Source organism: Pseudomonas sp. ERMR1:02 (assembly GCF_002277815.1).
Classification (GTDB): domain Bacteria; phylum Pseudomonadota; class Gammaproteobacteria; order Pseudomonadales; family Pseudomonadaceae; genus Aquipseudomonas.
The window spans coordinates 345,155-391,048 of sequence record NZ_NKJI01000006.1; the positions used below are offsets into that span (position 1 = coordinate 345,155).

Annotated in this window: 35 protein-coding genes and 12 pseudogenes; 23 read left to right on the top strand and 24 right to left on the bottom strand. The window is 59.6% G+C overall.

The annotated features are described in order from the left end of the window. The first annotated feature begins 9 nt into the window (after positions 1–9). On the top strand, positions 10–1,113 hold the full coding sequence (locus tag CES87_RS14395; RefSeq protein WP_128606627.1) for an NADH:flavin oxidoreductase: 1,104 nt from the start codon (positions 10–12) through the stop codon (positions 1,111–1,113). A 76-nt stretch (positions 1,114–1,189) separates the two neighbouring features. Here the strand turns inward: CES87_RS14395 and CES87_RS14400 are convergent, their stop codons facing one another. Together CES87_RS14400 and cysZ are read right to left on the bottom strand one after the other, a co-directional pair. Further along, positions 1,190–2,389, bottom strand: coding sequence for a glycosyltransferase family 1 protein (locus tag CES87_RS14400; protein WP_128606628.1), 1,200 nt, complete (start codon positions 2,387–2,389; stop codon positions 1,190–1,192). 54 nt (positions 2,390–2,443) lie between these two features. Next, positions 2,444–3,196 carry a sulfate transporter CysZ gene (gene cysZ / locus CES87_RS14405; protein WP_128606629.1) on the bottom strand — a complete coding sequence of 251 codons (753 nt, stop codon included), beginning with the start codon at positions 3,194–3,196 and terminating at the stop codon, positions 2,444–2,446. A gap of 314 nt (positions 3,197–3,510) precedes the next feature. On the opposite strand from cysZ, the gene trxB reads away from it, so the two are divergent. After that, on the top strand, positions 3,511–4,467 hold the full coding sequence (gene trxB, locus CES87_RS14415; protein ID WP_095193879.1) for a thioredoxin-disulfide reductase: 957 nt from the start codon (positions 3,511–3,513) through the stop codon (positions 4,465–4,467). A 179-nt stretch (positions 4,468–4,646) separates the two neighbouring features. Here trxB and CES87_RS14425 read toward each other — a convergent pair whose 3' ends face one another. From CES87_RS14425 to CES87_RS14460, 7 genes are all read right to left on the bottom strand, one after another. Next, a complete protein-coding gene (locus CES87_RS14425; protein ID WP_128606630.1) occupies positions 4,647–5,897 on the bottom strand; it encodes an aspartate aminotransferase family protein in 1,251 nt (416 codons plus the stop codon). 227 nt (positions 5,898–6,124) lie between these two features. Next, positions 6,125–6,463: a HopJ type III effector protein gene (locus CES87_RS14430; protein ID WP_128606631.1), complete on the bottom strand. Its 339-nt coding sequence runs from the start codon at positions 6,461–6,463 to the stop codon at positions 6,125–6,127. Next, positions 6,456–6,752 carry a DUF1244 domain-containing protein gene (locus CES87_RS14435; protein ID WP_008026968.1) on the bottom strand — a complete coding sequence of 99 codons (297 nt, stop codon included), beginning with the start codon at positions 6,750–6,752 and terminating at the stop codon, positions 6,456–6,458. The genes CES87_RS14430 and CES87_RS14435 overlap by 8 nt, the downstream gene beginning before the upstream one ends. A gap of 96 nt (positions 6,753–6,848) precedes the next feature. Continuing rightward, entirely contained in the window at positions 6,849–7,220 is a 372-nt protein-coding gene (folX, locus tag CES87_RS14440; RefSeq protein WP_128606632.1) for a dihydroneopterin triphosphate 2'-epimerase, read from the bottom strand. A gap of 2 nt (positions 7,221–7,222) precedes the next feature. Beyond that, positions 7,223–7,798 carry a GTP cyclohydrolase I FolE gene (gene folE, locus CES87_RS14445; RefSeq protein WP_128606633.1) on the bottom strand — a complete coding sequence of 192 codons (576 nt, stop codon included), beginning with the start codon at positions 7,796–7,798 and terminating at the stop codon, positions 7,223–7,225. Positions 7,799–7,818: 20 nt separating this feature from the next. Further along, entirely contained in the window at positions 7,819–8,529 is a 711-nt protein-coding gene (gene folM / locus CES87_RS14450) for a dihydromonapterin reductase (protein WP_128606634.1), read from the bottom strand. A 180-nt stretch (positions 8,530–8,709) separates the two neighbouring features. After that, entirely contained in the window at positions 8,710–9,279 is a 570-nt protein-coding gene (locus CES87_RS14460; protein ID WP_128606636.1) for an antibiotic biosynthesis monooxygenase, read from the bottom strand. Between the two features lie 203 nt (positions 9,280–9,482). Here CES87_RS14460 and CES87_RS14465 point away from each other — a divergent pair, with 203 nt between their 5' ends. Further along, a complete protein-coding gene (locus CES87_RS14465; protein ID WP_128606637.1) occupies positions 9,483–10,442 on the top strand; it encodes a MerR family transcriptional regulator in 960 nt (319 codons plus the stop codon). A 2-nt stretch (positions 10,443–10,444) separates the two neighbouring features. Here the strand turns inward: CES87_RS14465 and CES87_RS14470 are convergent, their stop codons facing one another. Continuing rightward, positions 10,445–11,050 (bottom strand): hypothetical protein, encoded by a 606-nt coding sequence (locus CES87_RS14470; RefSeq protein ID WP_128606638.1) that lies wholly within the window; start codon positions 11,048–11,050, stop codon positions 10,445–10,447. 54 nt (positions 11,051–11,104) lie between these two features. Next, a complete protein-coding gene (locus CES87_RS14475; protein ID WP_128606639.1) occupies positions 11,105–11,581 on the bottom strand; it encodes a PAS domain-containing protein in 477 nt (158 codons plus the stop codon). A 102-nt stretch (positions 11,582–11,683) separates the two neighbouring features. Here CES87_RS14475 and CES87_RS14480 point away from each other — a divergent pair, with 102 nt between their 5' ends. From CES87_RS14480 to CES87_RS14510, 7 genes are all read left to right on the top strand, one after another. Beyond that, a complete protein-coding gene (locus tag CES87_RS14480; protein WP_128606640.1) occupies positions 11,684–12,139 on the top strand; it encodes a flavodoxin in 456 nt (151 codons plus the stop codon). Positions 12,140–12,371: 232 nt separating this feature from the next. After that, positions 12,372–13,154, top strand: coding sequence for a class II aldolase/adducin family protein (locus CES87_RS14485; RefSeq protein WP_128606641.1), 783 nt, complete (start codon positions 12,372–12,374; stop codon positions 13,152–13,154). Continuing rightward, positions 13,154–14,056: an alpha/beta fold hydrolase gene (locus CES87_RS14490; RefSeq protein ID WP_128606642.1), complete on the top strand. Its 903-nt coding sequence runs from the start codon at positions 13,154–13,156 to the stop codon at positions 14,054–14,056. The genes CES87_RS14485 and CES87_RS14490 overlap by 1 nt, the downstream gene beginning before the upstream one ends. Before the next feature lie 297 nt (positions 14,057–14,353). Then, positions 14,354–15,265 (top strand): SDR family oxidoreductase, encoded by a 912-nt coding sequence (locus CES87_RS14495; RefSeq protein WP_128606643.1) that lies wholly within the window; start codon positions 14,354–14,356, stop codon positions 15,263–15,265. 625 nt (positions 15,266–15,890) lie between these two features. Next, positions 15,891–17,684, top strand: coding sequence for a DUF1302 domain-containing protein (locus CES87_RS14500; RefSeq protein ID WP_128606644.1), 1,794 nt, complete (start codon positions 15,891–15,893; stop codon positions 17,682–17,684). A 23-nt stretch (positions 17,685–17,707) separates the two neighbouring features. Beyond that, positions 17,708–19,078 (top strand): DUF1329 domain-containing protein, encoded by a 1,371-nt coding sequence (locus tag CES87_RS14505; protein WP_128606645.1) that lies wholly within the window; start codon positions 17,708–17,710, stop codon positions 19,076–19,078. A gap of 140 nt (positions 19,079–19,218) precedes the next feature. Continuing rightward, positions 19,219–21,771: a LuxR C-terminal-related transcriptional regulator gene (locus CES87_RS14510; protein WP_128606646.1), complete on the top strand. Its 2,553-nt coding sequence runs from the start codon at positions 19,219–19,221 to the stop codon at positions 21,769–21,771. A gap of 9 nt (positions 21,772–21,780) precedes the next feature. On the opposite strand, the gene CES87_RS14515 is transcribed toward CES87_RS14510, so the two are convergent. After that, the gene (locus CES87_RS14515; protein ID WP_128606647.1) at positions 21,781–22,584 is read right to left on the bottom strand and encodes an IclR family transcriptional regulator; all 804 of its coding nucleotides are present in this window, start codon (positions 22,582–22,584) and stop codon (positions 21,781–21,783) included. Positions 22,585–22,763: 179 nt separating this feature from the next. On the opposite strand from CES87_RS14515, the gene hmgA reads away from it, so the two are divergent. The 4 genes and pseudogenes from hmgA to CES87_RS14540 all read left to right on the top strand — a co-directional run. Beyond that, a complete protein-coding gene (hmgA, locus tag CES87_RS14520; RefSeq protein WP_128606648.1) occupies positions 22,764–24,068 on the top strand; it encodes a homogentisate 1,2-dioxygenase in 1,305 nt (434 codons plus the stop codon). A gap of 3 nt (positions 24,069–24,071) precedes the next feature. Beyond that, the gene (gene fahA, locus CES87_RS14525) at positions 24,072–25,376 is read left to right on the top strand and encodes a fumarylacetoacetase (protein ID WP_128606649.1); all 1,305 of its coding nucleotides are present in this window, start codon (positions 24,072–24,074) and stop codon (positions 25,374–25,376) included. Between the two features lie 12 nt (positions 25,377–25,388). Continuing rightward, complete coding sequence (maiA, locus tag CES87_RS14530) at positions 25,389–26,024, top strand: maleylacetoacetate isomerase (RefSeq protein ID WP_128606650.1); 636 nt, start codon at positions 25,389–25,391, stop codon at positions 26,022–26,024. A gap of 109 nt (positions 26,025–26,133) precedes the next feature. Further along, positions 26,134–26,268: pseudogene (locus tag CES87_RS14540) on the top strand (maleylacetoacetate isomerase); the annotation flags it as partial. A 117-nt stretch (positions 26,269–26,385) separates the two neighbouring features. Here CES87_RS14540 and CES87_RS14550 read toward each other — a convergent pair. Next, on the bottom strand, positions 26,386–27,189 hold the full coding sequence (locus CES87_RS14550; RefSeq protein ID WP_128606651.1) for a SirB1 family protein: 804 nt from the start codon (positions 27,187–27,189) through the stop codon (positions 26,386–26,388). Between the two features lie 183 nt (positions 27,190–27,372). Between CES87_RS14550 and CES87_RS14555 the strand changes: the two genes are divergently transcribed. Beyond that, a complete protein-coding gene (locus CES87_RS14555; RefSeq protein ID WP_128606652.1) occupies positions 27,373–28,392 on the top strand; it encodes a Glu/Leu/Phe/Val dehydrogenase dimerization domain-containing protein in 1,020 nt (339 codons plus the stop codon). Positions 28,393–28,582: 190 nt separating this feature from the next. Here CES87_RS14555 and CES87_RS14560 read toward each other — a convergent pair. Then, a pseudogene (locus CES87_RS14560) lies at positions 28,583–28,822 on the bottom strand (YebG family protein); the annotation flags it as partial. A 324-nt stretch (positions 28,823–29,146) separates the two neighbouring features. Here CES87_RS14560 and CES87_RS14565 point away from each other — a divergent pair. Beyond that, positions 29,147–29,646: pseudogene (locus CES87_RS14565) on the top strand (phosphate-starvation-inducible protein PsiE). Here CES87_RS14565 and CES87_RS14570 read toward each other — a convergent pair. Together CES87_RS14570 and CES87_RS14575 are read right to left on the bottom strand one after the other, a co-directional pair. Further along, positions 29,643–29,960: a DUF3509 domain-containing protein gene (locus tag CES87_RS14570; RefSeq protein ID WP_128606654.1), complete on the bottom strand. Its 318-nt coding sequence runs from the start codon at positions 29,958–29,960 to the stop codon at positions 29,643–29,645. The pseudogene CES87_RS14565 and the gene CES87_RS14570 sit on opposite strands and share 4 nt — an antisense overlap. Before the next feature lie 308 nt (positions 29,961–30,268). Further along, a pseudogene (locus tag CES87_RS14575) lies at positions 30,269–31,644 on the bottom strand (L-serine ammonia-lyase). Between the two features lie 135 nt (positions 31,645–31,779). Between CES87_RS14575 and CES87_RS14580 the strand changes: the two are divergent. The 5 genes and pseudogenes from CES87_RS14580 to CES87_RS14600 all read left to right on the top strand — a co-directional run bounded on the left by CES87_RS14580 (position 31,780) and on the right by CES87_RS14600 (position 37,880). Continuing rightward, positions 31,780–32,726 (top strand): annotated as a pseudogene (locus CES87_RS14580) (LysR substrate-binding domain-containing protein). Positions 32,727–32,939: 213 nt separating this feature from the next. After that, complete coding sequence (locus CES87_RS14585) at positions 32,940–33,350, top strand: HPF/RaiA family ribosome-associated protein (protein WP_008054445.1); 411 nt, start codon at positions 32,940–32,942, stop codon at positions 33,348–33,350. 293 nt (positions 33,351–33,643) lie between these two features. Continuing rightward, on the top strand, positions 33,644–34,231 hold the full coding sequence (locus CES87_RS14590) for an RNA polymerase sigma factor (RefSeq protein ID WP_178081423.1): 588 nt from the start codon (positions 33,644–33,646) through the stop codon (positions 34,229–34,231). Beyond that, positions 34,228–35,216: pseudogene (locus CES87_RS14595) on the top strand (FecR domain-containing protein). The gene CES87_RS14590 and the pseudogene CES87_RS14595 overlap by 4 nt, the downstream one beginning before the upstream one ends. A 236-nt stretch (positions 35,217–35,452) precedes the next feature. Continuing rightward, positions 35,453–37,880: pseudogene (locus CES87_RS14600) on the top strand (TonB-dependent siderophore receptor). 142 nt (positions 37,881–38,022) lie between these two features. Here CES87_RS14600 and CES87_RS14605 read toward each other — a convergent pair. Further along, positions 38,023–38,895 (bottom strand): annotated as a pseudogene (locus CES87_RS14605) (helix-turn-helix domain-containing protein). A gap of 138 nt (positions 38,896–39,033) precedes the next feature. Between CES87_RS14605 and CES87_RS14610 the strand changes: the two are divergent. Beyond that, a complete protein-coding gene (locus CES87_RS14610) occupies positions 39,034–39,936 on the top strand; it encodes a DMT family transporter (protein ID WP_128606655.1) in 903 nt (300 codons plus the stop codon). A gap of 9 nt (positions 39,937–39,945) precedes the next feature. Here the strand turns inward: CES87_RS14610 and CES87_RS14615 are convergent. Both CES87_RS14615 and CES87_RS14620 read right to left on the bottom strand, forming a co-directional pair. Further along, a pseudogene (locus CES87_RS14615) lies at positions 39,946–40,454 on the bottom strand (DUF2165 family protein). A gap of 188 nt (positions 40,455–40,642) precedes the next feature. Then, entirely contained in the window at positions 40,643–41,617 is a 975-nt protein-coding gene (locus tag CES87_RS14620) for a D-glycerate dehydrogenase (protein WP_128606656.1), read from the bottom strand. 185 nt (positions 41,618–41,802) lie between these two features. On the opposite strand from CES87_RS14620, the gene CES87_RS14625 reads away from it, so the two are divergent. After that, the gene (locus tag CES87_RS14625) at positions 41,803–42,060 is read left to right on the top strand and encodes a hypothetical protein (RefSeq protein WP_128606657.1); all 258 of its coding nucleotides are present in this window, start codon (positions 41,803–41,805) and stop codon (positions 42,058–42,060) included. A 134-nt stretch (positions 42,061–42,194) separates the two neighbouring features. On the opposite strand, the pseudogene CES87_RS14630 reads toward CES87_RS14625, so the two are convergent. From CES87_RS14630 to CES87_RS14655, 5 genes and pseudogenes are all read right to left on the bottom strand, one after another. Continuing rightward, positions 42,195–42,943, bottom strand: a pseudogene (locus CES87_RS14630) (YkgJ family cysteine cluster protein). Between the two features lie 83 nt (positions 42,944–43,026). Then, positions 43,027–43,353: a hypothetical protein gene (locus CES87_RS14635; RefSeq protein WP_128606658.1), complete on the bottom strand. Its 327-nt coding sequence runs from the start codon at positions 43,351–43,353 to the stop codon at positions 43,027–43,029. A 156-nt stretch (positions 43,354–43,509) separates the two neighbouring features. Further along, positions 43,510–43,968 carry an N-acetyltransferase gene (locus tag CES87_RS14640; RefSeq protein ID WP_128606668.1) on the bottom strand — a complete coding sequence of 153 codons (459 nt, stop codon included), beginning with the start codon at positions 43,966–43,968 and terminating at the stop codon, positions 43,510–43,512. Between the two features lie 27 nt (positions 43,969–43,995). Continuing rightward, positions 43,996–44,897, bottom strand: a pseudogene (locus CES87_RS14645) (chemotaxis protein CheV). Between the two features lie 266 nt (positions 44,898–45,163). Continuing rightward, positions 45,164–45,894: pseudogene (locus CES87_RS14655) on the bottom strand (sigma 54-interacting transcriptional regulator); the annotation flags it as partial.

A 45,894-nucleotide genomic window follows, 5' to 3' on the forward strand; every position in this document is an offset into this window, starting at 1 on the left:
AGCGTCCCCATGCCCGTAAAAGCCCTGTTCAAACCGTTCCACCTCGGCACCCTCGAACTGCCGACCCGTGTCGTCATGGCACCGATGACTCGCTCTTTCTCGCCGGGCGGCGTGCCTAATTCCAAAGTGATCGAGTACTACCGTCGTCGCGCTGCGGCCGGCGTTGGCCTGATCATCACCGAAGGCACCACCGTCGGTCACAAGGCTGCCAACGGCTACCCGAACGTCCCACATTTCTACGGTGAAGCGGCGCTGGCCGGCTGGAAAAAAGTCGTCGACGCCGTGCATGCCGAGGGCGGCAAAATCGTTCCGCAACTGTGGCATGTCGGCAGCGTGCGTCGCATCGGCACCGAGCCGGATGCCAGCGTGCCGGGCTACGGCCCGTCGGAAAAAGTGAAGGACGGTCAGGTCGTGGTTCACGGCATGAGCCAGCAGGACATTAAGGACGTGATCGCCGCCTTCGCCCAGGCGGCCAAAGACGCCCAGAGCATCGGCATGGACGGCGTGGAAATCCACGGCGCCCACGGCTATCTGATCGACCAGTTCTTCTGGGAAGGCAGCAACCAGCGTACCGACGAATACGGCGGCAACCTGGCCAACCGTTCGCGTTTCGCCATCGAGCTGATTCAGGCCGTGCGTGCCGCGGTCGGTGAAGGCTTCCCGATCATCTTCCGTTTCTCCCAGTGGAAGCAGCAGGATTACACCGCGCGCCTGGTACAAACACCTGAAGCGTTGGATGAGTTCCTCAAGCCGTTGTCCGATGCCGGCGTGGATATTTTCCACTGTTCCACACGTCGTTTCTGGGAGCCGGAATTCGACGGCTCCGAACTCAACCTGGCAGGCTGGACCCGCAAACTAACCGGCAAGCCGACCATCACCGTGGGCAGCGTCGGCCTGGACGGCGAGTTCCTGCAGTTCATGGTCAACACCGACAAGATCGCCCAACCGGCCAGCCTGGAAAAACTGCTGGAGCGTTTGAACAACGATGAGTTCGACCTGGTTGCAGTGGGTCGTGCGCTGCTGGTAGACCCGGACTGGGCGCAGAAAGTGCGCGACGGTCGTGAGGAAGATATCCTGCCGTTCAGCCGTGAGGCGTTGATGACGCTGGTTTAAGGGCCTATTCGCTGGCAAGTCAGCTCCTACAGGTATAGCGCAGGACCTGTAGGAGCGAGGCTTGCCCGCGAAGCTTTTAAGGCAACAACGCTGCATCGGGTATGGTTTGCCCTTGCACGCAAGCCCCCCGCAACTGCCCCTCGAACTGCTCGATAATCGCCGCCCACCCCTGTCGACTGGCGTGCTGGCGCGCATTAAGCCGCATGCAGCGCAAGGTTTCCCGCTCTTCCAGCATCCAAGCCGCCGCATCACAAAACGCGTCTTCATCCCCCGGCATCGCCAATACACCGTTGTAGCCATGGCGAATATGCTGCGCCGCCGCAGCCTGATCGTAAGCCACCACGCCCAGCCCGGAGGCCAGCGCCTCAAGCACCACATTGCCGAAGGTTTCAGTCAGGCTGGGAAACAGAAACACATCCCCCGACGCATAGTGACTGGCCAGGGCTTCACCCCGTTGGCTTCCACAGAAAATCGCTTCGGGCATTTCGCCTTCCATGAGCAGGCGTTGCGGACCGTCGCCCACCACGATCAGCTTCAGGGTGCGCTGTGGATAAGTCGCCTTGAGAGTGTCGAAACAGCGCTTGAGCAAGCCCAGATTTTTCTCCGGTGCCAAACGTCCTACATGGATAACAGCAATGTCGTTATCGCCCAGCCCCCATTGTTCACGCAGCGCATTCAAGCGTTTGGCCGGGTGAAACAGCTGGCTGTCGACGCCGCGGGACAGCAGTGCCAGACGCTCAAACTGCCGACGCTCCAGCTCCATTCGCTGGCTGACACTGGGTACAAGGGTCAAGGTCGAACGATTGTGGAACCAGCGCAGGTAGTGGGTCAGCAGGCGCGTCAGCAGGCTGAGGCCGTACTGATTGGAATACTGCTGGAAGTTGGTGTGAAAGCCGCTGACCACCGAAATCCCCAGGCGCCGTGCCGCACGCAATGCCGATAACCCGAGCGGTCCTTCAGTGGCGATGTACAACACGTCCGGGCGATGACGCTTCCAGCGTCGCAGCAGCTTGTGCATCGACGACTGGCCCCATTGCAGACCGGGATAACCCGGCAGCGGCCAGCCTCGGCACAGCAGCAGTTCGTCATCGCTGCCCGCCGACTGATCGCAAACCTGACGGGGTCGCACCAACTCCACCTGATGCCCGCGCGCGCGCAAGCCGTCGCACAAGCGACCAAGGGTATTGGCCACGCCGTTGATTTCGGGAGGGAAGGTTTCGGTGATCAGGGTGATATGCAGAGCTGTCGTCATGACCTCAGTGTCGGCTGAGGCCATGTCGTCGTTGTGACGATCAGATGATGGATTTATGAACGCTTGTGTAGGTATGGCTCAGCGCTGGCTCACCAGGTTCTCGGCCCCACGCTCGCGGACCCAGAACAAGGTCGCCCCAGCCACGGCGGCGGGCATCATCAGGACGTTGACCAGCGGAATCAGCAGCACCAGATAGACGATCCCGCCGAAACTCATGCTCTGCCAGCGCTTCTGCCGCAGCCAGGCGAGCATCTCGTTCCAGCCCAGCTTGTGGTTGTCCGCCGGGTAGTCGATGTACTGGATCGCCATCATCCACACTCCGAACAGCAGCCAGAGCGGTGCGGCGATGATGTTCACCACCGGGATGAACGAGAGGATGAACAGCCCGATGGCGCGCGGAAGGAAGTAGCCGAGCTTGCGCATTTCCCGGGCCAGGGTCCGCGGGATCATCGCAATCAGTTCGCCCCAGCTGAAGGTAGGGAAGTCGTCGGTACCGCGCACCACTACTTCGACTTTTTCCGCCAGAAAACCGTTGAACGGCGCAGCGATCACGTTGGCGAGCATGGTGAAGGTGAAGAACACCATCAACACCACCAGGACCACGAACAGCGGCCACAGTACATAACTGAGAAAACTCAGCCAGTCGGGCAGCGAAGGCATCAGCGTATCGACCCACAGGCTGAATTGATGGCCTGCCAGATAGATCAATCCGACGAACAGCACCAGGTTGATTGCCAGCGGCAATAACACGAACAAACGCAGGCTTGGGCTCAGGACGAGCTTGAGGCCTTCGCGCAGGTATTGCGGGCCGGACAGTACAGGGGCGGGCATAACGTGCTCCGAGCAGAGGGAAAACGCGCCGACCTTACCGGCTTTGCCTGAGAGGCGAAAGCGCGGCAGCGGGATCGACATTAACTGTAACAAAGGCGTCCTGATAATCACGCTGACGGGATAGAGACCACCTATGAGCTGGATTGTTAAACCGTATTTCCTTAATCTTCGCCCCCTCGATACGCTGCACCCATTCTTTTACAGGACTGTCGAGTTCAAGCCTTCCCCAAGTGCTTTCAATGGTCCTTTTTTATTCCCGCCGGCAATCCGGCGTTCCGCGCCAGGTGTTCCGGGCCGGTCAACAGGAGCAGGTCATGTCTGAAGTCCGTCATTCGCGAGTGATTATTCTCGGTTCCGGCCCTGCCGGTTACAGCGCCGCGGTCTATGCCGCCCGTGCCAACCTCAAGCCACTGCTGATCACCGGCATGCAGGCCGGCGGTCAACTGACCACCACCACCGAAGTCGACAACTGGCCGGGCGATGTCCACGGCTTGACCGGCCCGGCGTTGATGGAGCGCATGAAAGAGCACGCCGAGCGCTTTGAAACCGAGATCGTGTTCGATCACATCAATGCCGTGGACTTCGCTGCCAAGCCGTACACCCTGATCGGCGATAGCGCGACTTACACCTGCGACGCCCTGATCATCGCCACTGGCGCCAGCGCTCGTTACCTGGGCCTGCCGTCGGAAGAAGCGTTCATGGGCAAAGGCGTTTCGGCCTGCGCGACTTGCGACGGTTTCTTCTATCGCAACAAGCCAGTGGCTGTGGTCGGCGGCGGCAACACCGCTGTTGAAGAAGCCCTGTACCTGGCCAACATCGCCAGTACCGTGACCCTGATTCACCGTCGCGAAACCTTCCGCGCCGAGAAAATCCTGATCGACAAGCTCAATGCCCGCGTTGCAGAAGGCAAGATCATCCTGAAGCTGAACGCGACCCTGGACGAAGTCCTGGGCGACAACATGGGCGTGACTGGTGCCCGTCTGAAAAACAACGACGGCAGCTTCGACGAAGTGAAAGTCGACGGCGTGTTCATCGCCATCGGCCACACTCCGAACACCTCGCTGTTCGAAGGCCAGCTGACCCTCAAAGACGGCTACCTGGTTGTGCACGGCGGCCGTGACGGTAACGCGACGGCCACCAACCTCGAAGGTATCTTCGCGGCGGGTGACGTGGCTGACCACGTATACCGTCAGGCCATCACCTCGGCCGGCGCCGGTTGCATGGCGGCACTGGATGCCGAGCGTTATCTCGACAACCTGCAGAACGCTTGATTCTGTAGAAACGAAAAAACCGGCTCAGGCCGGTTTTTTTATACCTTCGCAAACGCACGTATTCCTGTAGGAGCGAGCCTGCTCGCGATGGTCGTCAACGATAACGCTGGTGACCTGACACCCCGCGGAGCTCTCGATTCCTTCGCGAGCGGGCTCGCTCCTACAGTTGGCGGTGTGGATCAGGTTAATTTCTTCAGACATTCTTCAAGGATGTCGAGGCCTTCTTCCAGCACAGCCGCTTCAGTCGTCAACGGCGCCAGCAGCCGAATGATGTGCCGCGATTTACCGCTGGGCATGAGCAGCAAACCCGCCTCCCGCGCCAGAGCCAGCAGTTGCGTCAACTGCGCCGAAGCCGGCGTGCCATCGGCCTTGGCCAGCTCAATACCGCGCATCGCACCAACCCCGGTCAGGCGCCCGAGGTACGGTGACAGCTTGCGATCACGCCAGGATTGGTAGCGACTGACAATCGCCTCTTCCTGCTGCGCGCCCCAGGCTTGCAGATGGGTATCGGTCATTTCATCCAGGGTCGCCAGCGCGGCGGCGCAGGCGATGGGGTTGCCGGAATAGGTGCCGCCGAGTCCACCCTTGGGCAAGTTGTCGAGCAGCGACTTGCGCCCGACCACCGCACCCAGCGGCACGCCGCCGGCGATGCTTTTGCCGAGCAGGATCAGGTCCGGTTCGATACCCAGTCGCGAGAACGCAAAGCGCTGGCCCGTACGGCCGAAACCGGACTGGATTTCATCGGCGATCAGCACAATGCCTTTCTCGTCGCACAAGCGTCGTAGCATCTGGGCAAACGTCACGTCCATGGCCAGGAAACCCGCTTCGCCCTGCACCGGCTCGACGATAAAGCAGGCCACGTCATCGACGTCGATTTCGACGCTGAACAGGCGCTCCATGGCTTTGAGAGCCTCGGCGCAGGTTATCCCGTTGTCCTCGCTGGGGAAGGGCAGGTGATACACCGGTCCGGGCAACACACCGACTTTCTGTTTGTAGGGCGCGACTTTGCCGTTGAGATTGAGGGTGGCCAAGGTACGGCCGTGGAAGGCGCCATCGAAGGCAATGACTGCCGTGCGGCCAGTGGCACCACGAACGATCTTCAGTGCATTTTCGGCCGCTTCTGCACCGCTGTTGGTGAGCATGCCGCTGACCGGGTAGTCCACAGGAATGAACGCCGTCAGACGATCCATGAGTTCGATGTAGGGCGTATGGGGAGCGGCGTTGAACGCGTAATGGGTCAGTCGCGTGGCTTGTTCTTGAATGGCCGCGACGATGCGCGGATGGCAATGGCCGAGGTTCAGTACGCCAATGCCGCCGACAAAGTCGATGTAGCGTTTGCCATCAGTGTCCCAGACCTCGGCGTTTTTTCCGTGGCTGAGCGTGACAGGGTGAACGATGTTGATCGACTGACTGATGGTTTCGCTGCTCATGGATGACCGGCTCGCAAGAAGGAGGACTTCTTTTTATCTAAGCCGCGAGCAGCACTGACCGGCAAACGAAATAAAGTCGCCGGGTCAATCTTAAAATTCGGGATGTAACGTAGAAAACTTGTAGGAGCGAGCCTGCTCGCGATGGTCGTCAACGATAACGCTGGCTGCCTGACACCCCGCGGTGTTCATGCGTTCATCGCGAGCGTGCTCGCTCCTACAGGTTTCAATCAGCGCCGGGTCAGGGGCTGTTGGGTAAACTTCACCCCAGCCAGACCATGGGCGATCAGCGCGCGGATATTGCCGTGGTCAGTGCCTTCAGGTGTGGCAACCACCGATCGGTAATGCTCACCGAACGCCAGCAGGGCTTCGTCATCGCTCAGACCTTCCAGCAGCGCCAGACCCAACGTCTTGCACGAACCTTCATTCTGCCCGGCAGCGTTTTCCACCCCGCCATTGTTGAAAGCCTGGGGCTGGTAATCGTAACCGGCAGCGATGAACGCCAAGGTGTCGGCGAAGGCGTGTTCGCCGCTTTTGAGGCTGGCGCGCAGGGTGTTCAAATCACTCATTGGGTTTTCCTTTGGCGAACGCCGCTTGTTGTTCGGCGCTGGCTTCTTGCTGATATTGGGCTTTCCACTCGGCGTACGGCATGCCGTAAACCACTTCGCGGGCGTCATCGAGGCTGACTTCGATCTGGCGTTCATCGGCGGCGGCCTTGTACCACTTGGACAGGCAGTTGCGGCAGAAACCCGAGAGGTTCATCAGGTCGATGTTCTGCACGTCCTTGCGGCTGTCCAGATGGGCCACCAGCCGGCGAAAGGCGGCGGCTTCGAGTTCCAGGCGTTGTTGATCGGTCATAAGGATCTCTGCGAGACAGCTGCAAGCGGCAAGCTTCGAGCTGCAAGATGGATTGCGGTGAGTCGAAGTTTACAGCTTGCCGCTTGAAGCTTGTAGCTAGCGGCTCGCTGCAAGCGTAATCGACACCGACTCGGCGAACCGCAGGGCGTGAGGCTTGTCGACTTCGACCTCGGCGTACAGCACCGACTCGTTGGTCATGACCAGGTCCAGCAACTCCTGGGTCAGCCGTTCGAGCAGGGCAAAGCGATTGCCCTCGACGTGAGCGATGATCGCCTTGGTGATGGTCCGGTAGTTCAGCGCGTGATCGATATCGTTGTCACGCACCGCGTCCTGGGCCGCGTAGAGGATGGTCAGGTTGATCAACACATCCTGCTTGTTGAGGATTTCATCCTCATTGATTCCGATGTAGGTGCGCAGGCACAGGTCCTTGACCCGGATGCGCGCCATGCCTGGTTGAAGTTGTGGCATTACTACTTGCTCCGTCCAATCAATTGCAGGAACTCCTGGCGGGTATTGCTCGACTCGCGGAAGGCGCCGAGCATCACCGAGGTGTTCATGGTCGAATTCTGTTTCTCGACGCCGCGCATCATCATGCACATGTGCTGAGCCTCGATGACCACTGCGACACCGGCCGCACCGGTCACCTGTTGCACGGCGTCGGCGATTTGCCGGGTGAGGTTTTCCTGGATTTGCAGGCGACGGGCGAACATGTCCACCAGTCGCGCAATCTTCGACAGGCCCAGCACCTTGCCTGTTGGAATATAAGCCACATGCGCCTTGCCGATGAAGGGCAGCATGTGATGTTCGCAGAGCGAATACAGCTCGATGTTGTCGACGATCACCATTTCATCATTGTCGGAAGCGAAGAGCGCACCGTTGACAATTTCTTCGACGCTCTGCTCGTAGCCGTGACATAGGTACTGCATGGCCTTGGCCGCGCGCGCCGGGGTGTCGAGCAGGCCTTCGCGGTCGGGGTTTTCACCGAGGCCGATGAGGATCTCGCGATAGCTCTTGGACAGCGAGTTCTGGGGCAGGGGTAACGTCATGGAAAATCCTCGCGGGACACTTATTTGATGTGCCTTCCGCCGTTGACGGTCAGGGTCGTGCCAGTGACATAAGGGTTGTCGAGCAAATAGCGCAAGCTTTGATAGATCACTTCGCTGCCGGGCTCAATGCCCAGCGCGGATTTGGCCAACACCTTGGCGCGATAGACCGCGTCGTCATCGGGATTGAACAGTAGCAGGGCCGGGGCGATCCCGTTGACCTTGATGCCAGGCGCGTACTTGGCGGCGAATGACAGGGTCAGGCTGTCGAGCCCGGCTTTGCTGGCGCAGTAGCCGATGTGCCTGCTGCTGCCCTTGCGGGTCACGTCATCGCTGATATGCACGATGTCGGCGGGGCTCGAGCGTTCGAGCAGGTCGGCACAATGCAGATTGATCAGGTAGGGCGCCAGCATGTGCACGCTGAACATGCGGGTGAACGCCGCCGCGTCGGTGTCCGGGGTTTCCGCCAGCCATTCGGAGGCGTTATGGACGATTGCCCGCAGGCTGTCGGTATGGGTTTTCAGTTCGCTGATGAAAGCGAAGATCCCTGCTTCGGTTGAGAAGTCCGCGAACACCGCTGTCGCCCCCAGATCGCGCAGGATTTGCACACCAGGGCGTTCACTGCGATAGCTGAAGATCACGCGATGGCCGTCTTCGAGCAATCGCTGTGCACAGTGCAGGCCGACACGCTGGCCGGCACCGGTGATGAGGATCGGGGCTGCGGAAGAAGTCATGAACGGCTCGCGTCGCGGTGAGAGCAAAACTATACCAGCGACACGATGTGTTCACCTATGGGCCTTTGTAGGAGCGAGGCTTGCCCGCGATGGACGTCAACGATAACGCGGGCTGCCTGAGTGATCGCGGTGTCTGGACGTTTTTCGCGAGCAAGCTTCGCTCCTACAGGGAGATCCCGATCACTGGTTTTGGGTGGAGGGTTCGGCGGGCAATGGTCGTGCCGGTGTGCTGTTCAACCAATTCGCCAACAGCCGGGTCGACAGCGGAATGAAGAAGTAGACCATCAACGGCGTCAGGCACAGGGTGCTGATGAACACCCGAGGCAGCAGCGAAATTTCGCCCAGCAACGGCCCCAGTACAAAGTTGAACAGCAAGGACACTGGAAAGAACGCCAGCCAGATTGCCACCGCCTGCTTCCAGCCTGGCGGCCGATGGCCGGCAGCGCCGAACCAGCCTTCGATGCCACTGACCCGATGTTCCGTCGGATGGGCGAACAAGTCGCTGCCGCGTGCCAGCCATGCGGTGCGCGACGCGGAATGCTCCCAGGCATGCAGGGTCGGTTCGTCGACGAAGCGGAAGATGATCTGGAACTCGTCATCGTCGGGCGGCGGAGCCAGCACGCCGGAACCGAGATAACCGGGGAAGTCTGTGGCCAATTGTTCGCCTTCGCGCAACCAGGCGATCAGGTCCTGATAACGCCCATCGGCGACACGGCGCGCGACCATCAGCGTGACGGGTGAGGTAGACATTATGTATCTCCGTAAACAAACGCGTCGCTCCGGGTAGGAGTTTCGCCAGACGCAGCGCCGGGGTGGTGGGCCGCGTCTCGTGACAAGCAAGGATTATTCCTGATTCTATTCGCGACGTCTGTGACCTGCGTATCAATCAATGGCTTGAACCTTGATGGGGCGAGAGAGTTAGAATGGGATCCAACCAACACAGGGCCCTCCAGATGCCTGTTCTGACTGACATTGCTCCTGGTGAGTCGCCTACGCTTTCTCTTGAACGGGAAGAGCTTTTTCCCATTCGCGAGGTGGCGCGGCTGACTGGAGTCAACCCGGTCACGCTTCGCGCATGGGAACGACGTTATGGCCTTATCGTGCCAACACGCACCGAAAGCGGGCATCGCCTGTATTCCATGACCGATATTGAACGTGTGCGCAGCATCCTCGACTGGATCGAGCGCGGCGTGGCGGTCAGCAAAATTGGCAAGATACTGGCCAAGGCGGCACCGCTTCAGGCGCTGTCGCACATCATCCCCAACGACCTTGTACAGGCCGATTACGCACAATGGCAGTTGCAGGTCCAGGCCGCGGTGAATGCCTTCGACGATGCTCAACTGGAGCGGGTCTACGGACAGATTTTTTCCACTTACTCCCAGGCGGTCGTGTTCCAGGACATCCTTATCCCGCTGTGGAAGCACTTGCTGCAACGCCAGGATTCATTTGGCAGGGCCAGCGAGTGGCTGTTCCTGGATAGTTTTCTGCGCTCACGGGTTTTGCAGCGTTTGATGTTGATCCGTGACACGCAACCAAGGCGAGTCATCGTCAGTGCTCTGGCAGGCCAGTGCCGGGAGCTTGAGTTGCTGATCGCCGCCCTGTTCCTGAGCAGCGGACAGACCGGTGTGCGCGTGTTGACCATCGGCCAGCCGTTCGACGAATTGACGCTGGTCTGCGAAAGAATCAAGCCTAAGGCGCTTGTGCTGTTTTCCAATCACGTACCCGCCCCCGAATTGCCACGACGTTTGAATCGCCTGGCGATGAGTCTGGATTGTCCGGTGTTGCTGGCCGGCGACGCTTCCGATCTGGCTCAGCAAAGCCTGGCCGGATCGTCGATCGGCTGTCTGGGCAATGAAGGCATGGTGATGCGCCAGCGACTGAAACTGTTCCTGGCGGGCAACCTGGATACCTGAAGTCAGAGATGCATGGCGGGGTGGGTCAACCGGTGCTGCTGCAGGATGTACTGACGCAGGCGTTCGGTTTCATCGTTGTCGCTCTGGCTTAACTGGTAAGCATAGAAGCCCTGCTCGGTTTCTTTCTCGAAAGTGCCGCGCAAGGCGATGCGCTCATAGCCTGACGGACTGAACCATAACGCGAAATGTTTCGGCGCTTTGGTCTTGTTGCGAACCTCCAGCAAAACACCCTTGAACGACACTTCGTGCACCCACATCGTGCCAGGCTGGCCCTGGGCGTTTTCCAGCGCTACCGGTTCGTCGAGCACCAACCGCCATGGTCGAACCAGCGGCCCGTCTTCATAGATGCTCGGAACGCCCAATCGCAGATGCAGCGCATGAAACTCGTCTTCCACCAGATGCAGAGGAAAAGTCATTTGCTGATTTTCGAAGTTGGCTTGAATGGTGACTTGCTCATGGGCAGCAAGGCGCGTGAGCAAGTCACGGATCTGCGAACCACCGTTGACGAGCAGACTCGACGTCGCGTCCCGCACATTGAGTTGCGGGTTGTGTTGCATGGTCTGGATAAAATCCAGTTCGTCCTGGGTCAGGAGCGCGTCGCGTTGCATGGCAGGCTCGAAAGAAAAAGTTACAAAGTCATTGGTGATTGTAGTTAATGACATTTAATTCGCTGATTTGTTTGAGCCGTTCGTCGCCTTGAGTGCGGCAAGCTCGGCCTGGACTTCGGCCAATTGCGCTTCAAGCTGCACAACCCGCTGCTGAGCCTTGACCTGCACGGTCACATCTTTCTGCACGCCGATAAAATAGACCTGTCCGTCATTCGGGTTTTTCACTGTCGAAAGGGACAGCTCATTCCAGAACGGTGTGCCGTCCTTGCGATAGTTGCGCAGGATTTCCCGGCACGATCCTTCACTATTCAACGCGTCCCGAATCTTCGGCAGCGCGTTCTGATCGCGGTCACCGGATTGCAGGAAACGGCAATCCTGATAGAGGATTTCTTCGCTGGAATAACCGGTCAGGCGTTCGAACGCCGGGTTGACGTAAATCAGGATCTTGTCTTGATCGCCTTCCTTTTCGGCAATCACGATGCCGTCGTTGGAAGCATTAATGGCCAGTTGCAGCAGTTTGGCGTTGATCATCGGTGAAACCCTTCCTTGTTGGTTGTCTGGGTCATTCTAAAAGAACAATGCTGACCGTGCTGTTAATATCCCGGTCTTTTACTCAGCTTCAGGATCAGATTGATGAAAGTCGCCATCATTTCCGGCTCGGTGTACGGCACGGCAGAAGAAGTTGCCCGCCATGCCGCGAACATTTTGAAAGCCGCCGGTTTCGAAACCTGGCACAACCCGCGTGCAAGCCTGGTCGATATTCAGGCTTTTGCCCCCGAAGCTTTCCTGGCCGTGACCTCGACAACCGGCATGGGCGAGTTGCCGGATAACTTGCAGCCGCTGTATTTCGCGATTCGCGACCAGTTGCCGGCAGCATGGCGTGGTTTGCCGGGTGCGGTGATCGGTCTGGGCGATGCAAGTTATGGCGATACGTTCTGCGGCGGCGGCGAACTGATGCGTGAGTTGTTCGGCGAGCTGGGCATCCGCGAAGTCCTGCCGATGCTGCGCCTGGACGCCAGCGAAAGCGTGACCCCGGAGGCGGACGCCGAGCCCTGGCTGGCGGAACTGGTCGTCGCGCTTAAAGGCTGATCGACTGACACGGGCGCTCGCAACGGCGCTCGTCATGCTTCTGACGGGGCAGCTCAAAACATGCCCCGCATCTTCTTTGGCGGCAGTCGTTTGACATGGATCCAAACTTCATGCCCCGCTGACTCGTTCGGCCATCAAGCTGGCTGCGAATGCAACTACGCGAACCCGGATGGCTGACTAGACTCGATAGTCATTGGAAACACTCCATAATAAAAACCAGAGGTTCCTAGCCGTGAGCGTAGCCCCCGTCCAATCGCCACACAGTGTCAAAGAGCTGGTCAGCCCCGCCGAATGGCAGACCCGCGTCGACCTCGCTGCCTGTTACCGCCTGGTGGCCCAGCATGGCTGGGATGATCTGATTTTCACCCACATCTCCGCCAAAGTACCCGGCACCGAAGACTTCCTCATCAACCCGTTCGGGCTGATGTTTCACGAAATGACTGCGTCGAGTCTGGTCAAGGTTGATCAAGCCGGCAACAAGCTGATGGACAGTCCCTACGAAATCAATCCGGCCGGGTACACCATCCACAGTGCGGTGCATGAAGTCCGTCACGATGTCGTCTGTGTATTGCACACTCACACGGCGTCCGGCGTTGCGGTGTCGGCGCAGAAACAGGGCGTATTGCCGATCAGCCAGCAGTCGCTGTTCGTCCTGTCCAGCCTGGCATATCACGCCTACGAAGGCGTAGCGCTTAATCATGAAGAAAAAGCGCGACTGCAAGCCGACCTTGGGGAAAACAATTTCCTGATGCTGCACAACCACGGTCTGCTGACCTGTGGCAGCACCATCGCCGACACGTTCCTGATGATGTTCACCTTCCAGCGTGCATGCGATATCCAGGTCATGGCGCAGACTGGTGGCGCGGAGCTGATCGCTATCGAGCCGCAGATTCTGGCGGGTGCAAAGGCGATGATCGCCGGCGTCACCAAAAGTGCTCAAGGGATGGGCGGAGCGTTGGCCTGGCCAGCGCTGCTGCGCAAACTCGATAAACAAGACCCCGGTTATAAACTCTGATGGCGCTCGCCGAGATTCCCCTGTCTGTATGGCGCAAACGCAGCCAGACGTTTGTGTTCCGTGACCAGACCATCCGCTACTGGACGGCGGGGCAGGGTGAGCCGCTGCTGCTCATTCATGGCTTCCCAAGCGCCAGTTGGGACTGGCATTACCTGTGGCAGCCACTGACTCAGCGCTATCGCGTAATAGCCTGCGACATGCTTGGTTTTGGCGACTCGGCCAAACCGGCGAACCACGAATACAGCTTGATGGAGCAGGCCGATCTGCAACAGGCGCTGCTGGCTCACTTGAGTGTCGAGCAGCCGCTGCATTTGCTGGCCCACGACTATGGCGACAGCGTGGCTCAGGAGCTTTTGGCCCGGCATTACGAATCGAAGATCAATCTCGCAAGCTGTGTGTTCCTCAATGGCGGGTTGTTTCCGGAAACCCATCGTCCTGTCCTGATGCAAAAACTGCTGCTCAGCCCTCTGGGCTGGGTGATCGGTCGCGCGTTCAGTCGTGATGGGCTGGTGAAGAGTTTTCGCCAGATCTTCGGTCCGCACACCCGTCCCAGCGAAAGCGAGATGGACGACTTCTGGAGCCTGGTCGAAACCAATAACGGCCCAAAGATCATGCACAAATTGATCACGTACATTCCCGAGCGACGAGCGCAACGTGAGCGTTGGGTCGCAGCGATGCAGCGTGGGGACGTGCCGCTGCGGGTCATTGATGGCGAAGTCGACCCGATCTCAGGCGCGCACATGGTCGCGCGTTATCGGGAGCTGATACCCGACCCGGACGCCGTGTTGTTAAGCAACATCGGCCATTACCCACAGATCGAAGCACCATGCCAGGTGCTCAAGCACTACCTGGCGTTTCGTGATCGGCTGATGTTGCCACCACTCAAAGTAGCCTGCTCATAGTACTTGTAGGAGCCGGCTTGCTGGCGAAACGGTGGTGGCCTTGACGACGCCTTCGCTGGCAAGCCAGCTCCTACAGGACTCCTGCTTGATTGGGGTGCGACACATATCTGTAGGAGCCGGCTTGCTGGCGAAGCGGTGGTGGCCTTGATGACGTCTTCGCTGGCAAGCCAGCTCCTACAGGGTAGCCATCATCCCCCTGCCTTATCGCACACCATTCAGCCTCCCCGCTGTTCATTGTGACCCGCAGCGCCGTGCCTGAAACTCCGGAGTAATGTCCTTGGCCTGCTGGAGTTCCCCATGAATGAGTCTGTGCGCTTCGAAGATAAAGTCGTGATCATCACCGGTGCAGGTGGCGGCCTGGGACGGGCGCATGCACTGTTGTTCGCCAGGCAGGGCGCCAAAGTGCTGGTCAACGACCTTGGCGGCTCGACCCAGGGCGAAGGCGCCAACGCTTCGGCGGCAGATCGCGTAGTGGCGGAAATTCGCGACGCCGGCGGCACCGCCGTGGCCAACCACGACTCGGTCACCGATGGCGACAAAATCGTGCAACACGCCCTCGACGCTTTCGGTCGCGTCGATGTCGTTGTCAACAACGCCGGCATCCTGCGCGACAAGACCTTCCACAAAATGGAAGACGCCGACTGGGATCTGGTTTACCGCGTCCACGTCGAAGGCGCCTACAAAGTCACCCGCGCCGCGTGGCCACACATGCGCGAGCAAAACTACGGCCGAGTGATCTTCACTGCTTCCACATCAGGCATCTACGGCAACTTCGGCCAATCCAACTACGGCATGGCCAAACTCGGCCTCTACGGCCTGACCCGCACCCTGGCCATCGAAGGCCGCAAGAACAACATCCTGGTCAACGCCATCGCCCCCACCGGCGGCACCCGCATGACCGAAGGCCTGATCCCGCCGCAAGTATTCGAACAACTCAAACCTGAACTGGTCAGCCCGCTGGTGGTGTACCTGGCCAGCGAAAACTGCCAGGAAACTTCCGGCCTGTTCGAGGTTGGCGGCGGCTGGATGGGCAAGGTTCGCTGGGAACGCAGCCTTGGCGCCGGGTTCGACCCACGGGTTGGTTTCTCCCCGGAGGATGTCGCGGCGCATTGGCAGCAGATCTGTGATTTCGAGGGGGCGGCGCATCCGAAGGACAATATTGAAGCGTTGAAGGAAATGATGGGGAATTTGCAGAAGTACTCGCTCTGATTCCGCTTTGTCCGGCAGGGCCTGCGCGGGTCCTGCCATCCCTCCGATTTGCCCCTTCGCTTGAAACCCACCGCCCATAAAAAGGCCGCTGCAAACGCAGCGGCCAAAGCAAGACGTTGGATCCAGGAGCTACAAATCAACGTCGGTGTACACGGGGCGATGACTCGAAATCTTCAAATCATCTGAAATCTGTGAAAGCCCGGCAAGAATAAGTCTTTGCTGGCAAAGGAAAAACAGCGATTCCAGACATGCTCTGTTACAGGGCACGCAACAGTCGAATTTCCTGACAGCACTTTCACTGTAGCAGCTGCCGCAGGCTGCGTTCGGCTGCGTAGCAGTCGCTGGATAAATAATTTCGGTGTTTCAGGATTACCGTGCTCGCAGGTTTTGCGACTGCTGCGCAGTCGAACGCAGCCTTCGGCAGCTGCTACAGAGTGTGCGTTTTTTATGGCTCATGCGTTCGGCTAATAGCGCTCCATCGAGGCGATCCATAGTCGCCGCAAAACCCCATTCCATGCACTCGATAATCCTTTGGAGGTACACCTCAAATACCTCCTTGGTGCGCTTATCGCCCTTGGCAGGCGGCAGTAGGGTGAGGCCTTCTGTCACTCACCGGGGAAGACGCATGACAAAAACAACAATGCGCGCCATCTTCAAACCGCAGGCGCTGGCCGCTGCGGTGGCCTTGGGTTGCTGTGCCCAGGCGCAGGCTGTTTCATTCAACATTGGCGAGATCGAGGGCACGTTCGACTCTTCGCTGTCGGTAGGCGCGAGTTGGGGCATGCGCGATGCCGACAAGTCGCTGGTGGGGATCGTCAATGGCGGCAGCGGGCAAGCTTCGACCGGTGATGATGGGCGCCTGAACTTCGGAAAGGGCGAAACCTTCTCGAAGATTTTCAAGGGCATTCATGACCTCGAACTGAAGTACGGCGACACCGGTGTGTTTGTCCGTGGCAAGTACTGGTACGACTTCGAACTGAAGGACGAAGACCGGCCGTTCAAACAGATCAGCGATCACAATCGCAAAGAAGGCGCCAAATCCTCTGGTGGGCAAATCCTCGACGCCTTCGTTTATCACAACTACTCACTCGCGGACCTGCCGGGCACTGTGCGCGCCGGTAAGCAGGTAGTCAGTTGGGGTGAAAGTACGTTTATCGGTAACTCGATCAACAGCATCAACCCGGTCGACGTCTCCGCGTTTCGCCGTCCCGGTGCCGAGATCAAGGAAGGCCTGATTCCGGTCAACATGCTATTCGCCTCCCAGGGCCTGACGGACAAGTTGACGGTCGAAGGCTTCTATCAACTGGAGTGGGATCAGACCGTTGTCGACAACTGCGGCACCTTCTTCGGCGCCGATGTGGTGGCCGATGGGTGCAACAAGGGTTACACCGTCGCCAGCCCGGCCATTGCGCCGTTGCAGCCGATTGCTGCGGCATTTGGCCAAGGCTTCGAGGTCGGTAGGGAGGGTGTGATCGTACCGCGCGGCGGCGACCGCGATGCGAGAGATTCGGGGCAGTGGGGTACGGCGCTGCGCTGGTTGGGGGATGACACCGAGTACGGCCTGTACTTCATGAATTACCACAGTCGCACGCCCAACGTCGGCACGACCACGGCCGGCCCCGGCACGCTGGCGAGCATTCCGGGGATCGTTGCCGCCGCCAACCGAATTGCACCGGGCAGCGGTTCGGGTCTCGCGCAAAGTGTGATGCTCGGGCGCGGCCAGTATTACCTCGAATACCCGGAAGACATTCGCCTGTACGGCGCGAGCTTCTCCACCACTTTGCCCACCGGCACGGCGTGGACCGGCGAGATGAGCTATCGCCCCAACTTGCCGGTGCAGGTCAACAGCACCGACCTGACCCTGGCCATGCTCAACCCGATCGCAGGAGGCGCGGCGTCACCGATTGCGACGTCGCCAGGCGCCGACAACAAGGGCTATCGGCGCAAGGAAGTGACACAGATCCAGAGCACCCTGACGCACTTTGTCGATCAGGTAGCAGGAGCGGATCGCCTGACGTTGGTGGGCGAAGCGGCAGTGGTTCATGTGGGCGGTCTGGAGGCTCGCAGCAAGCTGCGTTATGGCCGCGATTCGGTGTATGGCCAATATGGTTTCGGCGGTGATACCGACGGTTTCGTGACCTCGACCTCGTGGGGTTATCGCGCCCGGGCGATCCTCGATTACAACAACGTGATCGCCGGGATCAACTTCAGACCCAACCTGTCGTGGTCCCACGACGTTTCCGGTTACGGCCCCAACGGCCTGTTCAACGAAGGCGCCAAAGCCATCAGCCTCGGCGTCGATGCGGACTACCGCAACACCTACACCGCAAGCCTCAGTTACACCGACTTCTTCGGTGGTGACTACAACACGCTCGAGGACCGCGACTTCGTGGCGTTGAGCTTTGGCGTGAACTTCTGACCTGTCTGAGAAGGATGATTTCCATGCGCAAGATGACTCTGCAATTCAGTGCCTTCCTGGCCCTGAGCCTGCTGGCTGTCAACGTGATAGCAGCGGTGTCGCCGGAAGAAGCGAACAAACTGGGCACCAGCCTCACTCCGCTGGGTGCCGAGAAGGCCGGTAACGCCGATGGCTCGATTCCGGAGTGGACCGGTGGCATCCCGAAAAACGCCGGCGCGGTCGATAGCAAGGGCTTCCTGGCTGATCCGTTCGCCAATGAAAAACCGTTGTTCATCATCACGGCGGCGACGGTCGACAAGTACAAGGACAAGCTCTCGGACGGGCAGATCGCGATGTTCAAGCGATACCCCGAAACCTATAAAATTCCGGTGTATCCGACCCACCGCACCGCGGCACTGCCAGCGGAAATCTATGAGTCAGCGAAGCGCAGTGCGTTGAATGTCACCCCGATCAACGACGGTAATGGACTGGCCAATTTCACCGGCAATCGCTACTACGCCTTTCCAATTCCGAAAAACGGGGTCGAGGTGATCTGGAACCACATCACCCGTTATCACGGCGGCAATCTGCGCCGCACCATTACCCAGGCGACGCCGCAGTCCAATGGCGATTTCACCGTCATCCGCTTCAAGGACGAGGTGGCCGTTCCCTCACTGCTGGGGGACTTGAAACCGGGGAGCGATGACAACGTGCTCAACTATTTCAAGCAGGAAGTGACCGCGCCGGCGCGGCTGGCGGGCAATGTGCTGCTGGTTCACGAGACCCTTGACCAGGTCACGGAACCGCGCAAGGCCTGGATCTACAACGCCGGCCAGCGCCGTGTGCGGCGTGCACCGCAAGTGGCCTATGACGGCGTGGGCAGTTCGTCCGACGGTCTGCGCACCACCGACAACTTCGACATGTTCTCTGGTGCGCCAGACCGCTACGACTGGAAGCTGATCGGCAAGAAAGAAATGTACATCCCGTACAACAGCTACAAACTCGACTCGCCAGACCTGAAATACACCGATGTGATCAAGGCCGGGCACATTAACCAGGACTTGACCCGCTACGAGTTGCACCGGGTCTGGGAAGTCGTCGCCACGGTCAAGCCCAACGAGCGGCACGTGTACGCCAAGCGTCATATGTACCTCGACGAGGACACTTGGCAGGTGGCACTGGCCGATCACTATGACGGTCGCGGCCAGCTCTGGCGGGTGGCCGAAGGGCATGCACAGTTCTACTACGATCATCAGGTTCCGGCTTATACAGTTGAAGCGCTGTATGACCTGATTGCCGGTCGCTACATCGCGCTGGGGATGAAGAACGAAGAGAAACGCAGCTTCGAATTCAACATCGCGGCAAAAGCTGGGGACTACACGCCGGCAGCCCTGCGGAGTACGGGTGTGAGGTAGTCTTCCTACATGCTCCTACACAAAAAGGTGACTTCACGGTCACCTTTTTTATGGGTGCAAATAAACCTGCTGAATACTTCTTCAACAAGCGCTCCAGAGGGGGCTAGGGTGGCGCCACAACTATAAAAAGGCGCACCACTATGACTGCCATGACGACGTGTCTGGACCGTCCTGGGCTTCTGCCTCGCTTGTCTTCCCATCATCTGTCCCGCGAGCGACTGGTCGAGCCGATGCTGGTTTCCACGGCACGGGTGAAATTGCTTTGCGCACCGGCTGGCAGCGGCAAGAGTGCGCTGCTCACCGAGTGCCTGTTGCGTGCGCCGACGCATTGTCGGGTGTACTGGTTGCCGTTGGCGGGCGAGGCGTTGAGTGCTGCCGATTTCCAGCAGAGGCTGACGCAAGCGCTGGGGCTGCCATCAAAGGACGAGCCAGCATTGCTGGATCACCTGAGCCGGTTGCAGGCGCCAACCTGGCTGTTTATCGATGATTACTGCCGCAACCCCAACCCTGAACTCGACCGTCTGTTTGACCGTTTACTGGCCGTCAGAAACCCTGCGTTGAGTTGGTGGCTGGGTTCGCGTCGACGTCCGTCCTGCAACTGGCCGCGGTTGTTGCTCGATGATGAGCTATACGAGTGCGACGGTCGTTCACTGGCGTTTAACGAATGTGAGGTCGAGCAGTTGCTCGGCCACATAAAGCCGTCGCGGGCGGCAAGCGTGGCCAGAAGAATCGTTCAGCGCAGCGGCGGATGGTGTGCCGGCGCGCGCATTGCCCTGCTCGACGGCTGTCAGTGGGCCGCCGGGCAGGACAGCAAGCAGGGGCGTTCGACGACGCTACTCGATTATTTGCAGCATGAACTGTTCAACACATTACCGCCGGAGCTGGTTGAAGCCTGGCAGGTGCTGGCCCATTTGCCGCGATTCACTGCCGGCCTTTGCGAGCATCTGTTCGGTGCCGGAGAAGGTGCGCAGTGGTTGCAGACCTTGCAGGACATGGGGTGCTTCATCGAACCCTGGGAAGACTCCGTCGACTGGCTACGGATCTTCGTGCCAGTGGCCCGAGCCCTGCGTGACGAACAGGGTTCGGCCGGTCGCTCCTGGCATCGTCGCGCGTGCCAATGGTTCTGCGCCGGGGAGGACTGGCAGGGGGCGTTCGAACAGGCGTTGCTGGCCGAAGAGTTCGAGGTTGCGGTCAGTCTGTTGCAGCACTTCAGCTTTGAGCATTTGTTGCGGCGCGAGAATGTGCGCCTGTTGCTGAATCTGCATGAACGCCAGGGTCAGGAGTTGACCCTCGGTTCGCCGCAATTGGTCGGTTTGATAACCGCAGCGCTGTTGTTTGCGGGACGCTTTGACCAGGCAGCGGTGTGCATCGAACAAATGGCAAAGTTCGCACCGCAACCGACGGCGGATTTGCAGCGGCAATTACTGGCACGCTGGCAGGCGCAGCAAGGCTGGTTGCTGCATTTGCAGGGGCGCAGCGAGGCGTCTCGCGGACACTTTATCGATGCGCTGGCGGAGTTGGGAACAGACGCCTGTCCGGCACGTTTGTTGTGCCTGTCCGGGCTGACCCAACAGGCGTTGCTCAACGCCGAGCTCGATGCTGCGCAGGCTTTCAACCGAGAGGCGCTGTGTCTGGCGCGCGCACAAGGCTCGTTGCTGTTCGAAGGCTTGCTCGAACTCGATCACGCGCAATTGCTGGAACAGCGCGGCGCTCCCCGGCGCGCCGACAGCCTGTTGGCCGATGTGCATGAATTATTGAGCCGACAGGCCGATCGGCCGACGCCGCTGCTGGGGCGCATTGCCTTGCGACGCGGGCGTCTGGCGCTCTGGCAGGGGCAGGACGAAGTGGCTGCCGAATTTTTCCACAGCGGTCTCCAAGACTGCCTGCACAGTCAGGACAAACGCGCGTTATATGGCTTTCTCGGCCAGGCCCAGGTGGCAGCTAATCAACGCAATTACGCCCACGCGTTCGACCGCTTGCGCGATGCCGAGCGGTTGATGCAACAGCGGCAGATTCCCGACACGGTGTATCGCGGTGTTCTGCTGCAAATCAGCAGTCACTTCTGGTTGCAGCAAGGCCGGCCGCAATTGGCCCGTGAAGCCTTGACCCGTGTCGTGCGCCACTACCGTGGGCCCCACGCACGGCAGGCACCCCCGGCCACTGTGGAGCTGATTGCGCGAGTTGAGTACTTACTGGTGCTTGCCGAAACTCATTTGCATTCGGCCAAGCAACCGCTGGAGCGGCTCAAGGCCTTGCTCGATCACGCGCAAGAGCATGGGATGCTGGCGCTGGAAGCGGAATTGCAGTTTGCTATCTGCGAAGTGGCGGACCTGATCGGTGAGCCTGAATTGGCGAAGTCGGCGTTGCAGGCGGGTCTGGAACTGGTGAGGCGTTGCCATTTGCAACAGGCCTTGTGCGACCTACGGTTGCGTCAGCCGACATTGCTCAATCGCCTGGGCGTGGACGACGAGCCTGCGACGACACTGGACGCTAATCCGTTGAGCGGACGAGAGCTGGAGGTGCTCGGCCTGATCGCCCAAGGCAACTCCAATCAACAGATCGCCGAGCAGTTGTTCATCTCATTGCATACGGTGAAAACCCATGCGCGGCGCATTCATAGCAAGCTGGGCGTTGAACGTCGGACTCAAGCCGTGGCCACGGCCAAGAAGCTGGGCTTGATTGCACAAGGGTGAAAAGCAGCGCTATGGGTTCGGGCCAATATCCGGTTCAAAACCCATTCGCCAACTCACCGCGCGAGTGGCGGCTAGCAGGCGTTGGGCCGCCGGGCCGTCTTCATCGGCATGAAACAGTGAGGTCGGGCCAACCACGGTAAGTACCGCCACGACCTTCCCCATCGCGTTGAACACCGGGGCCGACAAGGCATCCACACCTGGCATCAGCAAACCATGCACATGGTGCAGGCCGCGTGCGCGGATCTGTTCGCACATCTGTGCATAGGTCCGGTCGTCTGCCAACGCATGGTCGGCGTGGGCCTGCAGTTCCTGTGCACGCAGATCTACGGTTTCGCGCTTCGGCAAATAGGCGCCAAACACCAGTCCTGTCGATGAGCTGAGCAACGGCAACACCGAGCCCAATTGGGTCACTACCGTGACCGCACGCACCGCCGGCTCGATGTGCACCACTGTCGCGCCCTGGTTGCCCCATACCGCCAAAAAGCAGGTTTCGTTCAAGTCGTCGCGCAATTCGGCCAAGGGCAGGGCGGCAACTTTCAGCACGTCCATACTGTTGAGTGCCGCCAGCCCCACGCGCAAGGCTTCGCGGCCCAGCCCGTAGTGGTTTGTCGCGGGATTCTGTTCGGCAAAGCCGCTGGCGATCAGCGCCTGCAAATAGCGGTGAACCTTGCTCGCCGGCATCTGCACGTGCTCTGCCAGGCGCGAGAGTGACGTCGAGGGCGACAACTCGGCCAACGCCTTGAGGATGTCGGTACCCACCTCGGCGGAGCGGACTTTCTGTTTACCGTTGCTGTCGCTCGTGGGCTTTTCCATGGTGGCGCCGTCTTTCAAAGGATGAGTTCCGGGGATGAATGGGCGTCTTTATAGCTTGACGGTCAATACCAATCAAATTACGTTATGCGTAATCTAATTACGATAAAAACAACCCGGGCGTGCCGAATCCTCCGAAAAAGAGCGACCGGCCACTGTCGACTCCCTGTTCAGGAGGCTCCATGAACCTCGATTCAACGACGCCAGCGCTGGCTTATCAGTCAGGCTTTGGCAACGAATTCAGCAGCGAAGCGTTGCCCGGCGCACTGCCGGTCGGCCAGAACTCCCCGCAAAAAGCCCCTTACGGCCTCTACACCGAACTGTTTTCCGGCACCGCATTCACCATGGCCCGCAGCGAATCGCGGCGGACCTGGATGTATCGCATTCAGCCATCGGCCAATCACCCGGCGTTCGTCAAACTCGATCGGCAACTGGCCGGTGGCCCATTGGGTGAAGTGACGCCTAATCGTCTGCGCTGGAATGCCCTGGATATTCCCGCCGAGCCGACCGATTTCATTGATGGCCTGGTGAGCATGGCTGCCAACTCCGGCGCGGACAAACCGGCCGGGATCAGCATCCTCCAGTACCGCGCCAACCGTTCCATGGAGCGGGTGTTCTTCAATGCCGACGGCGAAATGCTGCTGGTGCCGCAGCAGGGGCGTTTACGTATTGCCACTGAACTTGGCGTGCTGGAACTGGAACCGCTGGAAATCGCCGTGCTGCCACGGGGTTTGAAGTTCCGCGTCGAGCTGCTCGACCCACAAGCCCGCGGTTACATCGCCGAGAACCACGGCGCGCCTTTGCGCCTGCCGGATCTAGGGCCGATCGGCAGCAACGGCCTGGCCAACCCGCGGGACTTCCTGACCCCGGTCGCCAGTTACGAACATCTTGCGCAACCGACTACCCTGGTGCAGAAATTCCTCGGTCAGTTGTGGGGTTGTGAACTCGATCATTCGCCGCTGAACGTGGTCGCCTGGCATGGCAACAACGTGCCGTACAAATATGACCTGCGCCTTTTCAACACCATCGGCACGGTCAGCTTCGATCACCCGGACCCGTCGATCTTCACGGTCCTGACTTCGCCGACCAGCGTTCACGGTCTGGCCAACCTCGATTTCGTGATTTTCCCGCCACGCTGGATGGTCGCCGAGAAAACCTTCCGTCCACCGTGGTTCCACCGCAACCTGATGAACGAATTCATGGGCCTGATCCAGGGCGAGTACGACGCCAAGGCCGAAGGCTTCGTCCCCGGCGGCGCGTCCTTGCACAGCTGCATGAGTGCCCACGGCCCCGACGGCGAGACCTGCACCAAGGCGATCAACGCTGATCTCCTACCTGCAAAAATCGACAACACCATGGCCTTCATGTTCGAGACCAGCCAGGTGCTGCGCCCGAGCCGATTCGCCCTCGATTGCCCGCAACTGCAAACCAACTACGACGCTTGCTGGGCCACGCTGCCCGCCACTTTCGACCCGACCCGGAGATAACCCATGACGCAGACATCCATCACTCGCAGCTGGGTTGCTTCGGCCAACGGCCATGCTGATTTCCCGCTACAAAACCTGCCGCTGGGCGTGTTCAGCGTGAAGGGTTCGGCGCCACGCAGCGGCGTGGCCATCGGTGAACATATATTCGACCTGGAGGCTGCACTCGATGCCGGCCTGTTCGACGGTGCAGCAAAAACTGCCGTCGAAGCCACCCGTGGCGGGCAGTTGAATGCGTTCTTTGCGCTGGGTCGCGAGGCTCGCGTAGCCCTGCGCCAACGCTTGCTGGAACTGCTACGCGACGGCAGCACCCTGCACGGTAAGATCGAAGCCCAAGGCGCAAAACTGCTGCCGCTGGCGGCGGATTGCGAGATGCACCTGCCGGCGAAAATCAGCGACTACACCGACTTCTATGTCGGCATTGAGCACGCGCAGAACGTCGGCAAACTGTTCCGCCCGGACAACCCGTTACTGCCGAACTACAAGTACGTGCCGATCGGCTACCACGGCCGCGCCTCGACCATTCGCCCGTCCGGCACCGACGTACTTCGTCCGAAAGGCCAGACCTTGCCGGCCGGTCAAACCGAGCCGACCTTTGGTCCGTGCGCGCGGCTGGATTACGAACTGGAGCTGGGCATCTGGATTGGCCAGGGCAACGACATGGGCGACTCGATTGCCATTGGCGACGCCGCCGATCACATCGCCGGTTTCTGCCTGCTTAACGACTGGTCGGCGCGGGACATCCAGGCCTGGGAATACCAGCCGCTGGGGCCGTTCCTGTCGAAGAGCTTCATCACCAGCATTTCCCCTTGGGTCGTGACTGCCGAAGCGCTGGAGCCGTTCCGCCGTGCCCAGCCTGCACGCCCGGAAGGTGATCCGCAGCCGCTGCCTTACCTGTTCGACAAGCGCGACCAGGCCGAGGGCGGCTTCGACATCGAACTGGAAGTGCTGTTGCTGACCGAAGCCATGCGCGAACAGAACCTGCCGGCTCATCGCCTGACATTGAGCAACTCGAAACACATGTATTGGACCGTCGCACAAATGGTTGCGCATCACAGCGTCAACGGTTGCCAATTACAGGCCGGTGATCTGTTCGGTTCGGGCACTTTGTCGGGGCCGGAAAACGGTCAGTTCGGCAGCCTGCTGGAAATCACCGAGGGCGGTAAAAAGCCGATCGAACTGGCGTCGGGCGAGGTGCGCAAGTTCCTTGAAGACGGCGACGAAATCATCCTGCGTGGACGTTGCAGCCGCGAGGGTTTTGCTTCCATCGGGTTTGGCGAATGCCGCGGCAAAGTGCTGCCGGCGCGCTAAGGGGAACGGGTCATGGAACTCTATACCTACTACCGTTCGACCTCGTCCTATCGGGTGCGCATCGCACTGGCGTTGAAGGGGCTGGATTATCAGGCGCTTCCGATCAACCTGATCGCGCCGCCCGGTGGCGAACATCGCCAGCCATCGTATCTGGGCATCAACCCGCAAGGCCGCGTGCCGGCCTTGCGCACCGATGAGGGCGAGTTGCTGATCCAGTCACCGGCGATCATCGAGTATCTGGAGGAGCGTTATCCACAGGTGCCGTTGCTGTCCAAAGACCTCGCTGCCCGCGCCCATGAGCGCGCTGTGGCGGCGGTGATCGGCTGTGATGTGCATCCGCTGCACAACGTCAGCGTGCTCAATCGTCTGCGGCAGTTGGGGCACGATGAAACGCAGGTGGTGGAGTGGATCGGCCACTGGATCGGTCAGGGTCTGGCGACCGTTGAACAGCTGATCGGCGATGAGGGTTACTGCTTTGGCCCGCAGCCAGGCTTGGCCGATGCCTACCTGATTGCGCAGTTGTACGCGGCCGAGCGCTTCAACATTTCCCTTGAAGCCTATCCGCGAATTCGTCGAGTGGCGGCACTGGCGGCTGCACATCCGGCATTCATCAAGGCCCACCCGGCTAACCAGCCAGACACCCCATGACGCCTGCCCCCGCCCCCCTGTAGAAGCGAGGCTTGCCCGCGAAGAACGATGACGCGGTGCGCCAGACGGACCGAGGCGACCGGTTCGCGGGCAAGCATCGCTCCTACATGCGCAGTTGTACGCGGCCGAGCGCTTCAACATCTCCCTTGAAGCCTATCCGCGGATTCGTCGAGTGGCGGCACTGGCGGCTGCACATCCGGCATTCATCAAGGCCCACCCGGCTAACCAGCCAGACACCCCATGACGCCTGCCCCCGCCCCCTGTAGGAGCGAGGCTTGCCCGCGAAGAACGATGACGCGGTGCGCCAGACGGACCGAGGCGACCGGTTCGCGGGCAAGCCTCGCTCCTACAAAGAGCGGGATCAGTGGACGATTGAGTTGGGCGGCAAATGCCCCAGCCGCTCCGTCAAACGAATCCGCTGGATCGGGTCGTCGCTGAGCAGCAGGGCATGTTCCAGGTCGAAGCGCTCGGCGTTGGGGCATTCCAGCCGTTGGTAGAGGCTGGCCCGGGCCAGGTAATCCGCGGCTGTGCCGTTGCCCAGTTCCAGCACGCGTTCGGCGTCGACCAGGGCCCCGATGTAATCGTCATTGGAAAGGTGTAGCTGGCGCAGGTTGCGCGACAGACGTTGCAGCATTTGCACGGGCTCGGCGGTGATCAGGTGTTCGGCGCTGAGTTTCAGGTTCGGGCCGTACTGGCGGTGCAGCAGTTCCCGGCAATCGTTGGGATAGAGGCGACGGCCGCCGCACGGATCGAGCAAGTGATCGGCGCCCGGTACGCGCAGTAGAAAATGGCCGGGGAAGTTGACCCCGACCAAGGGGATTTCCAGACCTCTGGCCAACTCCAGTGCGATCAGGCCCAAGGCCAGGGGTTGCCCGCGCCGGCGTTCCAGCACTCGATGGAGTAACGCCACTTGTGGCCGCAAGGGAGTGGAGTCGTCCTGGGCGAACCCCAGGTCATTCATGCGCCGCAACAACGGTTGCGCCAGCTCGCTCACCGGCAACATCGGCAGGCTGCCACTGATGCGCTGTTGCAGCTCTTTGAAGTTTACCAGCAGCGTCCCGAGGTTCACCTCGCTGTCATGTTCGGCGGCAATCCAAAGCGCCGCCTCGAACAGCGCGGGCGGTGAACGTTGCAGGCAGGCGAAAAACGATTGGCGCGGGGTCATCAAAATCTCCGGGCAATGCCTCGTTTTAGCCCCGTCTCTGCCATTCGTCCAGTACTGTGCAGGGGTGTTCACGGTTTATTTCCGAATGACTGAATGGCCGCTCCGCTTATTCCGGTGCGCTTCTGCATTTTTTTAGCGCAAGCCTATACTGGCGACTACAAGAAGTGATTCGGGAGCCTTACGATGTTCGCTCTCATGCAAAGCACTCGCCTTGAATCGCTGCATCTGAGCGTCGACCCGGCCACCGGGTTGAAGGCGGTCATTGCCATTCATAACAGTCGCCTGGGGCCTGCCCTGGGTGGTTGTCGTTACCTTGCCTACCCCAGCGACGAGTCCGCAGTCGAGGATGCCGTGCGCCTTGCCCAAGGCATGAGCTACAAGGCGGCACTGGCCGGCCTGGCCCAGGGCGGCGGTGTGGCGGTGATTATCCGCCCGGCTCACGTGGCGAACCGCGCCGCGCTATTCGAAGCTTTCGGGCGCTGCATCAATCAGCTCGATGGCCGCTACATCACTGCCATCGACAGCGGTACTTCAGTGGCGGATATGGACTGCATCGCCCAGCAGACCCAACACGTCACCAGCACCACTTCGGCGGGTGACCCTGCGCCCCACGCGGCAATGGGTGTGTTCACCGGCATTCGTGCCACCGCCATGGCGCGGTTGGGCAGCGATAACCTCGAAGGCCTGCGCGTGGCTATTCAAGGTCTGGGCAATGTCGGTTTTGCCTTGGCGGAACAGCTGCATGCCGCCGGTGTCGAACTGCTGGTTAGCGATATCGACCATGGCAAGGTGCAACTGGCGATGGAGCAACTTGGCGCTCACCCTATTGCCAACGACGCGCTGCTCAGCACGCCTTGCGACATTCTCGCGCCGTGCGGCCTGGGTGGCGTGCTCAACAGTCATAGCGTGACGCAATTGCGCTGCTCGGCGGTGGCGGGTTCGGCGAACAACCAGTTGACTCATCTGGACGTAGCCGATCAGCTTGAGCGGCGGGGCATCCTGTATGCGCCGGATTACGTGATCAATGCCGGCGGGTTGATCTACGTCTCACTCAAACACCGTGGCGAAGAACTGTCGACCATCACCGCACACCTGTCGAAAATCAGCTCGCGACTAACGGAAGTGTTTGCCCATGCCCAGGCGGAAAAACGTTCGCCGGCGCGGGTGGCGGATGAGTTGGCGGAGAAAGTGTTGTACCGATAGCAAGGTCAGAAAATCACAGACATGAAAAAGGCCCTGAGCCATCGACTCAGGGCCTATTCAATTCGAGTGTCACTTACTTTGCGGCTTTAGCGGCCTTGGCTGGCTTGGCCGGGGCAATCGGCTCAACGGCTGCCTCTTCAACAGGTGCTGCCACTTCAACCGGTTGCACGACTTCAACAGGCGCGGTGAGCAACTCGGACAAGGCGTCCGGCTGGCTCTTGAACGCCTTGGCGAACACATCGCGATTTTTTGCCATGTAGATCCCGGCTTCTTCCACTTGCTGCTCGGTCAGGGACGGAACGGCTTTGTGCAACACTTCAGCCAGCAACTCGGCCAGCTCGAGCATTTTGTCATGACGGTCAGCTTCGGCTTTATCCATGAACAAACGCTCCAGATCTCGGCTGCTGCGGTATACCACTTCGACGGCCATTCACCACCTCACATGCCTTCACATTTTGTTGTCTGATTCGGCTACTGTATTTATATACAGCGAAAAGGATAAGCGAATCGCTAGGGTTTGGGTAGTGGCTTTTTAATGTAGACCGGATTGGGGTTTGGCATTGGGAACGAGTCGTCACATTCGCGGGCAAGCCTCGCTCCTACAGCGAAGGCGTACTTCCCGGTCACCACCAACGTGTCTCATCCCACGTGGCCATCATCTCACCAATAAGCCACTGGCCTTGTTTCTGCATGCAGAACAACCGTCACGTCCAACCCGCATTATTCGGTCAAGCCGACCTAAGGAAGCATCATCGTGAAAATCAACTGGGCCGATAACCTGCGGCAAACCGTGCATGAACTGGCGGAGTCCCTGGGCAACCTGTTCGTCGAGACCTTTCACTACCTGGCACTGTTCGCCATTGGCGCCGTGACCGCGTGGGCAGCGGTGATGGAATTTCTCGGGATGATCGAAGCAGGACACATCAAGATCGATGACATCTTGCTGCTGTTCATCTACCTCGAACTGGGGGCGATGGTCGGGATTTACTTCAAGACCAACCACATGCCGGTGCGCTTCCTGATCTACGTGGCGATTACCGCGCTGACACGCCTGTTGATCTCCAACGTATCGCACCATAACCCGCCTGACCTTGGGATCATCTACCTGTGCGGGGGGATTCTGCTGCTTGCGTTTGCGATTCTGGTGGTGCGCTACGCTTCGTCGCATTTCCGTCGGTGAAGATTGACAACCCGCAGCGCAAGACCGGTGCGGGATCCAGTGAACATCCGGAAGTAGAAAAGGGCGAGATTTAAAGCCCCATGGCGGGTCGGGGCCGGCCCTTGACGGACGGTGGCGGCAGGTTGCGTGTGCCGCCATCGGTCATGGCTTCGAGGATGGCCACCGCGCTGTGGCCCTGTTCGATGGCGATGCCGAATTGAATGCTTTGCACCAGGCGTTTGAGGCGCTCGGTGTCATTGCGTTGTTCGGCACTGATCATGCGCTTTGCGACTACCCGGCCACTGTTGGACAGGGTCAGCATGATGCGGCCGTCCAGACCCTGAATGCTCAGGTTGATCTGATAATCCGCTGCAAAGGCATCGGTAATGAGCTGAAAGGGGTTGTCCATGATGCGTCACCGCCTGATTGAACGTGCAATTGTTGACCGGTCGATATCGGGGTTAGTTCGCAATACCAGACCATCGGCCATTCCGTGGCCAGATCGTCTTCAATGCTTGCAACAGGGGTGTAGCAAGGGGCATGCCGGATTAATTGTGGGACAATTTAATCCTGTAGGAGCGAGCCCTGCTCGCGATGGTCGTGAACGATAACGCGTAAAACCAGACAACCCGCGGCGCCCGTGGGTTTTTCGCGAGCAGGCTCGCTCCTACAAGTGCCCGTTTCAGGGCAATAAATATCGGCATGCCTTCAAACCGGTCAACACTCCACCCAGCTCACCGCCAGGCCGCCCCGTGACGTTTCTTTGTATTTGTCATGCATGTCGGCGCCGGTATCGCGCATTGTGCGGATCACCCGGTCCAGGGAAATGAAGTGTTTACCGTCACCGCGCAGGGCCATTTGCGTGGCATTGATTGCCTTCACCGCGGCAATCGCGTTGCGCTCGATGCACGGCACTTGCACCAGCCCGCCGACCGGGTCGCAGGTCAGGCCGAGGTTATGTTCCAGGCCGATTTCCGCGGCGTTTTCCAGTTGCTCCGGTGTGGCGCCCAGCACTTCTGCCAGACCAGCGGCGGCCATGGCGCAGGCCGAGCCGACTTCGCCCTGGCAACCGACCTCGGCACCGGAGATCGACGCGTTTTTCTTGCAGAGGATGCCGACGGCTGCCGCGCCCAAAAAGAACGCCACCACATCATCGTCCGACGCCTCCGGATTGAATTTCATGTAGTAGTGCAGCACCGCCGGAATGATCCCGCCGCGCCGTTGGTCGGAGCGGTAACCATGCGTCCACCGGCAGCATTTTCTTCGTTCACTGCGAGGGCGAACAGGTTGACCCACTCCATGGCCGACAGGGTCGAGGTGATGACGTTCGGCTTACCGATTTCCAACAGGCTGCGGTGCAATTTCGCCGCGCGACGCGGAACATTCAGGCCGCCGGGCAGGATGCCTTCGTGCTGCAGCCCTTGCTCGACGCACTCGCGCATCACCGACCAGATGTGCAGCAGGCCCTGACGGATTTCTTCGTCACTGCGCCAGGCCCGTTCGTTGGCCATCATCAATTCGGAAATCCGCAACCCGTGCTGGTTGCAGAGCTCAAGCAGTTCGACAGCGCTGGAGAAATCGTATGGCAACACTACGTCGTTGTCGGGGGCAATACCGGATTCGGCTTCGGCCGCTTCAATGATGAAACCGCCGCCGATCGAGTAGTAGGTTTGCTCGAACAACTCACCGGTTTCGCCGAAGGCTGTCAGAGACATGGCGTTGGGGTGGTAGGGCAAGCTCTCGTCAAGCAGCAGGAGATCGCGCGACCAGTCGAAGGCGATGGTCACCTGGCCGGCCAGGGACAATTCGGCGGTTTCGCGCAGGGTGTGGATTCGGCTGTCGATGGTGGTGGGATCGATGCGGTCCGGCCACTCACCCATCAAACCCATGACACAAGCGCGGTCGGTGGCGTGACCGACGCCGGTCGCCGACAGGGAGCCATAGAGTCGGATTTCTACTCGTCGCACGTCAGACACACAACCCTGATCGACCAGCGCCTGGGCGAAGGTCGCCGCAGCGCGCATCGGACCAACGGTATGCGAACTGGAAGGGCCGATACCGACTTTGAAGAGATCAAAAACACTGATAGCCATGCTAAAGCCTATTCCTGCAATGGAAGATGAATCGCTGCCATTTTTGTAGGACAAGCGCACTTTCAGCGATACTGCCAACATGGGTCCTACGTGACCAACGAAACTTCCTAAGACAGCCTTTAGCAGGACTAAACGATGAGTCGTCAATTGCATGCCCAGACTTATGTGTGGCTGCAGGTGTTTTCCTGCGCCGCCCGGCACTTGTCGTTCACCCGCTGCGCCGAAGAACTGCACATCACGCCGGGTGCGGTCAGCCAGCAAATTCGTCAACTGGAAGAGCGCCTGGGCTTTCGTCTGTTTCATCGGCGTGCCCGGGGCGTGGAGCTGAGCGCCGAAGGCCAGCGACTGGCCATCACCGTCAACGAGGCCTACGGCAGCATCGATGCAGAATTACGCAGACTGGACGCGGGCATGATCAGCGGGACCCTGCGGGTGCGTTCGATTCCGTCATTCCTGAGCAAATGGCTGACCCCGCGCCTGCCTCGCTTACAGCAGCGTTTTCCGGACATCCAATTGCGTCTGGTGGCTGAAGACAGCAGCGTGCCGTTACATGAGGGGGATTTCGATCTGGCCATCGACCTGAACGACGGCAGCTACCCGGACTGTTATCCACAGCCTTGCTCGATGAACAGATTTTTCCGGTCTGTGCACCGGGCCTGCTGCGCGGTCGTCCGCCGCTACATGGCCCCGCGGACCTAATGCATTTTCCATTGCTGCACGACATTACCGCCTGGCGCGGCAGTTACGAATACGCGGAATGGGAGTTCTATCTCAATGCCATCGGCTTCGAAGGCGCGGATGTGCGCCGAGGGCATACGTTCAACCGCAATCACCTGACCATCGAAGCGGCCATCGCCGGGATGGGCGTGGCGATTGCGCGGCGAACGCTGTTGAACGACGAGTTGGAGCGTGGGGCGTTGATCGTGCCGTTTGGCCTGGCGGTGCCCAATCACAAGCGCTACATGTTGCTCTATGCGCCGGGTGCGCTGAGCCATCCGGGCGTGCGTGCGGTGCATGACTGGCTGGTGGAAGAGGCGGGGATTTTTCGCGGCTTGCACCCGCTTGGGGAGCAGCAAATGTGAGAATTTGTGACAGAGGGGCGGGGCGAATCAACTCCCGACCTTAACAGCGCTTTTACCGGTTGTCCGGCTTTTTCTGCGATTACAAATTATCTTTTTTCAGGGGTTGAAATGTTCAGCGTACAGACCGATTGTGTAACCAAGAGGTCACGGTGATGACGCCCAAGGGCTTAGCTGACCGGCCTCTCGCGAGCTAGCTGAAATAAGGGATGAACTATGCAAATCCAAGTCAATAGCGATAACCATATTCAAAGCAGCATCCGACTGGAGGAGTGGGTACGAACCACCATTGAGAGCACGCTCGAACGTTATGAGGAGGACTTGACCCGAGTCGAGGTTCACCTGCGGGACGAGAACGGCGACAAGCCTGGTCCCCACGATTTACGCTGCCAACTGGAAGCGAGGCCAAAAGGCCACCAACCGATTTCTGTCACCCATAAAGCCGCCAGCCTGGAACTGGCGATCGATGGAGCTGCCGAGAAGCTCGAGCATGCGCTAGAACACTTGTTCGGCAAATTGCGCGGCAAACCACGCGCCGCCGTAGTGCCATTCGAGCGCAGGCCGCACGCCGATAAGCTGCTGGAAGAAGAGTTTCTTGAAAACGAACAGGCCGCCCAAAACGCTTGAAGCCTGATTTAACTTCCCAATGAAAACGGGCCTGCTTTGCAGGCCCGTTTTGTTTCCGGTATTCCCCAATTTCCTGTAGGAGCCGGCTTGCTGGTGATAGCGGTGTGTCCGTTGTCATCATTGTTGATAATGCGCCGCGATCGCCAGCAAGCCGGCTCCTACAGGGTCGAGCACTTGGCAGCATGCGGTGAGCAGATCTCATTCGACACTTTTGCGTATGAGAATATTTATCATTAATATTGCGCCCTTACTGGCCCCGTGATGTTCATATGGCCTGACCCAGTATTGAATCGATGATCAGCCATCCTCCCCAGCTCTGTGAAAAAGAACCCCGTGACATCGAGCGTGATGAACCGCGTGGCGACCGTGCGCATTTTCTCCAGGTATTCCTCTCGCAACGGTCGCAAATGGAAGCGCTGGTGAACCGCCGGGTTGGTTGCCGGGCGACGGCCGCGGACCTGGTGCAGGATTTGTTCCTGCGTTTCTGGCGGCGGCCGCTGGTGCAGGTCGAAGAGCTCAACACCTACCTGTTGCGCTGCGCCGGCAATATTGCCATCGACCATTTGCGCAGCGAAGGCACGCGGGCGCGGGCCAGTGAAGGCTTGATGGCGCAGCCGTCGGACAGCTTGGGCAGTGAGCCGCAAGCGGCGCTGGAGGCGGGTAACGATTTGCGGCATGTGGAAGCTGCATTGCGCGCGTTGCCCGAGCGCACGCGGCAGATCTTTTTGCTCAACCGTATCCATGGTCGCAAGTACGCCGAAATCGCCAAGGCCATGGGCCTGTCTCAAAGTGCCGTGGAAAAACATATGATGCGCGCGCTCGAGGCCTGCAAGGCCAGCCTGCGGGAATTGGAACCGCGTATGCCAGGGAAAGCACCGTGAACAATGTCCAATGCGTCACTCCGACGCCCGCTCAGGAGCAGGCCGCGCTGGCTTGGCTGAGTCTGTTGCATGACCAGCCGAGCAGTCGCGAACAGGCCGCCTTCAGCCAGTGGTTGCAGGCTGACCCAGCGCATGCCGAGGCTTACTCCCGTGCGCAAGTGCTCTGGGAATTGAGCGAAGTGCCTGCGCGTGCCCTGGCCGATGAGGACGCATTTGCCCTGCAGGGCTACCTCAACGCCATGAATCGCTCGCGCCGCAACAGCGTTCGGCGCTGGTCGGGTGCGCTGGCGATGGCCGCTTGTCTGGTGCTGATGATCAGTCTCGGCACCGATTGGCAGCCGTCGCGCTGGATTGATGACCTGGGCGCCGATTATGTCTCGGCACCGGGGGAAATTCGCACCGTCACGCTGGCCGATCAATCGCAAGTCACCCTCGACACCGACAGTGCCATCGCCGTGGATTTCAGTCGCGGTGAGCGGCATGTGCAGGTGCGTCGGGGTGCCGGCTTCTTTAGCGTGACCCACACCGGCGAGCCGTTTGTGGTCGACGCCGAAAAGGGCCAGGCACGGGTGCTGGGCACACAGTTCGAAGTGCGCCTGCAACCCCATGGCGCGCAGGTCACGGTGTTGTCCGGTCGGGTCGGGGTCACGGCGGATAAAAACGCCGCGCAACAAATCCTCACCGCTGGCCAGCAAGTGGCCTATGGCGAAGGCACGGCGCAACCGCTGCACGCGGTGGACAGCGAAGCGCAACTGGCGTGGCGCCAGGGTTGGCTTAACTACTACAAGGCGACGTTGGCCGATGTGGTACAGGATCTGGGGCGGTATTACCCGGGGCGGATCGTGTTGCTCAACGATGAACTGGCCAAGCGACGGGTCAGCGGCAGCTTTGCGAACAAGGACCCGCAGGCGGTATTGAGTTCGTTGCAGGGGTGTTGGGGTTTGAGCAGCATAGCGTTCTGGGGCATCTGATCATTTTGCGTTGATGCGGCCGGCCCTTTCGCGGGCAAGCCTCGCTCCTACAGGTTTGCGTCGAGCACAACATTGTGGATCCCCCAATTCTGTAGGAGCGAGGCTTGCCCGCGAAGACGTCAGCTCCGACACCTCATCCCCGGGCAAAAATATTTTCAACTTCTGCTGAGGTAAAACCAAACGCCATCCGTGTAGTGACTGAAACTGCGAGTCATTCGCATCCGTTGCGGTTCTACACAGGTCATGAGTCATGAAGTCCAGGGCAAAATCGGGTTCGGTCAAACGATGGTTGAGTGTTTCTGCGTTGAATTTTTCGGCTCTGGCGCTGTTGCCGCTGAGCGTGGCGATGGCCGCTGAGGCTGGCAGCAGTCAGCAACGCGAGCAGTTCAGTTTTTCGATGGCCGCCAAACCGCTACCCAGGCATTGAGCGATTTCAGCCGGGTGACCGGTATCAGCGTCGTCTACACCGATGAAGCGCCCTACGGTCTCAAAGCGCCGGCGCTTAGCGGTCAAATGAGCGCCGAACAGGCACTCCAGCGTTTGCTCAGCGGTTCGGGCTTCACCTTCCGTCGTACCGATAGCCACACCATGGCTCTGGAGCCGCTGCCCACCGAAGGGGCCTTGAACCTGGATGCGACCACCATCTCTTCAGTGATGGACCCATCTACGAGCTACAACCACCGCCCACCAGCTCGGTGATGCGCTCCTCGACTCCAATTCAGGAAATCCCGCAGACCGTCAACGTGGTCGCGGCACAGGTCATTCGCGATCAGGCGCCGCGCAATCTGGATGATGCACTGGCCAACGTCAGCGGCATTACCCAGGGCAACACGCTGGGCAGCACCCTGGATTCTGTGATGACCCGCGGTTTCGGCGACAACCGCAACGGTTCGATCATGCGTGACGGCATGCCGATCGTGCAGGGCCGTGGCATGAACGCCACGGTAGACCGGGTCGAAGTGCTTAAGGGACCGGCCTCGCTGCTCTACGGTATTCAAGACCCGGGCGGCGTGGTGAACATGGTCAGCAAAAAGCCTGAGCTTGAGCAGTACAACGCCTTGACCCTGCGCGGCTCGACCTATGGCGAAGGCAAGAACGGCAGCGGCGGCATGTTCGACAGCACCGGTGCGTTGGGGACTTCAGGGTTGGCCTATCGCATGGTGCTGGACCACGAAGACGAAGATTACTGGCGCAACTTCGGTGTTCATCGCGAGAGCCTGGTGGCGCCATCTCTGGCCTGGTTCGGCGAAAGCACCAAGTTGCTGTTTGCCTATGAGCACCGTGAATTTTTGACCCCGTTCGACCGTGGCACGGTGATCGACCCGCGTGATAACCATCCATTGGATATCTCGCGCAAAGAGCGCCTCGACGAACCCTTTAACGATTTGGAAGGGCGTTCGGACCTCTATCACTTCGAGGCCGATCACGAGCTCAACGACAACTGGAACGCCCACTTCGGCTACAGCTGGAACCGCGAAACCTACGACGCCAGCCAGGTGCGCGTGACCGCCATCGACACCAATAAAGGCACGCTGGCCCGCAGCATGGATGGCACGCAGAATGCGATCAGTACCGACCGCTTCACCACGGCGAGCCTGGAAGGCAACGTCGTTGTCGCGGGCATGCAGCATGACTTGGTGTTCGGTATCGATGACGAGTACCGCAAGATCTACCGCGCCGACCTGATCCGCCAGAAAAGCCTGACCACCTTCAGCTATCTCAACCCGGTGTACGGCCGTGAAGTCGAAGGCACCACCGTGAGCCCGGCCGACAGTGCCCAAACCGATTTGCTGCGCAGCGACTCAGTGTTTTTGCAGGACTCGATCCACCTCACTGACAAGTGGATTCTGGTGGCTGGCGGACGATTCCAGGAGTACGACCAGTACGCCGGCAAAGGCGTGCCATTCCATGCCAACACCGACAGCAACGGGCAGAAATGGGTGCCGCGGGCGGGTCTTGTGTATCGCTACACCGACGCGTTGTCGTTCTACGGCAGCTACACCCAATCTTTCAAACCGAACTCGACCATCGCGCCATTGAGTGGCAGCAATGTCGTGCTCGATGGCAGTGTCGCGCCGGAAGAAGCCAAGTCCTGGGAAATCGGCGCCAAGCTCGATCTGCCGGGGCGCGTAACGGGCAACGTCGCACTGTTCGACATCAAGAAGCGCAACGTGCTGATTGCCAACTCCGAAGGCCCGGTGACGATCTACAGTGCCGCCGGTGAAGTGCGTTCCCGTGGTCTGGAAGTGGATTTGAGCGGCCAGCTCACGGACCGCTGGAGCATGATCGGCAGCTACGCCTATACCGACGCCGAGGTGACTGAGGACCCGGACTACAAAGGCAATAAGCTGCAAAACGTGGCGAAGAACAGCGGCTCGCTTTCAGCCGTATACGACTTCGGCAGTATCATCGGCGGCGATCAACTGCGAGTCGGCGCGGGCGCGCGTTATGTCGGGGAGCGCGCGGGCAACGCGGTGAACGATTTCGACCTGCCGAGCTACACCGTCGCCGATGCGTTCGCCACCTACGACACCGAACTCGACGGGCAGAAGCTCAAGTTTCAGCTCAACGTGAAAAACCTGTTCGACCGCACCTACTACACCTCGGCGGCGAGTCGGCTCTTTGTGTCGATGGGGGATTCGCGGCAGGTGATGTTGTCCAGTACATTGGAGTTCTGATCGCAGACCGCGTTATCGTTCATCGCGGGCAAGCCCGCTCCCACAAGGATTAGCGGTGTTCACATATTTGGTGGCCAACCTCTTACCCTGTGGGAGCGGGCTTGCCCGCGAAGGCGATCTGACCGGCGCTGAAATCCCGGAATTAACGCAAAAACGCCTGCCGATACTCCCCGGCGTACCGCCCAATGTCTGTCGAAACCGATTGGTAAAATGACTGGCACTGGCAAACCCGCAAGCCAATGCAATGTCCCCAATGGCTGCGATGTCGAGCGCAGCAAATCCCGCGCCCGACTCAGCCGCCGCGCCAAAACATACTGATGCGGCGGCAAGCCGAAGCTCTCGCGGAACATCCGTGCGAAATGGTATTCCGACAACGCGCACAACGCCGCCAGTTTTCCCAGGCTGATGGCGTCGGCCAAATGGCCGTCGATGTATTCCACCAACAGCCGCCGTTGATGCGCTGCCAGACCACCCTTCAGGCGTAAGCCAGGACGATTGCTGACCTGGCTGAGCAGGGCATGGCTGAGCATCTCGTGGGCCAGGCTGCTGGTGAGCAGCCGCTCAGCCGGTTCATCCCAGTTGAGGTTGATCAACTGTCGAAAACGCAACGCTTGCTGCGGGTCATCCAGAAAGGTTTGCTCGCGCAGCTGCAATTCCCGGGGTTCACGATCGAGTAGCGTTACGCAGCCAAGGGCAAATTGTTCAGGGCTGAATACAGGTGAGCCAGGCGAATGTTGCCGTTGATTACCCAGCCTGACTGATGATCGGCTGGCAGGATGCACAGCTTGTCCGGGCCGCCCTTGGTGTCGGGCTGGTCGCGGCGAAAGGTGCCGGTGCCGCCGGCGATGTAGCACGACAGCGTGTGGTGGCTCGGCGCTTCGTAGTCCTGGGCGTCGTGATGGTTGCTCCACAAGGCTGCAGACAGGCCGTCACCGAGCTCGGCGCTGTGCTCCAGGCGAGCATTGGGCGAGCGGTTAAGGGCTTGAAAGACTTGTAGGGTTTCCAGTGCGGACATGTTCGCTGCTCTCTAACGCCTTGCATCCTACTCCGTAGGCCTTGGCCTGGCAGCCCGCCGCGCGACAAAAGCGCAAGTTTATGCAAGTGCGCCAAGGCTGTACGCAGGACACTGGGCACCTATCGAGGAGCCTTTGTCATGAACCTTTCGTTGTATCTGCTGACCGTGCTGATCTGGGGCACCACTTGGATTGCCCTGAAATGGCAGCTGGGCGTGGTGGCGATTCCCGTGTCGATCGTCTATCGCTTCGGCCTCGCCGCGCTGGTGCTGTTCGTGTTGCTGTTGCTCAGCCGAAAGCTGCAGGTGATGAACCGGCGCGGGCATCTGATTTGTCTGGCGCAGGGGTTGTGCCTGTTTTGCGTCAACTTCATGTGTTTCCTGACCGCCAGTCAGTGGATCCCCAGCGGTCTGGTTGCCGTGGTGTTTTCCACGGCGACCTTGTGGAACGCCCTCAATGCACGGGTGTTCTTCGGCCAGAAAATCGCCCGCAATGTGTTGATGGGCGGCGCGCTGGGCTTGCTTGGCCTGGGCCTGCTGTTCTGGCCTGAACTGGTCGGCCACACCACCAGCCCGCAGACCCTGCTCGGCCTGGGCCTGGCGCTGTGCGGCACCTTGTGTTTCTCGGCGGGCAACATGTTGTCGAGCCTGCAGCAGAAAGCCGGGCTCAGGCCGCTGACGACCAACGCCTGGGGCATGGCTTATGGCGCGGCAATGTTGTCGGCGTGGTGCCTGGTCAAGGGCATCCCGTTCGACGTGGAGTGGAATGCACGCTACATCGGTTCATTGCTGTACCTGGTCATTCCCGGCTCAGTGATCGGTTTCACCGCTTACCTGACGCTGGTCGGTCGCATGGGGCCGGAACGTGCCGCATATTGCACTGTGCTGTTCCCGGTGGTGGCGTTGAATGTCTCGGCGTTCGTCGAAGGCTACCAGTGGACTGCTCCAGCACTGGCGGGGTTGGTGATGGTGATGCTGGGGAACGTGCTGGTGTTCCGTAAACCCAGGCCAAGTGTGAGCCCGGTGGCGGGCAAGTTGGCATAAACAGGGCGTTTAGTTGTCCTTGGCCACCAACAGATAGATCAGGCCGAGGAACATGTATTCAATGTTGCTTCTCGCCCAGTCAAAGGCATTGCGCTGGGCGGAATACTCCATGTCGAACCATTCGTTGAGAATGATCACGTATAAAGTCTGGTAAACGAAAAGTGCGGTGCTGAAACCGATGATGGCGAACTTTTTGGCTTCGTGGAATTCACTGCGGGGGCGGAAAGTTTGCGATAGAGCTGATAAGTGCCGACCAGAAAACTGAAAGTGAAGATGATCTCCAGCGTGATGATTGCCCAGTAAAAACGGTGGTGGAAGATCGTGGAAGAGACCGCGCGGTAGCGCCTGGAATCATTGCCGACGGTATCGCTCATGCTGATGATTCGCCCGATGTAGTCGGAGTAGGCCGCGTAGTCGGTGAAGTTGTTGATCAGGGTCATGAGTCCGAATAGAGAGGCCATCAGGACGATGAGTATTTTGCTCCGCCTGATAACGCCGGCGGTGGTGAAGTTATTCATGCAAGTACGCTCCGAATACTGTTATTTCGTCGGAGTTTATAGCCGTTCCCTGCAAAGTAATCGGGCACTGAGTTGCAAGTTATGTCGTTACGACGTACCTGTAGGGGCTGCCGCAGGCTGCGATCTTTTGATCTTTTTTTAAGATCAAAAGATCGCAGCCTGCGGCAGCTCCTACAAGGAAATACGTTTTAACCTTTCCAGACCTGCGGATTGACCAGATCCTGCGGTCGCTCGCCCAGCAGGGCACTGCGCAAGTTGCTCAGGGCGCGGTTGGCCATCGCCTCACGGGTTTCATTAGTGGCCGAGCCGATGTGCGGCAGGGTCACGGCGTTTTTTAGTTGGAACAGTGGCGACTCGGCCAGCGGTTCTTTTTCGTACACATCCAGCCCTGCACCACGAATCCGGTTGCTTTGCAGCGCTTCGATCAGTGCCGGCTCATCCACCACCGGGCCGCGGGCGATGTTCACCAGGATCGCGCTCGGCTTCATCAACGCCAGTTCGCGATGGCTGATCAGGTGCTTGGTCTTCTCGCTGAGCGGCACCACCAGGCAGACGAAGTCGGCTTCGGCCAGCAGTTGATCAAGGGTGCGCAACTGCGCGCCGAGCTCATGTTCCAGCGCGGTCTTGCGGCTGTTGCCGCTGTAGATGACCGGCATGTTGAAACCCAGGCGACCACGACGGGCGATGGCCGCACCGATGTTGCCCATGCCGACGATACCCAGGGTTTTGCCGTGGACATCGCAACCGAACAACGGCGCGCCGACAGTGGCTTGCCATTGACCGGCCTTGGTCCAGGCATCGAGTTCGGCCACGCGTCGGGCACTGCTCATCAACAAGGCAAAGGCCAGGTCGGCGGTGCTTTCGGTGAGCACGTCGGGCGTGTTGGTCAGCATGATCCCGCGTTCGCTGAGGTAGGCGACGTCATAGTTGTCGTAGCCCACCGAGACGCTGGAGACCACTTCCAGTTTGGCGGCGTTCTCCAGTTGCGCACGACCGAGCTTACGACCGACGCCGATCAAGCCGTGGGCGTGGGGCAAGGCTTCATTGAACTGGGCATTGATGTCGCCGTTTTTCGGATTCGGCACGATGACGTCGAAGTCTTGTTGCAGGCGTTCGACCATTTCAGGCGTGACGCGGCTGAAAGCGAGGACGGTTTTTTTCATGGAGGCGGGCTCTTCGGGCGCAGGAGAATGCTTAGCAAGCTACAAGTTTCTAGCGACAAGCCGCAAGTCTAAAGCTTTTAACTTCAAGCTTGCTGCTTGAAGCTTGTAGCTGCTGTTCCGTTATACTCCCGCCTTTCGCGGCTCGCTGACCGAGCCCGACATATTACGCATCACCCGGAGCTTTCATGACTTCCCCGAAACAACCGCCGGTCGCCGACGCCTTGAGCGACGAGCAGGCAGAGCTGCCAGACAGCGTCGACTCCAGCGCGGACAGCGAAACCCAAGCCGCGATCCCGGCATTCAAATTTCCATTCAAACCGGGTGAACTGGCGGGCGCCAAAGGCTCCAACCAGCCGTGGTACAAGAACGGCGCCAAGAACGGTCACACCAAGACGCCGGGCATGGCGCCGCCGGGGACTCGGCGGTCGATGGGCAAGCGTTAAGATCCATATTTTGCGGTGACAATTCTGCCATCTTCGCGAGCAAGCCCGCTCCCACATTTGAACCGTGTTCGCAGAACAAATGTGGGAGCGGGCTTGCTCGCGAAGAGGCCCTCACAGGCACCGAATCCTTCGGATCAAGCCGCCCGCAACGAAATAAACGCATAGTTCGCCGGCTCACCCGTCACCACCTGCGCACCCGCCGCCACTACCTGCCCGGCAATATCCTCACTCGATACATGGAACAGCCATTCGCTACTCCACTGCGGCAACGTCTGCCCGGTCAATTCATCAATGATCGTGGCGAACTCGTTCATGTCCGGCAGATAAGCGGTAAACCCATCGCCCTTCAGCGCTGTCGTCCGAATCCCCATTAACGCGCAGATTGCATCCTTCATCAGGATGTCATCGCGATCCGCCTGACGGGAACGCTGGATCAATTGCGATAGCTCCCGGTCGACCAGTTCACCGCCGACAATCAACTCCGGTCCGTTTTCCCACGACTCGGGCGGACATTCCTTCAAGGCGGTGTTCAGGGGATGTGCGGATTGATTTCCATCGGGTAGATGCGGCACACCAGCGGCCGACGTTCATAGATGCGGCAGCGGTTGTCTTCGTCAAGATTCCGGCAGGCACCGACGTTGTAAGCGGCGAATGTAATGGCGACCAAGGCCTCTGCGTCGGCGCTGCGAACCACCGCAGAACGTCGTTCGGCGTGTTCACGTTGCTGTGCTGGCAGGCCCAGGCCGTTGCTCAGGAAGGCCTCTACCAGCACGATAACTTGACCGCCGTCGGCTGCCCACATGCGGGCTTCGGGCAGGGTCAGGGAGACATGGTGATCATTGCAGCATTTGCCACAGCCTACGCAGGAAAACGTCGTATTCATTGAGCGGTCAGTCGCATCCGAGGGCATGAAACGGCGACAGAATGTCGCCGCAAAGGCCGCTATCGAAGCAAGTTATGCGCCACTCACTGTGCCTTGGCGGTCGGGCGGATGGAGTCCCATTCGGTGACATACGCGGTTTTGCTTTGTTTGTTGTAGAGGCACAACTCGGTGCCTTGCGCGCCTTTCATGTGTTTTTGCGGATACTGACCTTGCAGCAGGAGTGCGGTGTAGCCGACTCGGTCATCGAACTGCGCGGCGTTGCCGACAGGCTTGGCATTCTTCAGGCCACTGGCCTTGGTGCAACTGGCGACTACGGCTTTGTCGTAGGCGGCCCAGGCGTCGGGGCTGGAGGCGTGGGCTTGGGTGGCGAGGGCGGTGAGGCAGAGGAGGGTGAGGGTTGCGGCTTTCATTGATCAGGAATCCTTGGGCGGGAGTAGCCAAGATATGAGTATGCCTGATGGTTTGATAGGGGAATCGATAGCCTCTTCGCGAGCAAGCCCGCTCCCACATTTGGCCCGTGTTCGCAGAACAAATGTGGGAGCGGGCTTGCTCGCGAAAGCGGTGTATCAGGCTGGAACCGGTTCCCGGCGGACCACATACATCCCGACACTTTCATACAATCGCCGCGCCCGCAGGTTGTCTTCCAGAACCTTCAAATCGACAAATCCTTCACGGCGCTGCTGAAACACTTTGAATGCATGCAACAGCAACGCGCGACCCAGACCTTGTCGCTGAGCCCTTGGATGCACCACCAGATCTTTGATGTAGGCACTGGTCCAGCACTGGCAAACAGCGACCACGCCTTCGGCATCCAGGGCAATGAAGCACAGGTCGGGATCGTATTCAGGATCTGTTTCAAATCGTTGTTGCCAGACGCTCAACGCCGCCACCCGACCGCCGCCGTCGCGATAACCCAGTTCCATCAATTGATGCACGGCAGTGGTAAGTTCAAGGCGGTAGTGGGTCAATTGAATGCCGGTTGGCCAGCGGTGGGCCGGCACAACTTCAGCGAGGTCGCGCCGCATCAGCCAGCAATAGTCCTCTTCCAAGACTCAATGACCTTGTTCGGCCACAGCCTTGGCCGCGTCGATGAGGCATTTGGTCAGCTCCGGCGAAGAGAACTTGGTCAGCACTCCATTCGCACCAGCCAGACGCGCTTTTTCGCTGTTCATCGCACTGTCCAGCGAGGTATGAAGCAATACATAGAGATGCGCGAAGTCCGGGGTTTCGCGCAGGGTGCGGGTGAAGGCATAGCCGTCCATCTCGGACATTTCGATGTCAGAGACGATCAAGTTGATCTGCTGCGCGGTGCCTTGCAGGTCCAGCAAGCAATCGATGGCTTCCTTGGCACTGCGCGCGGTGTGGCATTGCAGGCCGAGATTGCGCAGGGTGTGCACCGATTGCTGCAGGGCGACCTGGCTGTCATCGACCACCAGAATTCGCGCGTTACCCAGCACTTCGGCATCTTCCATGCTCAGTTCGGTCGGTGCCATGTCGATCTGCACCGGAGCGATGCCATGGATGACTTTTTCGATGTCGAGCACCTGCACCAGGGTCCCATCGACCGAGGTCACGCCGGTGATGTACGAACGCACGCCGCCGGAACCAAGGGCGGTGGACGGATGTCGGTGGTCAGGCAGTGGACGATCTTGCTCACCGCCTGAACGTGCAAGCCCTGCTTGGAGCGGCTGACGTCGGTGACGATCAGGCAGCCGCCGTTCGGATCTTCCAGTGGGCGCTCGCCGATGGCGCGGCTGAGGTCGATCACCGACAGCGAGGCACCGCGCAATGTGGCGATGCCTTTTACGTGGGGGTGTGACTCCGGCAGCTTGGTCAGCGGCGGGCAGGGAATGATTTCACTGACTTTTAACAGGTTGATCGCCATCAACTTGCCACTGCGCAAGGTGAACAGCAGAAGCGAAAGTGAATCTGCGCGGGCTTTGGTGGAGGACATAAAACCTTCTTTGGAAAAGGTGGCGGGCGACCGCGAAGATCGCCAACAGCTATCAATGCCGGGTTATCGACTTATATGGGGCAGGCTTTAGAGATATTCGGCCGCCAAGTCTGCGAATGCGTTCCCTGTAGCAGCTGCCGAAGGTTGCGTCCGGCTGCGAAGCAGTCGTAAATCCTGAACCCTCGGTGCATCAGATTCAACGCGGTGAATGGTTTGGCGAGGACTGCGCCCTCGAACGCAGCCTTCGGCAGCTGCTACAGGGTTCTTCACTTCATACCTAATCGCTTGGCCATCCGCCCAAGATTCGCCCGATCCAGTCCCAACTCCCGCGCTGCACTGGCCCAATTGTTGTGATGCCGTTCCAGGCACGCACCAATCAACTGCCGCTGATAATTCTCGGTGGCTTCGCGCAAGTCCCCGTCACCAACGCCACCGCGGCCGCAACCGGTTGCTCGGCGGTGACTTCAACACTGCCATCGGGCAGGTCCAGGTCGGCTGCACTCAAGCTGAGAATTTTCGGCCGTTCCTTGCAGTTGCCCAAGGCCTTCAAGGCACTACGGCCGATCAAGTGTTCCAGTTCCCGCACGTTGCCGGGCCAACCGTATGCCAGCAAAGCAACCTGGGCGTCGCTGTTCAGGCGCAAGCTGTTGAGACCCATACGCGAGCGGTTCTGCTCCAGGAAGTATCCGCTGAGCAGCAGCACATCGCGGCCACGATCACGCAGGGCCGGCACTAATAACGGGTAAACACTGAGGCGGTGATAAAAGTCGGCGCGGTAACGACCACTGCGCACTTCTTCGGCCAGATCTCGGTTGGTCGCCGCAATCAGCCGCACGTCGACCTGATGCTCCTTGTCCGAACCCAGGCGCTGCAGCTGACCGCTTTGCAGCACGCGCAGCAATTTGGCTTGCACCGTCAGCGACAGTTCGCCGACTTCATCGAGGAACAGCGTACCGCCATTGGCCAGTTCAAATTTGCCGCGTCGGTCATTCAAACG

What these genes read in the sequence shown, in the direction of transcription:
- CES87_RS14505 (WP_128606645.1), top strand. Translation starts at nt 17,708, where the DNA reads ATGCGCAAGATGACTCTGCAATTCAGTGCCTTCCTGGCCCTGAGCCTG.
- CES87_RS14555 (WP_128606652.1), top strand. Translation starts at nt 27,373, where the DNA reads ATGTTCGCTCTCATGCAAAGCACTCGCCTTGAATCGCTGCATCTGAGC.
- CES87_RS14475 (WP_128606639.1), bottom strand. Translation starts at nt 11,581, where the DNA reads ATGATCAACGCCAAACTGCTGCAACTGGCCATTAATGCTTCCAACGAC.
- maiA (WP_128606650.1), top strand. Translation starts at nt 25,389, where the DNA reads ATGGAACTCTATACCTACTACCGTTCGACCTCGTCCTATCGGGTGCGC.
- CES87_RS14625 (WP_128606657.1), top strand. Translation starts at nt 41,803, where the DNA reads ATGACTTCCCCGAAACAACCGCCGGTCGCCGACGCCTTGAGCGACGAG.
- CES87_RS14510 (WP_128606646.1), top strand. Translation starts at nt 19,219, where the DNA reads ATGACTGCCATGACGACGTGTCTGGACCGTCCTGGGCTTCTGCCTCGC.
- CES87_RS14590 (WP_178081423.1), top strand. Translation starts at nt 33,644, where the DNA reads ATGATCAGCCATCCTCCCCAGCTCTGTGAAAAAGAACCCCGTGACATC.
- fahA (WP_128606649.1), top strand. Translation starts at nt 24,072, where the DNA reads ATGACGCAGACATCCATCACTCGCAGCTGGGTTGCTTCGGCCAACGGC.
- CES87_RS14515 (WP_128606647.1), bottom strand. Translation starts at nt 22,584, where the DNA reads ATGGAAAAGCCCACGAGCGACAGCAACGGTAAACAGAAAGTCCGCTCC.
- CES87_RS14640 (WP_128606668.1), bottom strand. Translation starts at nt 43,968, where the DNA reads ATGCGGCGCGACCTCGCTGAAGTTGTGCCGGCCCACCGCTGGCCAACC.
- CES87_RS14495 (WP_128606643.1), top strand. Translation starts at nt 14,354, where the DNA reads ATGAATGAGTCTGTGCGCTTCGAAGATAAAGTCGTGATCATCACCGGT.
- hmgA (WP_128606648.1), top strand. Translation starts at nt 22,764, where the DNA reads ATGAACCTCGATTCAACGACGCCAGCGCTGGCTTATCAGTCAGGCTTT.
- CES87_RS14395 (WP_128606627.1), top strand. Translation starts at nt 10, where the DNA reads ATGCCCGTAAAAGCCCTGTTCAAACCGTTCCACCTCGGCACCCTCGAA.
- folX (WP_128606632.1), bottom strand. Translation starts at nt 7,220, where the DNA reads ATGCCACAACTTCAACCAGGCATGGCGCGCATCCGGGTCAAGGACCTG.
- folM (WP_128606634.1), bottom strand. Translation starts at nt 8,529, where the DNA reads ATGACTTCTTCCGCAGCCCCGATCCTCATCACCGGTGCCGGCCAGCGT.
- trxB (WP_095193879.1), top strand. Translation starts at nt 3,511, where the DNA reads ATGTCTGAAGTCCGTCATTCGCGAGTGATTATTCTCGGTTCCGGCCCT.
- CES87_RS14470 (WP_128606638.1), bottom strand. Translation starts at nt 11,050, where the DNA reads ATGCAACGCGACGCGCTCCTGACCCAGGACGAACTGGATTTTATCCAG.
- CES87_RS14550 (WP_128606651.1), bottom strand. Translation starts at nt 27,189, where the DNA reads ATGACCCCGCGCCAATCGTTTTTCGCCTGCCTGCAACGTTCACCGCCC.
- CES87_RS14425 (WP_128606630.1), bottom strand. Translation starts at nt 5,897, where the DNA reads ATGAGCAGCGAAACCATCAGTCAGTCGATCAACATCGTTCACCCTGTC.
- CES87_RS14400 (WP_128606628.1), bottom strand. Translation starts at nt 2,389, where the DNA reads ATGGCCTCAGCCGACACTGAGGTCATGACGACAGCTCTGCATATCACC.
- CES87_RS14500 (WP_128606644.1), top strand. Translation starts at nt 15,891, where the DNA reads ATGACAAAAACAACAATGCGCGCCATCTTCAAACCGCAGGCGCTGGCC.
- CES87_RS14435 (WP_008026968.1), bottom strand. Translation starts at nt 6,752, where the DNA reads ATGACCGATCAACAACGCCTGGAACTCGAAGCCGCCGCCTTTCGCCGG.
- CES87_RS14480 (WP_128606640.1), top strand. Translation starts at nt 11,684, where the DNA reads ATGAAAGTCGCCATCATTTCCGGCTCGGTGTACGGCACGGCAGAAGAA.
- CES87_RS14585 (WP_008054445.1), top strand. Translation starts at nt 32,940, where the DNA reads ATGCAAATCCAAGTCAATAGCGATAACCATATTCAAAGCAGCATCCGA.
- CES87_RS14460 (WP_128606636.1), bottom strand. Translation starts at nt 9,279, where the DNA reads ATGTCTACCTCACCCGTCACGCTGATGGTCGCGCGCCGTGTCGCCGAT.
- folE (WP_128606633.1), bottom strand. Translation starts at nt 7,798, where the DNA reads ATGACGTTACCCCTGCCCCAGAACTCGCTGTCCAAGAGCTATCGCGAG.
- CES87_RS14430 (WP_128606631.1), bottom strand. Translation starts at nt 6,463, where the DNA reads ATGAGTGATTTGAACACCCTGCGCGCCAGCCTCAAAAGCGGCGAACAC.
- CES87_RS14465 (WP_128606637.1), top strand. Translation starts at nt 9,483, where the DNA reads ATGCCTGTTCTGACTGACATTGCTCCTGGTGAGTCGCCTACGCTTTCT.
- CES87_RS14635 (WP_128606658.1), bottom strand. Translation starts at nt 43,353, where the DNA reads ATGAAAGCCGCAACCCTCACCCTCCTCTGCCTCACCGCCCTCGCCACC.
- CES87_RS14610 (WP_128606655.1), top strand. Translation starts at nt 39,034, where the DNA reads ATGAACCTTTCGTTGTATCTGCTGACCGTGCTGATCTGGGGCACCACT.
- CES87_RS14620 (WP_128606656.1), bottom strand. Translation starts at nt 41,617, where the DNA reads ATGAAAAAAACCGTCCTCGCTTTCAGCCGCGTCACGCCTGAAATGGTC.
- cysZ (WP_128606629.1), bottom strand. Translation starts at nt 3,196, where the DNA reads ATGCCCGCCCCTGTACTGTCCGGCCCGCAATACCTGCGCGAAGGCCTC.
- CES87_RS14490 (WP_128606642.1), top strand. Translation starts at nt 13,154, where the DNA reads ATGGCGCTCGCCGAGATTCCCCTGTCTGTATGGCGCAAACGCAGCCAG.
- CES87_RS14570 (WP_128606654.1), bottom strand. Translation starts at nt 29,960, where the DNA reads ATGGACAACCCCTTTCAGCTCATTACCGATGCCTTTGCAGCGGATTAT.